This is a genomic window from Rhodococcus sp. HNM0563, assembly GCF_012726195.1.
Taxonomy (GTDB): Bacteria; Actinomycetota; Actinomycetes; order Mycobacteriales; family Mycobacteriaceae; genus Rhodococcus.
In genome coordinates, this window is sequence record NZ_JAASAF010000005.1 from 1 (window position 1) to 57,671 (window position 57,671).

Sequence of the window (57,671 nt, forward strand, 5' to 3'; positions counted from 1 at the left end):
TCGTCAGGGTGTGGGAGAGTAGGTCGCCGCCGTGCATTCGTTCCGAAGGGGGACTCACTTTGTGGGTCCCCCTTCGTGTTTTTCGTTGCCGTGTATTCGTTCCGGTGAGGGGCTCCACTTCGTGGGGCCCCTCACCGCGTTGTCTGAATATTTCTGTCTTCCCGCTGCTCTGGAACCTTCGCGCAGGTTACGAGATGGTAACAACGCGATTCTGGTTTCCGGTTTGACCCTTTCTGTCGGTAACGTCCGCTGGGCAGATCCGTTGGGTCGTGCTGCAAGGCGGTACGGATCCTCCCGGGTCGTTCCTAGTGACGACGAAAGGGATTTGGGACGATGAGTATGCGACTTGGTAGAAATGCGGCCGTGAGGTTCGCCGCTGGTGTTGCCGGACTGGGACTTGTCGGTGCATCTATCGCCGGCTGCACCAGTACGGACACCGGAAGCGCGGAGGGTGGGACAACCCTCGAGAGCTTGCGAGAGGCCGGAACTGTCACTGTCGGATTCGCCGGTGAGGCCCCGTACAGCTTCATGGAGGACGGCGAACTCACCGGTGCGACCGTTGCCCTTCACCGTGAGATCTTCAAGAACCTCGGTATCGAGAACGTGGAAGGCGTCGCCACCGACTTCGGTGCGCTCATTCCCGGTCTCCAGGCAGGTCGGTTCGACGTTGTCAGTGCCGGCATGTCGATCCTGCCGCAGCGATGCGAGCAGGCGCTGTTCAGTGAGCCCGAGTTCAACTACACGACAGCGTTGATGGTGCCTGAGGGCAATCCTCAGAACCTGTCGGACATCCAATCGGTCAGCGACTCGGGCGCCAGCCTGGCGGTCATGACAGGCGCGATCGAGTCGGATTATGCCGCGGAGTCGGGAATCGACGCGATGCAGGTCGCATCCGCGCAGGACGGCATGGACGCGGTGATCAACGGTCGTGCCGACGTCTTCGCTCTCACCGGTATCTCGCTCAACTGGATGAAGCAGAACAACGAGTCGGCACCGGTCGACGTCACGCAGTCGTTCGTCGCCGAGATCGGCGGAGTGCCTCAGGTCGGTGCAGGCGGCACCGTCTTCCGCTTGGGCGACGAAGAACTTCGCGACGCCTACAACGAAGAGCTTCAGAAGATCACGTCGGACAAGGACAAGTACCTGTCGATCGTCGGTGAATTCGGTTTCACCGAAGAGGAATTGCCCGATCCGGAACTGACCACGGCGATGCTCTGCGAGGGCGTCTCCTGAGAGCGGGTTCTCCAGAATGGATTTCGGTTCGAAGATCGAGGCGCTGACAAATGCGTTTCCTCGAATACTCGATGGAATCCTGGTCACTCTCTACCTCACGATCGGTAGTGCGTTCTTCGCGTTCCTGCTGGCCGTCGCCTTCGGGCTGGCGGCCGGCGCGAAGAACCTGGTCCTGAGGGGGAGTTCCCGGATCGTCATCGAGTTCTTCAGGGGTACTTCGCTTCTGGTGCAGTTGTTCTGGTTCTTCTATGTCATGCCGCTGTTCGGCTACCGGCTCGAGCCGATCGTGTGCGGCATCCTCGCACTGTCGTTGAACTACGGCGCGTACGGTGCCGAAGTGGTGCGCGGCGCGATCGCGTCGGTCCCGCGTCCGCAATGGGAGGCCGCGACCGCGCTGAATTTCAGTTATTGGCAGCGTCTTCGGAAGGTCATCTTTCCGCAAGCATGGGCAGAAATGATTCCCCCGCTGACGAACTTGCTGATCCAGCTGCTCAAGGGCACAGCGCTCGCAAGCTATATCCTCTTGCAGGATCTGACCTTCGAGATCGAGCAGTTGCGTCGCACCACCGGCGACACACTTTTCGCCTTCGGTGTCGGGCTCGTCTTGTACTTCATTGTGGGATATGCGTTGACGCTGTTGATGAATGCGCTCGAGGTGCGGGCGAAGAGCAGACTGGGGACAGGGCCATCGATGCGTGAGATCTTCGGCCTCGCACCGGTTGTCGACAAGCCCGAGGAGGTGAAGACATGACCGTCGACTGGAGTTGGCAACGCGCCTGGGATGCGCTTCCGGTGTTGCTCGAAGGATTCAAGATAACCCTGCTCGCCACAGTCCTCGGTTTCTTTCTCGCCGCAGTGTTGGGCTTAGTTGTGGCAATCGCCCGACGAAGTTTGCCGCGTCCCTTGTCGATGGTGCTCGGAGCCGTCGTCGAGTTCATTCGCCTCACACCGTTGGTCGTCCAGTTGCTCTTCGTGTACTACATGCTTCCGCAGTTCAGTGCGCTGCAGATCGGTATCGCGGTATTGGGCATCCATTACGCGACGTACATGGCCGAGGTGTATCGGGCCGGGATCGAAGCCGTACCTGTGGGGCAGTGGGAGGCAGCAAGGGCATTGTCGTTGCCGAGCAGCCGTACGTGGCGGGCGGTCATCTTGCCGCAGGCCGTGCGTCGGGTGGTTCCTGCGCTGGGAAATTACGCAGTCTCGATGTTCAAGGACACGCCGTTTCTCTTCACCATTTCGGTGGTCGAGATGGTCACTGCAGCGCAGCAGTTCGGTGCCAGGAATTTCCAGTATCTCGAGCCGTTGACATTGGCCGGATTGATCTTCCTGATAGCGAGCTACCCGACCTCATTGCTGATTCGCCGATTGGAGCGTCGTCTTGCCTACTGATCTGACCAAGGACACCGGTGGAGCTGCGGATCCATCCGGCGGTGGAACGTCGGGCGAGCCGATGATCCGGTTCGAATCCGTAGTGAAGCAGTTCGGCGACAACGTCGTGCTCGACCACCTCGACTTCGATGTCGCCCCCGGCGACCGCGTGACCTTGATCGGGCCGAGTGGCTCGGGCAAGACCACGATCCTGAGGCTTCTCATGACCTTGGAGAAAGTCGACGGCGGAGTGGTATGGGTCAAGGGCGAGCCGTTGAGCCACGAGCGCAAGGGAGCCAAACTTGTTCCCGCGTCCGAGAAGCACCTGCGCAAAGTGCGGCAGAGCATCGGCATGGTGTTCCAGCATTTCAACCTGTTTCCGAACATGAACGTGATGGAGAATCTCACCGAGGCGCCCATCCACGTGCTGGGCCGCAAGAAGGCCGATGCGGAAGCTCGGGCGCGCGAACTACTCGCGATGGTGGGTCTGTCCGACAAGGAGAAAGCGCACCCGACTCAGCTGTCGGGCGGTCAACAGCAGCGCGTGGCCATCGCCCGTGCGCTGGCGATGGACCCCGACATCCTGCTGCTCGACGAGGTCACGTCGGCGCTCGACCCGGAGCTCGTCGCCGACGTGCTCGACGTTCTGCGGCAGATCGCGGACACCACCGACATCACGATGCTGATCGTCACGCACGAGATGCATTTCGCCAGGGACGTCTCCAACCGTGTCCTGATGTTCGACAAGGGGCGAATCATCGAACAGGGTACGCCCGAGGTCATTTTCACCAATCCGAAAGAGGAACGGACCCGCAAGTTCCTCGACGCAGTCCTCGCAGGGGAGTGAGGGAGCGAGGTCACTCGGCCGGTACTGCCAGCCGAGTGGCCTCCGCCCGGCCGCGCAATGTGATTTCGTCCTGCACGGTCCATTCGGATGCCTCGTCGCTCGCGGCGGTGTCGAGGGCGCGACCCGATGCAAGGACGTAGCCCGGCACGGTTTTCGCGAGGTCGGACAAACGCGCCGCCTCGTTCACCGGGTCTCCGATCACGGTGTACTCGAAACGTTCTGCGGCGCCGATGTTTCCCGCGACCGCCCGACCTGCCGCAACCCCGATTCCCGCGCGACACTCGGGGATCTCGGCGGCGAGTCGATGTGCCATCGTGCGAGCGGTCCGCAACGCACGACCGGACGCATCGTCGACCCGCAGCGGTGCACCGAAGATCGCCAGCGCCGCGTCACCCTCGAACTTGTTGACCGACCCACCGGCGCGGTGGACTTCCTCCACGACCACCGCGAAGAAACGATTGAGCAAGGCGACAACCTCGACAGGGGGCCACTCGCTTGCCAGGGCCGTCGACCCGACGATGTCGATGAACAGCACTGCGACATCGCGTTCCTCGCCGCCGAGGATGTCTGCGCTCTCGAGTGCTTCGGCCGCGACATCTCTTCCGACGTGCCTACCGAAGACTTCTCTGATGCGCTCGCGTTCCCGCAATCCATCGGCCATGCGGTTGAATCCGGCCTGGAGTTCGCCGAGTTCGGTGCCGTCGTACACCACGATTTTCGTGTCCAGGTCGCCTTTCTCGATCTGTGACATGCCGTATTGCACCGATTCGATCGGGGCAATACTCGAGCGCACGCTGAGGAACAGCAGCAACGAACCGACGAGCAGGGTGATGCTTCCGAGCGCGAGGATGGTCACGGCGAAACGGACCGGGGTGACCGGACGAATGAAACTGAACACCGCGATCAGCATCAGTCCGATCACGGGGATACTGCTGCCGAGAACCCACGCGAGCATCACCCGACCGGTGGTTCCGGCAAGGCGATGACGTCGGGGTGCCCCTGCCTCGAGTGCCCGTGCTGCGATCGGCCGAAGCGCGAATTCGGTGAACAGATAGACGAACCCGCACACGGTGGTTCCGGCGAGCAGGATCGTGATGGACACCTTGGGAATAGTGTCGGGATCGATGATCCCGAGGCACGTGGTGAACAGGACCAGCCCGATGACCCAGAGGAAACCCTGTTGCAGGGTCATCCGCAGCGGGAGATTCAGGGCAGTGCGTTGCTCTCGGGCGGTGGGACGACGGCCGTCGAGAGCCCAGGCCAGATGATCCACACCGTAGCGGGTGCCGAGAACCGTCCCGACAACGATCGCCACGACCACATACGCCGGAGCGAGGACGGCGATCACAATGAGGAACTCCGAGGTGAGCAACGACGGCCCGGGGATCACGACATTGATGAGGGTCGCTGCGATCAAGGCGCCGACGATGTGAGTGCCCGCCAGCGAGAGAGTCAGCAAAGACTGGACCCGAATTCGGAGCCGCCGGACCGGCTCCTCAGGCTGTCCCAGGATCGCGGAACCGAGCGGCGCGGTACGGCTGTTGCGTGCTGACATGGTCGTTCGAGCGTAGACGAGGTCATCCCTTAGGGTGGGCGTGTGCGCCTAGTGATTGCTCGTTGCCGTGTCGACTACATCGGACGTCTGACCGCACACCTTCCCACCGCACGCCGATTGTTGTTGGTGAAAGCGGACGGGTCGGTGAGCGTGCATGCCGACGACCGTGCCTACAAGCCTCTCAACTGGATGAGCCCGCCGTGCTGGTTGTCGGAAGAGGCTCCGGAGGAGGACACCGCGGCGCTCTGGGTGGTCACGAACAAGGCCGGCGAGCAGTTGCGAATCACCATCGAGGAGATCGAGCACGACTCGAGCCATGAACTCGGAGTCGATCCGGGCCTGATCAAGGACGGTGTCGAAGCGCACCTACAGGAACTGCTCGCCGAACATGTGGAAACCCTCGGTGCGGGATACAGCCTGGTGCGGCGCGAGTTTCCGACGGCCATCGGCCCTGTCGACCTACTGTGCCGCGATGCCGACGGCGCCACGGTCGCGGTCGAAATCAAGCGGCGTGGTGAGATCGACGGGGTGGAACAGCTCACGCGCTATCTCGAACTGCTCAATCGGGATCCGCTTCTCGCGCCCGTGAGCGGAGTGTTTGCCGCCCAACAGATCAAGCCGCAGGCCAAGACGCTCGCGACCGATCGCGGTATCCGCTGCCTGGTACTCGATTACGAGGCGTTGCGGGGGATCGAGAGCACCGAGTTCCGGCTGTTCTGAGCCATGCCACGCCGGAATCGTCCTCATGCGTCGCGCAAACACGCAAAAGCGAACACCGAGTCGTCGGGCTCGGGGTCCTCGTCCTTCGGTTGGGCGACCACGCGGTCCGAGTCGGGCCCTGCCGGTGCGGAGTCCGAACAGTTCACGGTGCGGACGGTGCCGGGGTCGCGAGCGACGAAACCGTATCGCTGTCCGGGATGCGACCACGAGATCGCACCGGGGACGCCCCACATCGTGGCGTGGTCGAACGACGTTCCCGGCGGTGCCGACGATCGTCGGCATTGGCACAACGGATGCTGGTCGGCCCGCGCACGACGGGGGCCGACCCGGCGTTGGTCCTGACCCGGCGTTGGTCCTGACCAGACGACGGTCCTGCTACCCGGCGTGGTTGCGACTACCGCCGCACTCTGCTCGCCACCGCAGGCGAACGACCACTGCCGCCGGGGCGCGGAGACTCGCCTCGGGCCGGAGCCGGCGGCTGAGTCTGCTTCGGAGCCTTCGGGGTTGTGCCTCGGTCGCTTACGCGTGCTTCGGCTTCGTCTGAGTCGGTGCTGTTGCTCGCACTCTTCTCGGTGTCGGGCTTGTCGGACCCCGGCCGCGAGTTCGTGGTGCTGGGCTCGCCGTTCTTGCCTCCGCGCCGGGCGCTGTCGGACTCGGCCTTTGCTGCGGGCTGGGCGGACGCGTTGTCCTCGACATCCGACGGTGCTGGGGTGTCGTCCGAGAGGTTGCGGGCAAGGAGGTCGGTTTCCTCGGTTGCTGCCGCGAGCATGTCGGGTACGCCGTCGAGCTGTTCACGGACGGCATCGAGCTGCCCGAGGATGCGTCCCCGCATGACGAGCAGTTCCTCGGTGAGCCCCTTGGCGTTCGCGATCTTGCGTTCGGAGGCCTCGGTGGCCACAGCGAGGCGTCGACTCGCTTCGGAGGTGGCCTGTTCGAGGCGACGCTCTGCTTCGCCCTTGCTCGAGCGCTCGAGCTCGTCGAGTGAACCGAGCAGTTTCGACCGGCGTTCGGACATCGTGATCTCGAAGTCCTGCTGCACCTGCTCACGCTTGCTTTCGGCCTCGGCGGCGCGACGGTCGGCCTCGGCGCGCGCGGCGGCGACGATCCGGTCGGCTTCGGTACGTGCGGCAGCCATCGTGCGGGAGTGTTCTTCCTCGCAGGCAAGGCGACGGTTCTCGAGGTCCTCGAGTCGCTTCTCGAAATCGCCGCGGAGGCGAATGCCTTCTTGCTCGGCGAGAGAGACCATCTCGGCGGCATCGCTCTCAGCGCGGGCTCGAAGCTCCGACGCTTCGTCGGATGCCAGTCGGAGCATCCGGGAGATGCGGTCGCTCATGCCTTCCGCGGTGGTCGGAGGCACCGAGAGGCGATCGACGTCCTTGCGGAGATCGTCGATCTCGTTCCGGGCATTCTCCAGCTGACGGGCCAGATCACGGGCCTGTGCGGATGCTGCGTCGCGGTCGGTTGCCGTCACGCGGAGCTCGGCTTCGAATCGGGCGAAGTAGTTGGTCACCTCGTCGCGGTCGAAGCCCTTCCGCACGATGGAGAACGGCAGGTGACTGGGAGCGCGATCACGATCGAAGACCATGAAGCCAATCTACCCGCTCGAATCCGGGATCACTTGGGCAGCTCCAGCACCACAGTGCTGGAGCTACTCACACATCGGGTCAGTGAGCGGGGTTCGCGGCGGGCTCGACGAGCTCGACGAGAACGCCACCGGCATCCTTCGGATGCAGGAAGTTGATCCGCGAATCGGCCGTGCCGCGACGCGGTGCGTCGTACAGAAGTCGCACGCCTTGTTCACGCAGGTGCGTGGAGATCGCATCGAGGTCGGTGACCCGGTAGGCGAGCTGCTGCAATCCGGGGCCGCTACGGTCGATGAACTTCGCGATGGTCGAGTTCTCGTCGAGCGGGGCCAGCAGCTGGATCTGGGTGGCACCGTCGGGGCTGCCCGGAACGGAGAGCATGGCCTCCCGGACGCCCTGCTCCTCGTTGATCTCTTCGTGCGTGGACACGAGCCCGACGTTCTCGGCGTACCACGTGAGTGCGGCGTCGAGATCGGGGACGGCGATGCCGACGTGGTCGATCGCCGTGACGAGCCCGGAGGACAGAGCTGCCGCGACAGGCGACGATGTGGGGGAGGTCTCGGTCATACCTCTGACGGTAGCGGTACCGTTGGTCAAGCTCATATCGGGTCCCGGGTATCCCACCGAGTGAGCATCCGCATTGTCTATTCGGAGGACATTTCCCGTGAGCAGTTCTGTCATTGTCGCTGGAGCCCGTACACCGATGGGTCGCCTGCAAGGTTCGTTGAAGGACTTCTCGGGAGCCGATCTCGGGGGAGTCGCCATCAAGGGTGCCTTGGACAAGGCCGGGGTCGCGCCGGAGAAGGTCGATTACGTGATCATGGGCCAGGTGCTCACCGCAGGCGCCGGCCAGATCCCCGCACGTCAAGCCGCTGTTGCCGCAGGCATCCCGATGGATGTCCCCGCTCTGACCATCAACAAGGTGTGTCTGTCGGGCCTCAATGCCATCGCGATGGCCGATCAATTGATCCGCGCGGGCGAATTCGACATCGTCGTCGCGGGCGGTCAGGAGTCGATGACGCAGGCCCCGCACATGCTCGAGAAGAGTCGCGCCGGATTCAAGTACGGCGACGTGACTCTGCGCGATCATATGGCCTACGACGGTCTGCACGACATCTTCACCGACCAGGCGATGGGACTGCTGACCGAATCGGCGAATGCCGATTCCGATTTCGTTTCTCGTGAGGAACAGGACGCGTTCGCCGCGGCCTCGCACCAGAATGCGGCGCGTGCCTGGAAGGACGGTCTGTTCGACGACGAGGTCGTGCCCGTGTCGATCCCGCAGCGCAAAGGCGATCCGATCGTGTTCGCCACCGACGAAGGCATCCGCGCCGACACCACCGTCGAATCGCTCGGCAAGTTGCGTCCGGCGTTCGCGAAGGACGGCACGGTCACTGCAGGCTCGGCATCCCAGATCTCGGACGGTGCGGCAGCGGTGGTCGTGATGAGCAAGGCCAAGGCCGAGGAACTCGGTTTGAGCTGGATCGCGGAGATCGGTGCGTCGGGTGTCGTCGCCGGTCCCGACTCGACCCTGCAGCAGCAGCCGGCCCGCGCGATCGCCAAGGCGTGTGAACGCGAGGGCATCGCCCCCGCGGATCTCGATCTCGTCGAGATCAACGAGGCGTTCGCCGCAGTGGGTATCGCGTCGGCTCGCGAGCTCGGGATCGATGCTGCCAAGGTCAACGTCAACGGTGGGGCGATCGCACTCGGTCACCCGCTCGGTATGTCCGGTGCTCGCATCGCGCTGCATCTCGCGTTGGAGCTGAAGCGTCGAGGCGGCGGCATCGGTGCGGCTGCATTGTGCGGTGGTGGCGGGCAGGGCGACGCGCTGATCGTACGGGTGCCGAAGGCCTGATCTTCGAACTCGGATCCCTCGCGGCCCTCGACGTCCAGCGTCGAGGGCCGTGATGTCTCTCACTCCACTACGGGTCGTCGTAGATTAATGGGCACAATGGCCCTTATGACGACGATCTTCGACCTGTCCACTCCCGCGAAGAGGTTCCGCCTCGTAGCCATCTGGGAGGCGGTGACCTGGCTGGCCCTGCTGATCGCGATGTTCTTCAAATGGGTTCTCGGGTACGAGGAAGCCATCCGCATCCCCGGCATGGTGCACGGCGTTGCCGGATTCATGCTGTTCGTCGTCGTCACCTTCATCACCGCGTGGGCGCTGAAGTGGGACATCAAGACCACGTTCCTGGCGCTCGTGTCGAGTGTCCCGCCGTTCGGCACCATCGTCTTCGAGCGGTGGGCCGTCAAGACCGGCCGCCTCGCAGAACTCTCCGAGCCCGGTAGCCGCCAGGACGCACCCGCCACCGTCTGACCGTCCGCCACCGTCTGACCGTCCGCCACCGTCTGACCGTCCGCCACCGTCTGACCGTCCGCAGCTTCATCGGCCGCGGCATGCCAAACTGGAAGACGTGACTCGACCCGGTTCCCGTCCTTCACGTTCCGCCGCCGCGGCCGCGGCGCTGTCCGGCGCGGTGGATCTCGCGCCCCTCAAAGACAGGGCTGCTACGCCGCCCCCTCCGCCTCCCTCCGGTGACGGCACGCAAGGTGCACTCCCACCGATCGTGGACGTCACCGAGGCCACCTTCGAAACCGAAGTGCTCCAGCGCTCGACCCAGGTACCCGTCATCGTGGACCTGTGGGCCACCTGGTGCGAGCCCTGCAAACAGCTCTCGCCGCTTCTCGAGAAGCTCGCCACCGAGGCCGCAGGTGCATGGGTGCTCGCCAAAGTCGACGTCGACGCCAATCCTCGGATCGCCCAGGCCTTCGGAGTCCAATCTGTGCCGACCGTCGTGGCGATTGCCGCAGGCCAGCCGTTGGCAGACTTCCAAGGCGTCCAGCCCGAACCGGCTCTGCGGCAGTGGCTCGAGGCGATCGCCCAGGCTGTCGAAGGCAAGTTGTCGGGCCCACCCTCCGCAGAGGCCGAACCGGCCGAACAGCCCGAGGATCCGCGATTCGTCGCGGCGGAGCAGGCTCTCGAGCAGAACGATTTCGAGGGCGCCGAAGCTGCGTACAACCTCATTCTCAACTCCGAGCCCGACAACGCCGATGCCAAGGCGGCGCTGCGGCAGGTGAAATTCCTGGCCCGGTCCCAGGGCGTTCCTGCGGACGCGGTAGCGCGTGCGGATGCTGCTCCTGCCGATCTCGAGGCGCAACTCGCCGCCGCCGACGCCGAACTGTCCGCGCAGGACCCCGCGGCGGCCTTCGAGCGGATCATCGCATTCGTCAAGCGCAGTGCCGGCGACGACCGCACTGCAGCCCGCACACGACTACTCGAGCTGTTCGAGCTGTTCGACCCGGCGGAGCCATTCGTGGTGTCTGCACGTCGCAAGCTTGCTGCAGCGCTCTACTGACCGGTCCATTCGCGACCCGACCCCTTCGCGACCGGACCCCGTCGCCGCGAGGACTCACCGGCCGCTGTCTCAGCGGTAGCGGCCGGTGCACGAGTTCTCGCCGCCGAGTACTCCGGTGCGGAACGCATCCACCCGAGCGAACCCACTCGGGACGGTATTGCCGTTGACATCGCTCGCGGCGAGGCCGTCGCGGAGCAACCCGGACACGGCCTCGTCGAGATCCCCAGGGGAAAGCCACACCATCTCGGCGTCCGAGTCGAGTTCCGAAGCGACCGTGCTCGACGGGCTCAAGGCCGCGCTGATCACCCCCGACAGGCATGCAGCACGCAACGCGGTGCGGGCATCTGCGAGGCCTTGACCCGCATCCTTCTGCACCGCGAGCGCGTACCGGGACGCGACAAGGACGTAGGCGTTGTAATCACCGCGCACATCGGCACTGAAACCGTCGCGTCGCGAACTGTCCGGGGTGCCGACCGCGGCGAGTTCCTCGAGGTCGACCCCCACGGTGTTCGTTGCCGGACAGTACGACACCGGCACCGTCGTCTTCGCGTCGGGACAACCGAGATCCGCACCCGACAATTCCAGCTCGGGAGGCGATTCGAGGTCGAACACGTGGTGGAACGACTCGAAGATGGTCTCGACCGACTCCGCAGTCACCGGTAGTTCGCCGTCGTCGATGCTGTCGAAATACTGGGGCAGATCCGCGCGCCGGGATTCGATCTCTGCCGCATCGATACGCGGACAGGTCGCGGCACCGTCCGTGAAGCCGATCTGCACCGCCGTCACGCGTTCGAACGCGGATCCGTGGATGGAATCCGGATCGTTCGGGTCGCTGTCGCGAAACAACACCATCGACGCCAGGACATTGTTGAGGCCGTCCGCCGTGTTGAGTTCGAAGTGCTCGGAGTCGCCCTCGGCGACGTGTCGCATGAAGGCCCCGGCGAAACAGTCCGCCTGCTGCTCGAACACGATGCCGGGATCATCGTCGCCGACGATACCCGCCGTGTACTGGATGGCATGCCCGTACTCATGGGCGAGTACGGTGACCGCCGACATGGGGCCGAAGTCCTCGACGAGTTGCGGCATGAGGTAGGTGCGGTCCCAGCCGATGACGTCCCCACCGCTGCAGTACGCCGCATTGATGAAGTCATAGGTGGACTCACCGCAGAAACGGGGGCCGCGACGCTCGGAGGGATCCCACGAGATGATCGTGCCGACCGGCACGAAGTCGCCTCGCGCGACCGAGCTGTACTCCTGCCGCCAGTACTCCTCGAGGTCGGCGATCGCGTTACCCGCAAGGATGTCGATCGCACCGCCATCGGTGTTCTCGATCGTCACGTCGGCATCGGAGACACCACTGCGTGGCCCGGTCGGGCCCGACACCACAGGTAGACCTGCAACGGTGAACGGATTGTCGTAGATCGACACCGCTGTTCCCGAGACCTGCTGCGTACAACCGGCCACCAGGACAGCCACAAGAATCGGAAGAACCGGGGCGAACCATCGGCGTCGTCGTGTCACGTCGATCCATTCTCCATCAGTCGCTGCCGGCGATCACCGCCGCGGCGACAGCCAGATCGCGCCGTGCGCCGGAAGCGTCACCCGAGCCGAAGCCGGGCGCCCGTGCCACGAATGTGTCGTGGCGATCACCGCGCCGAGATTACCGGTGCCGCTTCCCTGATACGCGGTCGCGTCCGTGTTGAGAACTTCCTCCCAGGCACCCGGTTCCGGCAGCCCCACACGGTAGTCGGCCTGCATGCTGCCCGAAAAGTTGTACAGGCACGCGATCACCGAACCGTCGCTGCCGTAGCGCAGGAAACTGAGCACATTGTTGTGGGCATCGTTGGCATCGATCCACGAATACCCGCCGGGAGTGGTGTCGAGCGTGTACAGCGCCGGATGGTGGCGGTATACGCGGTTCAGATCGGCGACCAGCGTGCGGATACCCGCATGCAATGCTCCGGTGTGCGGATCGTCGAGCTGCCACCAGTCGAGACCGCGTTCCTCCGACCACTCACCGACCTGCCCGAACTCCTGTCCCATGAACAGCAACTGCTTCCCGGGGTGCGACCACATGTACGCGAGCATCGCACGCAACCCGGCGGCTCTCGTGTGGTCGTCGCCGGGCATGCGCGTCCACAACGTGCCCTTGCCGTGGACGACCTCATCGTGACTGATCGGCAGCACGAAATGCTCGCTCCACGCATACATCAAGGAGAACGTGATCTCGTGGTGGTGGAAAGTCCGGTGGACCGGGTCGTGCATGAGATACCCGAGGGTGTCGTGCATCCAGCCCATGTTCCATTTCATCGAGAACCCGAGCCCCCCGACATTCGTCGGCCGCGTCACACCGGGCCACGCCGTGGATTCTTCCGCGATCGTCACGACACCGGGGTGGTGCTTGTGCACTGTCGCGTTGAGTTCCTGAAGGAACGCGACGGCATCGAGGTTCTCACGCCCACCGAATTCGTTCGGGGTCCAGCCGCCCTCGGGCCGGGAATAATCCAGATAGAGCATCGACGCCACGGCATCGACACGCAATCCGTCGATGTGGAACTCTTCGATCCAGTACAACGCGTTCGCGACGAGGAAGTTGCGTACCTCCTTACGGCCGTAGTCGAACACATAGGTACCCCAATCGAGCTGTTCGCCGCGCCGGGGATCGGCGTGTTCGTAGAGCGGAGTGCCGTCGAAACGGGCGAGTGCCCAGTCGTCCTTCGGGAAGTGCGCGGGCACCCAGTCCATGATCACGCCGACATTCGCGGCGTGCAGTCGATCGACGAACTCACGGAACTCGTCGGGCGTCCCGAACCGCGCTGTCGGCGCGTAGTACGAGGTGACCTGGTAACCCCATGACCCACCGAACGGATGCTCGGCGACGGGCATGAGTTCCACATGGGTGAAACCGGTTTCCCGCACGTATTCGGCCAGCTGGTCGGCGAGCTCGGAATAGGTCAGTCCCGGACGCCACGACCCGAGATGCACCTCGTACACACTCATCGGTTCCTGCCAGGGCTGGGCCTGGGCGCGCGAGGCGAGCCACTGCTCATCGCGCCACTCGTGCGAGCTGCGTGTGACCACCGACGCGGTCGCCGGTGGCACCTCGGTGGCGAATGCCATGGGATCGGCTTTGTCACGGATCGAACCATCGTGCCCGTGGACGCGATACTTGTAGAGCTGACCCGGCTCGACACCGGGCACGAACAACTCCCACACACCGCTCGACCCCAGAACGCGCATCGGAGCGGTACCACCGCCCCACAGGTCGAAGTCGCCGATCACCGTCACACCACGAGCACCTGGAGCCCACACCGCAAACGATGTGCCGGTGACCGTGCCGTCGGGAGTGTCGTACGAGCGGGGGTGGGCACCCAGGACTTCCCACAACCGCTCGTGCCGACCTTCACTGATCAGATGGCGATCGAGTTCGCCGAGAGTGGGCAGAAACCGGTACCCGTCTGCGACGACCACCGTGTAGTCGAGCGGATACGTCACGACCAACCGGTAATCGGCGGGATCGTGTATCGGAAGCAACGCGCTGAACACATCGTGTCCGACCGACTCGAGAGGATGATCCGTTCCCCCCACACGCACTTCGACCTTCTGCGCGCCGGGCCGCAACGCCCGGAACACCGTGCCCTCGGGGTGCGGATGCGCACCGAGGATCGAATGGGGATCGTGGTGCTCGCCGGCTGCGAGGCGTGCCAGTTCCTCGGGATGCGGCGCGTGACGCGGTGCTGACGGCGGCACGGTCACGGCTGCCTCCTGTGCGCGAGAGTTGTGCGGACGGGAACTCCGATGCGCGGCAACACCAGGATGTGAGCGACCGATCGCCACGGTTCGAGCCGTACGAAATTGGCCTGGCCCCAGTGGTATTGCTCGCCGCTCACTTCGTCGTAGACCGGCAGATGGTCGTGCCAGTCGTGGCCGAGGGCGGGCATGTCGAGCCAGATCGTGCCCTGCTCCGCGGCATACGGATTCAGGTTGACGATGGTGAGCACCGTGTCGCCGGTCGTCGGGTCGAACTTCGAGTACCCGATCAATGCGTCGTTGTCGATGTGGTGGAACGTGATGTTGCGGAGCTGCTGTAGCGCCGGATGCGCCCGCCGGATCCGATTGAGCTCGGTCAGCCAGGGCTCGAGGGATTCCCCGCGACGGCGGGCGTCGTCGAACCGCCTCGGACGCAATTGGTACTTCTCCGAGTCGAGATACTCCTCGCTGCCGGGTCGCAGCGGAACATGCTCGTACAGTTCGTAACCTGAGTACACACCCCACGTCGGCGAAAGGGTTGCGGCCAACGCTGCTCGCAGTGCGAACATTCCTGGACCGCCGTGCTGCAGCGACTCGTGGAGGATGTCGGGGGTGTTGACGAACAGATTCGGCCGCGCCTCGTCCGCCTTACCTGCGATCTCCAACCCGAACTCGGTGAGCTCCCATTTCGCGATCCGCCACGTGAAATACGTGTAGGACTGCGCGAAGCCGCGGCGCGCGAGACCGTACATCCGTGCGGGCCGGGTGAACGCCTCGGCGAGGAACACCACATCCGGATCGCTCTTGCGGATCTCCTCGATCAGCCACTCCCAGAAGTCCGGTGGCTTCGTATGCGGATTGTCGACCCGGAAGATGCGTACTCCCGCTGCGATCCAGTGCCGGACCACACGTAGCACCTCGGCGTAGATGCCGTCACGATCGACATCGAAATTGATCGGGTAGATGTCCTGGTACTTCTTGGGCGGGTTCTCCGCATACGCGATCGTTCCGTCGGGCAGCACCGTGAACCATTCGGGATGCGACCGCGCCCACGGGTGATCCGGTGCGCACTGCAACGCGAGGTCGAGGGCAACCTCGAGATCGAGTTCGCGGGCACGCGTGACGAAGTCGCGGAAATCCTCCTCGGTACCCAAATCGGGGTGGATAGCGTCGTGGCCGCCTTCTGCCGACCCGATCGCCCAGGGCGATCCGACATCGTCGGGCCCCGCGACCAACGAGTTGTTCGGGCCCTTCCGGTTGATCTTGCCGATCGGATGGATCGGCGGCAGATACACCACGTCGAACCCCATCGCGGCGATGCGCGGAAGGTCGGCAGCCGCTGTCGCGAACGTGCCGTGCCGCGGGGTGCCGTCATCGTTCCAGCCCCCCGTGGACCTGGGGAAGAACTCGTACCACGAACCGAACAGCGCGCGGCGCCGCTCGACGATCGTCGTGTACGCGCGACCGCGGGTGACGAGCTCGCGCAGTGGGTGCGCGCGGAGGACCTCGGTGACGTCGGCAGAGTAGGCAGGCGCGACACGTTCGCCAAGTGTGCGATGCGACCGGAGCGCGGCGGACACTGCGAGCAGCGCCGGCCGGCTCCCGCGGGGCGCCGCCTTTGAGGTGCGCTCGAACAGCTGCGCGCCGATCTCCAGGTCGTTGGCCAGATCCTCCGGTCCCTGGCCCGCATCGATTTTCGCTTCGACGGCGTGACGCCACGTGGCGATCGGATCGCTCCAGGCTTCGATACGGTAAGTCCATCTGCCAGGGCTGGTCGGGGTGAACACCGCGTTGAACGTGTCGGGTTCGTGGCCCGGTGTCATGGGGATCCGTACGAGCTTGCCCATGGTCTCGGGGTCCGCGGCCGGACCGCGTACCACCAGCGTCGCCGCAAGAGCCTCGTGGCCCTCGCGCCACACTACGGCCGAGACAGGAACGACCTCACCGGTGACAGCCTTGGTCGGGTACCTCCCGCCGTCGATCGCGGGCCGAACGTCGTCGATGGCGAGACGACCTGTCACGTGTTCTCCGTTCGCTGGGGCGGGCGGGTGGCCCGCGCCGAAAATGAACCGTGGGTGTGCGACCACAACCCTATTCCAGGCGGCAGCAGAGTTCCCGGCCATGCATTCGGAAAGGGCGAAACGCACCCTTTGTTATGACTGCCCGTATCCGTTACTCGCGGGTTACGTCAGTTGACCGGACGGCAATACGTCGCCACCTAGCGTCGATTTCGTAATGCACACAGACGTCCGACAGGGCGCAAACGGAGGGATGAACATCATGGGTCTGGTTGCCGGATTGATCGGGGTTGTCGGGGATTTGCTGCACCTTCTGCTCGGCGGACTCTGACCCGTCGGCCGACCCGCGCGCGGGTCGGCCGTAGAAGTACTGACGGCCCCGTGGCGTGTGTCGCGGGGCCGTCGCACGTGTCGGACGGCCCCGCCGCAGTGAGCTCGACGGCCGCAAGTTCCACACCCGTCGCACACAAGAGAACCTGGGTAGGATTCGCGGGGTGAAAGCCTTGCGTCGGTTCACTGTCCGAGCCCACCTGCCCGAGCCGCTCGCCGCGCTGGAGGCACTGACAACCAATCTGCGCTGGTCGTGGCACCCGCAGACACAAGATTTGTTCGCGTCCATCGACCCTGAACTGTGGGCGAAGGTCGACGAGGACCCGGTCCGACTGCTCGGTGAGATCGCTCCGTCGCGGCTCGATGCATTGGCCACCGACAGTGAATTCCTCGCGCGGCTCGAAGCGGCCGCCGCGGATCTCGACCACTATCTGTCGCGCCCGGCCTGGTACCAGCTCCAACGCGAACGCGGCACCGCCCTGCCAGAGGGCATCGCGTACTTCTCGATGGAATTCGGTGTCACCGAGGTCCTTCCGAACTACTCGGGCGGGCTCGGCATCCTCGCAGGCGACCACCTCAAGGCCGCCTCCGATCTGGGAGTGCCACTCATCGGCGTCGGATTGCTGTATCGCTCCGGCTACTTCAAACAGTCGCTGAGTGCCGACGGCTGGCAGCTCGAGCACTACCCGTCGTACGACCCCCAGGGGCTGCCGCTGCGGCTCCTCACCGAATCCGACGGCACCCCGGCGCTCGTGCGTGTCGATGTGCCCGGTGCCCGCACCCTCGATGCACGGGTGTGGATCGCTCAGGTGGGCCGCGTGCCGCTGCTGCTCCTCGATTCCGACATCGCGAGCAACGACGAGGACATGTGCAAGGTCACCGATCGCTTGTACGGCGGCGGGCAGGACCACCGCATCAAACAGGAGATCCTCGCGGGCATCGGCGGGGTGCGGGCCGTGCGCGCCTATACCCGTATCCACGGGCTTCCCGATCCCGAGGTGTTCCACATGAACGAGGGCCACGCCGGGTTCCTCGGGGCAGAACGAATCCGCGAACTCGTCACCACCACCGGCCTCGACTTCGACGAAGCCCTCGCCGCGGTGCGGGCCGGAACGGTGTTCACCACCCACACCCCGGTGCCCGCAGGCATCGACCGTTTCCCGATCGACCTCGTTCGTCACTACTTCGCGGGCCCCAACGGAGAGAACGAATCGGCTTTGCTGCCCGGCCTGCCGGTCGACCGGATCCTTGCGCTCGGTCGCGAGGACGACCCCCACGTGTTCAACATGGCTCATCTGGGTCTGCGTCTCGGACAGCGATCCAACGGTGTGTCCCGACTGCACGGTGAGGTCAGCCGAGGGATGTTCGAGGGGCTGTGGCCCGGATTCGATGCCGCCGAAGTGCCTATCGGGTCCGTGACCAACGGCGTCCACGCACCTACCTGGGCCGCCCGCGAATGGATCACCCTCGCCAATCGGCTCGCCGGCCCGGATCGCGTCGAGGAAGCCCGCGGCTGGGAGCTGCTGCAGGGTGTCGACCCGGCCGAACTGTGGTCCACCCGCAACGTGCTGCGCGGACAGCTCGTCGACGAGGTGCGACGCCGTCTGCGCAACTCGTGGCTCGAACGCGGAGCCACCGAGGCCGAGCTCGGGTGGGTCGGCACCGTCTTCGATCCGGGCGCCCTCACCGTCGGCTTCGCGCGCCGCGTGCCCACCTACAAGCGGCTGACACTGATGCTGCGCGACCCCGAACGACTGCGCGCCCTGCTGCTCGACGAGGAACGGCCCGTGCAGCTCGTCGTCGCAGGCAAGAGCCATCCCGCCGACGACGGCGGAAAGGGTCTGATACAGCAGATCGTGCGCTTCGCCGACCAACACGACGTGCGGCACCGCATAGTGTTCCTGCCCGACTACGACATGTCGATGGCGCGCTTCCTGTACTGGGGATGCGACGTCTGGCTCAACAACCCGCTGCGCCCGCTCGAAGCATGCGGAACGTCGGGCATGAAATCTGCGCTCAACGGCGGACTGAACCTGTCCATCCGCGACGGATGGTGGGACGAGATGTTCGACGGCGAGAACGGATGGGCCATCCCGACCGCCGACGGCGTCGACGACGTACGACGCGACGACCTCGAAGCCGGAGCCCTGTACGAGCTGCTCGAACGCTCGGTACTGCCCCGCTTCTACGAGCGTGATGATCAAGACGTGCCCACCCGATGGATCGAGATGGTGCGTCATACCCTGGAGAACCTCGGGCCCAAGGTCCTCGCCTCACGCATGGTGCGCGACTACGCCGTCGACTACTACACACCCGCTGCGGAGGCGGCGCGCGAAATCGTCGCCGACGACTTCGCGGGGGCCAAGGCGCTGGCCGATTACCGGCATCGCATCGACTCCGCATGGCCGGCGGTACGGGTCGCGCAGGTCGACAGTCACGGATTGCCGGAAAGCCCGGTGATCGGATCGAGCCTCGGCCTGATCGCCCACGTCCAACTCGGCGGACTGTCGCCCGACGATGTGCAGGTACAGGCGGTGTTCGGCAAGGTCGGATCGGACGACACCCTCACGGACACAGTGACGGTGGCGATGAAACACTCCGGCTCCGACCCGCTCGGGGAAGAGTTCACCGTCGACGTACCGCTGCCACTCTCCGGGGCGGTCGGATACACCGTCCGGGTACTCCCGCACCACGACCTGATGGCGACCCCAGCCGAGTTCGGCATGGTCGCACTGCCGTAAGTCGAGAAAGTGTGGTTCCGGGCCCGGAATCCTGGCTCGGAATCCGGGCTCCGGAACCACACCTTCACGAACCGGTGAGCCGGGAGAGCGACTTGCGGGCGACCTGAGGGTCGGCGGTCTCCCAGAACGGCGGGAGCGATGCGCGCAGATAGCCACCGTAACGGGCCGTGGCCAGGCGCGAGTCGAGCACGGCAACGACCCCTCGATCGTCGGTCGACCGCAACAACCTGCCGACACCCTGAGCGAGCAGTAGTGCAGCATGGTTCGCTGCGACGGCCATGAACCCGTTGCCGCCGCGGGACTCGACGGCACGCTGCCGGGCGACCAGCAGCGGATCGTCGGGGCGGGGGAACGGAATCCGGTCGATGAGGACGAGCGAGAGCGACCGGCCCGGCACATCGACGCCCTGCCACAGCGACAGGGTGCCGAACAGCGACGTCGCTTCGTCGGCCGCGAACTTGTCGACCAACGCACCCGTGGAATCGTCGCCCTGGCACAGAATCGGGGTGTCGATCCGCTCGCGCAGAGCTTCGGTGGCGGCCTTCGCCGCCCGCATCGACGAGAACAGACCCAGCGTGCGACCACCCGCGGCCGTGACCAGCTCGGCGATCTCGTCGAGATGAGACGGTGACAGCCCGTCGCGGCCGGGAGGCGTCAGGTGCTTCGCGATGTACAGAATCCCGGATTTGGCGTGATCGAACGGGGATCCGACATCAACGGCATTCCACTTCGGATCACTGTTGTCGGCGGGTGGTTCGGCCCCCGATGCGGCAGTGGTCTCGCTGCGTGACAGGGCCTGCGGGGGCAGCCCCCAATTGACGGCCAGACCGTCGAACGATCCGCCGACCGTGAGCGTCGCAGAGGTGAGCACCACCGTCGACTCGCTGAACAGTCGAGACCTCAGCAGACCCCCGACCGACAACGGCGCGATCCGCACCGTGCGGCGCACATTGCCGCGGAACTCGTCGGCCGCCAGCCACACCACATCCTGACGTTGTGCGGGATCGGGCTGCTCGAACGTCGTCAAAGCCCGCACCGCGCAATCGTGCACGTCGTCGATCTCGGAGAGAGCCTGGCTGCGGGCTGCAGCGGCCTCCGGGTCGGTGCCGGGCTTCGCCGGCCCGATTGCGGTATGCACGGCCCACGCGGCATCGCGGATCGACGCCAGAGCAGCTGCCGCGCCCTCGGGCATCGAATCCCACCGCGCGGCAGGAAGCTCCTCGAGCAGCGACTCCCAGTTCTCGGCAGCACCTTCGAGCCGGTCGACGTCCTCGTCCTCGACGAGTTTGACGCAGCGCCGCGCGGCTGCGGAGATACTGCTGCCCGACAACTCGGCGGTGGCGACGCCCGTGACCCGGTCGACGAGTTCGTGCGCTTCGTCGATGACCACGACGTCGTGTTCGGGCAGGATCGCGAGCCCCGTGATGGCGTCGATCGCGAGAAGCGCGTGGTTGGTGACCACCACATCGACCTGTGAGGCCTCGGTGCGTGCGATCTCGGCGAAGCAATCGTCGCTGACCGGGCAGCGTGCCTTGCCGAGGCATTCGCGTGCGGTGACACTGAGCTGACGCCACGCCTGGTCGGAGACGCCAGGGGAGAGGTCGTCGCGGTCGCCGGTTTCCGTGCTCGACGACCATTCCGTCACGCGGCGCACCTCGCGGCCGATGCGTGAGAGTGTGAACGCGTCGAAGAGCTGGGCCTCGGCCGGTGCCTCCTCGGCGAGACCCGTGTGGATCTTGTTCAGGCAGAGATAGTTTCCGCGGCCCTTGAGGATCGCGAAGCGAGGTCTCCGGCCGAGGGCGTCCTCGAGTGCCTCGGCGAGACGCGGAAGATCGCGGTCGACGAGCTGACGTTGCAGCGCGATCGTCGCGGTGGACACGACAACCGTGCGGCCGGTCTGTACCGCGTACCGGATGCTCGGAACGAGGTACGCGAGCGACTTGCCCGTGCCGGTGCCCGCCTGCACCGCGAGGTGCTCACCGGTGTCGATGCTGTGTGCGACCGCGGACGCCATGGTCAGCTGATTGCGCCGCTCCCTACCGCCCAGAGCGTGCACCGCGGTACGTAGCAATTCGGGGACATCGGGGAGTTCAGGCACCGAGCCAGGGTAGCGGGACCCACCGTCAGATTTCGGCGCCGACCCATTCGACCAGCTCGACGCCTGCGCTGCGCATCTGATCGAGCGCGGACTCGACGGTCGCCTCGGCGACACCGGCCGTGTACCCCAGCAGCACCCGCGTCCCGAATCCCGCCTCGACGGCATCCAACGCGGTCGCACGCACACAATGATCGGTGGCGATCCCGACGACGTCGACGTCCGTCACACCGCGCTCGCGCAACCACTGCGCGAGGGGCTGCCCCGACTCGTCGACACCTTCGAAACCGGAATACGCGGCCTCGTACGCGCCCTTCGAGAACACCGCTTCGATCCGGGACAGCTCCAGATCCGGATGGAACCGGGCCCCGACGGAATCAGCGCGACAGTGCGGCGGCCAGGTATCGACGAAGTCGGGCTCGTCCGAGAAGTGCTCACCCGGATCGATGTGATGGTCGCGTGTTGCGACCACATGGGAGTAATCGTCCCCACGCTCGGTGAGGAAACACGTGATGGCGGAAGCGACCGCGGTGCCACCGGTCACCGCGAGCGCGCCGCCCTCGCAGAAATCGTTCTGCACATCGACCACGAGTAGTGCTCGCACCGACCTCACCTCTGCTCCGTCGAAGTCACGAAACGAGTGGGAATCGCCGGGTCGCCGGCCGAAATCGTCAGCCCTTCCCACGGCAGACTCACCATCGAACGCCTCAGGTACTCCCTGCTGTCCTCCAGGGTAGGGAGACCGGGGACCGGCTCGCCACCGCGAACCAGCGGAACCGTCAGGTCGGTCGCAGACCGACCCTCACCCGTCGGCACCTCGAGGTGTACGGGGTAGACGACCTCTTCGACGAGGGTGCCGGTGCTGCGCGCGTACCGCACGGCGCGCTTCGCGCCGCCCCGCGATTCCTTGGCCGTACTGCGTTTCTCGACCGGAATACCGTCGACCTCGACGAGCTTGTAGACCATTCCCGCGGTCGGTGCACCCGAACCCGTGACCGCGGAGGTCCCCACTCCGTAGGCGTCGACCGGCTCGGCACGCAGTCCGGCGATTGCGTATTCGTCCAGGTCGCCGGACATGACGATCTTCGTCCGCCGAGCACCGAGGCCGTCGAGCTGCCTACGCACCTGACGTGCAAGGACCCCGAGATCGCCGGAGTCGATCCGGACACCACCGAGCTCGGGACCCGCCACCTCGATCGCCGTCGCCACACCCTGCGTGATGTCGTAGGTGTCGACGAGCAGGGTCGTACCGACACCGAGCGACTCGATCTGACTGCGGAACGCCGACGCCTCGTCGCGGCCGTGCGCAGTGGTGTGCAGAAGCGTGAACGCGTGGGCAGCGGTTCCGGCTGCGGGAACACCGTAGCGACGCGCGGCTTCGAGGTTGGATGTCGAGTCGAATCCCGCAAGGTACGCCGCGCGCGCTGCCGATACGGCTGCTTCCTCGTGCGCGCGGCGCGAACCCATCTCGATCAATGTGCGGCCGTCGGCCACGCTCACCATGCGCGCCGCAGCGGATGCGATAGCGCTGTCGTGATTGAAGATCGACAGAGCCAGCGTCTCGAGCAGGACGCATTCGGCGAACGTGCCGTGGACGGACAGGATCGGCGAGCCGGGAAAATAGAAGTCGCCTTCGCGATAGCCGTCGATGTCGCCGCTGAACCGGAAATTGCGCAACCAGTCGACGGTCGACGGTTCGAGGAACTCCGCCGCCACAGCGAGTTCGGCGTCGCCGAATCGGAATGCAGGTAGAGCATCGAGCAACCGCCCGGTGCCCGCGACCACACCGTACCGGCGGCCGGCCGGAAGCTTGCGGGCGAACAATTCGAAGACGCAGGGCCGGCTGCCGGAGCCGTCGGCCAGTGCGGCTTCGAGCATCGTCAGTTCGTATTTGTCCGTGAACAGTGCGGTGCTCACCGGCTTCGTACCGGCGGATGTGACAGCCATCCGCTCACTCTAGAGCGAGCGCGGTGACGGCGGGTTTTTCGAGCCGCGAGAACGCCGTACCCTTGACGCATGGCGCCGTGTTCCAGGACAACCCCCCTCGACGTCCACTTGATCACCGCGGGCCAGGCCATGCCTGCCGAAGCGGAAGTCGTCGAAGAAGCCGAGGCGGTCGATCGACCGTGGGTGACGGTTGTGTGGGACGACCCCGTCAACCTCATGCACTATGTGACGTTCATCTTCCAGAAGCTTTTCGGCTACAGCAAGGCCAAAGCCACCGAACTCATGCTCAAGGTGCACAACGAAGGTAGAGCCGTTGTGTCGAGTGGGTCCCGTGACAAGATGGAACACGATGTACAGCGTCTACATGCCGCAGGGCTGTGGGCCACGATGCAACGAGACGAATAAGGCGCCTACAGGAGGATCCGACCGACGTGCGGCAGTGGACCAGGAAGAATTCGCTGAGCGGCCCCAAACTTCGCTCGGAGATGGACGGCCACGAGGCCTCCGTACTGCGCTCCCTCGTCGCATCGGTGCTCGGGATGCTCGAGGATCGTTCCGCGCAGGCACCTCAGGACGATCTGGCGGAACTCACCGGGCTGCGCACAGGTAACTCGACCCCACCCGAGATACCCGCGCTCGAGCGTCTGCTTCCCGATTTCCACCGACCCGACGCGGACGCCGAAGTCAACCCCGACGACGAGGCCGGCGACCTCAACGGTGCGCTCCGCAGCCTCCACGAGCCGAGCATCATCGACGCGAAACTGGCCGCCGGAGCCGTCATCCTTCGGACCGTTCCCGAGGACGGCGGAAAGGTCGTTCTCAACCCGGAACAGGCCGAAGCCTGGCTGTACGGGCTCAACGACGTACGACTCGCGTTGGGTACCACGCTCGGCATCGACGCCGACACTCCCGAAACCCTCGATGACGACGACCCCCGCGCACCGCACCTCGACGTCTACCACTGGCTGACCTGGATGCAGGACTCGCTCGTCCAGGCACTGCTGCCATGACCCCCGGCCCCACGGATTCCCTGCTCGACGTGCCGGGCCTTCGTGTCGGGCACTGGCAGCAACTCGACGACCACGTCACCGTCGCCGGAGAGCAACCCGGCACCGGAGCCGCCACCGGCTGCACCGTGATCCTCGCGGACCGACCCACGGTCGGGGCGGTCGATGTGCGCGGCGGAGGGCCGGGCACCCGCGAAACCGACCTGCTCGACCCGAGTCACTCGGTTCAGCACGTCGACGCCGTCCTGCTCACCGGGGGAAGCGCGTTCGGCCTGGCTGCCGCAGACGGAGTGATGCGCTATCTCGAGGAACAGGGCCGCGGAATCCCGATGGGCGCGCCCGGTGCCGTGGTGCCGATCGTCCCCGGCGCGGTGATCTTCGATCTGCCCGTCGGGCGTTGGCACACCCGACCGACTGCCGACAGCGGCCACGCGGCGGCCGTGGCGGCCACCGACACGGAACTACGGCGAGGTTCGGTCGGTGCTGGAACCGCAGCACGAGCCGGTGTTCTCAAAGGCGGCATCGGTACCGGGAGCGTCCGCCTCACTGCGGGGCCCGCGGCGGGTGTCACCGTCGCCGCGCTGGTCGTGGCGAATCCTGTCGGGTCGGTCTTCGACCCCCACACCGGTCTACCGTGGGGGCTCGACGCGGTTCGCGCCGCCGAACTCGGGCTCGGCGTCCCTGATGCCGACGAACTCGCCGCCGCCAATGCGCTCGGCAACAAAGGCACTGTGCTCAACACGACCATCGGTGTCGTCGCCACCGACGCACCCCTGACGAAAGCTGCGTGTCGCCGGGTAGCCGTGGCCGGACACGACGGGCTGGCCCGGGCGATCCGACCCGCACACTCGCCTCTCGACGGCGACACGCTCTTCGCGCTCTCCACCGGCACCGCGGAGCTCCCACCACCGGAGGGCGTGCCCGACGCCTTCCCCGCCGACCTGCCGATTCTCGCTGCCGTCTGCGTCGCCGCGGCCGACGCGGTCGAACGCGCCATCGTCGACGCCGTGCTCGCAGCCGAATCCATCGCAGGAATCCCGTCCTATTTCGACATCTTCCCGTCCGCCCGGACCCTGTGACCACGACAGACCCACACGTCACCCGGACAGACGTCACAATGGACGCATGACCATCCCGACAGGTACACCACCGACCGAACGGCCGACGTGGCTGCGTTCCGGACTGTGGATCGGCGGCTTCGTCGCGTTCCTCTACGTCGTCGAGATCGTCGACCGGATCCTGCCCGCGAACTTCGAGAACGCCGGAATCGAAGCGCGCACCGGCGATGGACTCTGGGGGATCCTGTTCGCTCCCATCCTGCACGGTGACTGGACGCACCTGACCGCAAACACGGTGCCCGCGCTCGTCCTCGGTTTCCTCGTCCTGTGGTCGTCGGGAATCACCCGCGGCATCGTGGCGACCGCCAGCATCTGGGTGGTCGCCGGTGTCGGTACCTGGCTGTTCGCCGGCTCCGGGGACACTCACATCGGCGCGTCCTCGCTCATCTTCGGCTGGCTGACCTACCTGATCATCCGCGGGATCTTCACCCGCAAGGGCGGACAGATCGTGCTCGGGCTGGTTGTGCTGTTCTTCTACGGCGGCATGCTGTGGGGTGTCCTTCCCAGCGATCCGTTCGTGTCGTGGCAGGGGCATCTCTTCGGAGCCATCGGCGGAGTCATTGCGGCGTGGGTGCTCTCGTCGGATGCGCGCCGCGCACGATCGGTGAGAACCGCAGACCGGGTGCACTGAGCACAGCGACGGCCGTCACGCCCCGACCGGGTGTCGAACCCTGGGTCACAGCTCCGTTGTCATTGTGAGTCCGGCCGGAAACCGGGTGTTGGCTTCATCGGAGCCCTTCGGCATGGCAGCATGAGCCATATGCGCATGACCGTTCTGGGGTGCTCGGGCAGTGTGGCCGGGCCGGATTCTCCCGCATCCGGGTACCTGCTCACCGCGCCCGACACCCCGCCCCTGGTCATCGACTTCGGACCGGGAGTGCTCGGAGCACTGCAACGCCACGCCGACCCCGGCGAAGTGTCCGTACTCCTGTCGCACCTGCACGCCGACCACTGCCTCGACATTCCGGGTCTCCTCGTGTGGCGCCGCTACTCCCCGAATGCCCCCGTCGGCAGGGTCCAGGTCTACGGTCCTGCCGGCACCGCGCAACGCCTCGGTGTCGCATCGGCCGAGGTGGCCGGAGAGGTGGATGACGTCTCCGACACCCTCGACGTACGACCCCTGAACGACGGCGGAACGTTCCGCTTCGGTGCGCTCACCATCAGTCCCACCAAGGTCAACCATCCACCCGAGGCCTACGGATTCCGCATCACCAGCGACTCCGGTCGCACACTCGTCTACACCGGTGACACAGGCATGTGCGATCAGGTGGTCGAGCTGGCCCGTGGCGCGGACGTCCTGCTGTCCGAAGCGTCCTGGACCCACGCGCCCGGGGCGCGGCCCGAAGGCATCCATCTCTCGGGAACCGAGGCAGGGCAGGTCGCCGCCCGTGCCGGGGTCGGCGAACTGCTGCTCACCCACATCCCCCCGTGGACGTCTCGCGAGGACGTCATCGCGGAGGCGAAGGCCGAGTTCCACGGTCCGGTACATGCAGTGACCTCCGGAGACGTGTACCGCATCTGAAGCGGTCCTCCGAGTCGGTTCGACACGCATCCCCTAGGCTCGTCCGGGTGACGACACGAGCAGACGGCAGGGAAGACGACCAACTCCGCAACATCAAGATCACCCGGGGGTTCACCAACCACCCCGCGGGTTCGGTCCTCGTCGAATTCGGACAGACCCGCGTGATGTGCACCGCTAGCGTCGAAGAAGGAGTGCCGCGGTGGCGTCGCGGATCGGGTCTGGGCTGGCTCACCGCCGAGTACGCGATGCTGCCCGCCGCAACCCATACCCGCAGCGGACGTGAATCGGTCAAAGGCAAGGTCGGCGGTCGTACCCAGGAGATCAGCCGGCTCGTCGGTCGCTCCTTGCGGGCGTGCATCGACCTCGCCGCCATCGGTGAGAACACCATCGCCCTCGACTGCGACGTCCTGCAGGCCGACGGAGGAACCCGAACCGCGGCCATCACAGGCGCCTACGTGGCACTCGCCGACGCGGTCACCTGGCTCCGCGCGGCAGGTCGCCTCGCGGACCCGCAGCCGCTCTCGTGCCAGATCGCGGCCATCAGCGTCGGTGTCGTCGACGGCCGAGTCCGGCTCGACCTGCCGTACGAGGAGGACTCGCGCGCAGAGGTGGACATGAACGTCATCGCCACCGACACCGGAACCCTCGTCGAGATCCAGGGCACCGGCGAGGGTGCCACCTTCCCTCGCACGACTCTCGACAAACTGCTCGACTCGGCGCTCGGTGGCATCGAAGAACTGTGCCGCATCCAGCGTGAGGTCCTCGAGCAGCCGTACCCGGGTGTTCTGCCCGAACCCCTCGTCGCCGAGCCGGCGAAGAAGAAGTTCGGTGCCTGACATGGCCACGCGGGTGCTCGTGGCGAGCCGGAACGCGAAGAAGCTCCGAGAGTTGCGGCGGGTCCTCGACGCGGCGGACATCGCGGGGATCGAACTGGTCGGTCTCGATGCAGTCCCGCCATACCCCGAGGCCCCCGAGACCGGCGCGACGTTCGAGGAGAACGCGGCCGCGAAAGCACGAGACGGCGCTCGCGCGACCGGGATGGCGTGCATCGCGGACGACTCCGGTCTCGAGGTCGACGCGCTGCGGGGAATGCCCGGTGTGCTGTCGGCGCGTTGGAGCGGCACTCACGGTGAGGACGCTGCGAACACCGCGCTCGTGCTCGCACAGATGAGCGATGTACCCGATCCGCGGCGCGGGGCAGCCTTCGTGTCCGCCTGCGCCTTCGCAGTCCCCGACGGCGACGACGTCGCGGTGACCGTGGTGCGCGGTGAATGGCGTGGCGCGATCGCCCGTTCCCCACGCGGCGAGAACGGATTCGGCTACGACCCCGTCTTCGTGCCCGAAGGGGAGCACCGCACTGCAGCGGAACTCAGCGCCGAAGAGAAGGACGCCGCGTCGCACCGGGGTCGCGCGCTCACCTTGCTGGTGCCCGCCCTCGCCGCATTCTCGGGCTGATCCCTCGGCCCGGGATGCGACTTGCCGCATCCCGGGCATCCACCCCGGACGCGCTACCCGCCACCGGTCATCTCACGTAGGTACGCGGTGACCATCGCGGTGAGTTCGTCGGCCACCTGCTCGCGGGTGATGTCCGGCTGTTCCAGAACGTAGGACACCGCGACGTTCTCCACGGTGCGCACCAACATCCACGCGATCGCGTCGACAGGACGAGAACCGCGGTCGGTGAGGTGGAACCGCAGCCACATTCCGAGCAGCGCATCGATTCGCTTCTCGAAATCGGAGAGGCGACTGTCGGGAGCTTTGGGCAACTCTTCGATCAACACGCGGAGCAGTCGCGGATTCTCGCCGAGCGCGTCCAATAATTCGAGGAGTGTCTCGCGCACCGACAAGTCTTCCGCAGGGCCTTCCAGCGCCCTCGTGAACACACGCGAAATGCGAGTGTGCAACTCCGCAGTCCATCTGTCTACGACCTCGGCGACGATCGCGTCCTTGTCCGGGAAGTACTGGTACAACGACCCGGGACTGATGTGTGCTTGCGCCGCGATGCGATTGGTGGATGCACCGTCGTAGCCGCGTTCGAGCAGTACGGCCCGGCCTGCGTCGATGATGCGCTCGACCATTGCGCGTGAGCGATCCTGTCGAGGTGCCCGGCGGGTTCGGCGTCGTTCCGGCGAGGTCATGTCGCGGCCTGAAATGCGAATTGAATGCGAGTAATCACTCGTGTGAGCATAGCGACATGACGACGCAGGAACTCGACACGCACCTCGAGGCATCCCCGTACCCGAGCCGCTACGAGGGCAACCGACCCCGTAACGAAGCCATCGGCAGGCCTCTGACGCGTTTCGCGAAGATTCGCGAGGTCGACGACGAACTGCTCGACCGGATCGGACGCCGCATGTATGCCCGCGACGAGGTGGGCGCCGCTCTCGTACAGGCCATGCGCCTCGACCGCAACGACCCCGAGCGCGTCACCATGCGCCAGTTCCATCAGGCACTCGAGCACGGGGCCGACACCGTCCCGAACGCCCCCGCGGCCCTCCGCGCATTCTTCTCACACGTCGAGCAGGTTCCCGACTGGGTGGACTGGAACCTGCTGGACAGAGGAGCACGCGCATTCCGGCGGATCGGGCGGACACGCAACGACGTGCTGCTACAACTCGCGCTCATCGGTGGTTACCGATTCGGTGGACCTCCCGACCTCCTGGTCGAAACCGGCGGCCTGACCGGATCCACTGCGATGCGACGCCTCGGCGAAACCCAGAAGTGGGGCACCGCGGTGGGGGAGCCCGGCGCCATGCGTCGTGATGGCGACGGATTCAAGCTCACCGTGCATGTGCGCGCCATGCACGCCCTCGTCAACCAGCGGTTCGAAACGAACGGCCGTTGGGACGTCGAGCACTGGGGACTGCCCATCAACCAGACCGACCAGGCCGCAACACTCGGATTGTTCAACGGCACGCTACTGATCGGCGCGCGCGCCCTCGGCTATCGGGTCACGCGTGAGGAATCCGCCGCGATCATGCACATGTGGAAGTACATCGGATGGCTCATGGGCGTCGATGACGACTTCCTTTTCGATACGGAGCGCGAACAACACCACTTCAACTACCACGTCGTGCTGGTGCAGGACGACGTCACGCCCGCGGGGGCCGCCCTCTCCCGCGCTCTCGTCGACTGTCACCGCACCCTCGACTACGGGAGATTCTCGGGTCTGGTCGGTCGATACGAGCGACTGAGACTGCTGAGCATGCTTCGATTCTTCCTCGGCAAACGAGGTCTCGAAGATCTGGGGTTGCCGACGCTACCGCCTGTGGCGGTCGCACCGGTCATCGCGAAGAACATCGTGAAGTCGACGCTGATCAAGAGGACACCGGAGGGGCGGCGTTTCCTGGAGTATCTCGGCGACCGGGCTGCACGACGAGAACTCCGGCTCAAATTCGCGGGTGCTCGCGCCGACGTCGGAGCCCTCGAACTCTGAGCAAGATCGAGCCCGGGGGAGGAGGTCCGGAATTCCGGACCTCATCGATGGTCAGAGCGCCCAGCGCATCGCGACGTGGGTACCGTCCGACCCCGGGGTGACCACCATCTCCGTCGTGAGTTTACGAATCAGGGCGAGACCGTGCCCGCGCGAGGCATTCGGATCGTGGATTGCGTCGCGCCACCGCCCGTGATCGGCGACAGTCACCTCGAGATGACGCTCGTGCGGTCGAAAAGTCACTTCCAGGTCTACCGTGGCCATCTCGTCGTCGGCCGAGTAGGCATGCTCCACCGCATTGGCCAGCGCCTCGTAGCTGGCCAACACCACATCATGCTCGTGGTCCGGTTCGAGGTGCAGAGTCCCCAACCATTGCCGTACAGCCTGGCGCAGGCCGGCGATCTGAGTCGCGTCCGCGCGCACACCCCGGAAGAAGATCCCCCCGGAGGTGAACGATGCGGACCCGTCGGTGTGAGTCTGCATGGCTCCTCGGTTCTAGACGGACAGCGCGTGCGCAGTTGCCTACTTCTCAGGCATCTCCGCCGGCTTCACGGCTGCGAGCGCGTCCTCGAGGCGCGGATGGATGGAGAGGACATCGCCGAGCCCGAGCAGCTCCAGCGGCCGCGCGGTGGCGTTGCCCTCTGCTACCACGGCGAAGGCGACGCTGTCGGCCGCGCGCTTGGACAGGTCCACAAGTAGTGCCATACCCATCGACGCGAGGAAATGCACATCGGTGAGATCGACGATCAGGCCGGACAGATCCTCGTCGAGCAACCCGAGAGCTTCCTCTTCCAGCAACGGAGCGCTCGACAAGTCGACATCGCCACTCACCGACAACACCGCGACGGAATCCGAGCGGGTCGTCTTCAGGCCCATATGCGGATGTTCGCTCGATCGTTCATTCACGTGGCCATCATGCAGGATGGCGCCCGGACATGCGAGACGCACAGGCAGAGGCCCTGAGGACGTGCGCACATGTGTACGAGAAGGTTGGGTATTGTTCAACGGTGGCGTCGGCGGTGTGCCGATCCTCGGGAGGGATCCACCGCCGAAGGAAGGACGACCGCCGTGCACACGCATGGACGACCGCACAACTCGGGATCACCCGCGTCCTTGTTGCTGATCGAGGACGACGCCGGCGACGCGTTACTCGTCGAGGAACTCGTCGCGGACAGTGCGCCCGAGATGAACGTCGTGTGGGTGCAGTCGCTCGCTGCCGCACGTGACGCTCTCGCGGCCGGACTACCCGACTGCGTGTTGCTCGATCTCCACCTCCCGGACGCGCACGGACTCGAAGCTGTCGCACGGGTACAGGAATACGCCGAATCCGTCCCCATCGTCGTGCTCACCGGTATGGCGGAGGAAGAGACCGGACTCGCAGCCGTAGCTGTCGGCGCTCAGGACTACCTCGTGAAGGGCAGAGTCGAGCCGGAGCTGTTCGGGCGCGCAGTGAGTTACGCGATCCAGCGCAAACAAGCCGAACAGAACGCCGCTGCGTTGCAGGCCAGCCAGCTGCACGCCCAAGAGAACGCCCGACTCGAGCGTGGGCTGCTGCCATCCCCGCTGTTGTGCACCGACGAATTCGAAGTGGTCTCGCGTTACCGCCCGGGGCGTGCCTCCGCCCTTCTCGGAGGTGACTTCTACGACGTGGTGCAGACCGGAGACGGCACCGTTCATGTTCTCGTCGGCGATGTCGCAGGGCACGGCCCGGACGAGGCCGCCCTCGGCGTCGGTTTGCGAATCGCGTGGCGCACACTCGTTCTCACCGGCATCAGCGGAGAACGGCAGTTGGCGAAGCTCGAAGAGATCCTTGTCGCAGAGCGAGCGGCCGACCGGGTTTTCGCGACCGTCACCAGCCTTGCCATGACGCCCGATCGCCGAACCTTCACGGTGATGCGAGCAGGCCACCCCGGGATTCTCGTGCGTCGTGGACGTGAGGTGGAGTGGGTCGAAGCGCCCGGTGGGCCCGCTCTGGGACTCCTGCCCGGTTCGGCGTCGTGGCCGGTTCACAGACTGGAGCTGCCCGCCGAGGGAGCTGTCGTGTTGTTCACCGATGGACTCTTCGAAGGCCACACCGGCGCCGGACGCCAGAGACTCGGCGAAGAAGGACTCCTCGAGCTCGCCCGCCGGTGCGGGCACCTCGCACCCGACGACTTCGCCGACACTCTCATCCAGGGTGCGGAAGAGCTCGCCGATGCCCACGGCGGATTGACCGACGACGTAGCAGTCGTGCATGTGCGATGGAACGGGAAAGCGACACCGGCCGAATGACGAACCCGACAGACACCGAAGCCTCGGACGTGCCGAGCGGGGCACCGCAGACGACGCGACGATCCCAGGTGACAGTGCAGGGCTGGATTCTCCTGGTGCTCGGTTTCATGGGGGTGCTTGTGGTGATCGGCACCGTTGTCGGTAGCCACTTCCTGTCCCGTACCACCGAGGTCTCCAATTACCTGAGGGATGTGCTGCAACCCGCACGAGTCGAGGCCCACCGGCTTCAAGCAGCGTTGATCAGTCAGGAGACGGGGGCGCGCGGGTACATCATCACCGCCGATCCCGAGTTCCTCGGACCATACGAGACCGGACGGGCCGAGGAACAGGACGCCGCCGACACGATGCGTGCGCTGATCGAGCGTCCCGGGCCGATGCCCGGGGTGGAAGGGCCGCTGCTCGACGACCTCGGTGCAATCGAGAACGCGGCGGACGAATGGCGCAGGATCTACACCCTTCCCCTCGTCAGTAACGTGGTCCCGGGCGATCCGCAGCCTGTGGATGTCGGCGCTGTCGAAGCGGGCAGTGTGGAATTCGACGAGTTGCGGGCCCTGTTCGAGATCCAGAACAAGCATCTGGAGGAGGTCAGAGCACAAGGTATCGCCGAACTCGAGCATGTGCGGACCGTGCGCGATCGTGTCCTCGGCTTCATGGTTGCGGCATTTCTGCTCAGCGGTGTGGGTGTCACCGTGCTCGTTCAGATTCTCGTTGTGCGTCCACTGGACAGATTGCGGGAGCAGACCCGCATGGTCGCCGGAGGCAGATTCGACGAGCAGATCATCCCGCAGGGACCGGCAGACATCAGGGCACTCGCCGCGGATGTCGACGGCATGCGTGAGCGGCTCGCAGCGGAACTCACGATCTCCCGCGAGCGTCACGAGCAGGTCGAAAGTCAGGCGATCGACCTGCGCCGGTCCAACGCCGAACTCGAACAGTTCGCGTATGTCGCGTCGCACGATCTGCAGGAGCCGCTTCGGAAGGTCGCGTCGTTCTGCCAGCTGCTCGAGAAGCGATACGGCGACAAACTCGACGAGCGCGGCGTCCAATACATCGACTTCGCGGTGGACGGCGCCAAGCGGATGCAGGTGCTCATCAACGATCTGCTCACGTTCTCACGCGTCGGGCGGGTCAGCGACGCGCACGTACGTGTCGGTCTCGACCGGGCACTCGATTCGGCTCTGAGCAACCTCGAACAAGCCCTCGAGGATTCGGAGGCCGTGATCGAACGTCCAGAATCACTCCCGGAAGTCCTCGGAGATCCGACTCTGCTGACCATGTTGTGGCAGAACCTGGTAGGAAACGCGATCAAATTCCGGCATCCCGACAGGACTCCGGTGGTGCACATCGCATTCGAGCAGACCGACGCCGTGTGGACGGTGAGCGTGACGGACAACGGTATCGGTATCGCCGAAGAGTTCGCGGAGAAGGTGTTCGTCATCTTCCAGCGTCTGCACGGTCGGGAAACCTATGGAGGCACCGGCATCGGACTGGCACTCTGCCGCAAGATCGTGGATTACCACGGTGGCGAGATCTGGATCGACCGCGCGCACACCGACGGTACTCGCTTCTGCTTCACAATCCCGGTCGAGGCCGATGAAGAACCTGCGACCGACACTGCTCTGGAAGGAGCATCAGCATGACCCCTACCGGTAAGCCGATCGATGTCCTGCTCGTGGAGGACGATCCCGGAGACGAACTGATGACGCGTGAAGCGTTCGAGGACAACAAGATCGGAAACTCCTTGCACGTTGCCCGCGACGGTGAGGAGGCACTCGACTTCCTCTATCGCCGAGGCGCTCACGCTGATGCACCCAAGCCGGACCTGATCCTGCTCGACCTGAATCTGCCGAAGTACGACGGCCGGCAGGTGCTCGAGCAGATCAAGTCCGACCCCGACCTCGCGCCGATCCCGGTGGTCGTGCTCACCACGTCGTCCGCCGAAGAGGACATTCTGCGCAGCTACCGGTTGCACGCCAACGCATACGTCACGAAACCTGTCGACCTCGACCAGTTCATCAAGGCCGTCAAACAGATCGACGAGTTCTTCGTGCAGGTGGTGCGGCTACCCACGCGTTGATCGTGGGTGGCCGGGGTCGGTCAGACCCCGAAGTCGGCCTTGACCTGCTTGGTGCGCTGGTGTTCGACGTAGAACGACAGGAACGGGACGGTGCCCGCGAGCAGCGTCCCGATGGTGCGGGAGACCGGCCAGCGCACCTTGATCGACAGGTCGAAGGTGAGTACGAGGTAGACCGCATACACCCAACCGTGCACGATCGCGATCCACGACGGCACGTTCTCGATGCCGATGACGTACTTCGCGATCATCTCGCCGGTGAGGACGAGCAGCCAGATACCGGTGGCGTACGCGAGAACGCGATACCGCAGCAACGCGGAGCCGATCTTCTTGCGATCTGCGTCGCTGACGTTGCGGGGGGTCGCGGCTGCCTGATCGGACGCCTCGGGGGTGGTGCTCACTGACCGCTCCTATCGGACCCGCGCGAGAGCTGCGCGAGGTATTCGTTGTACTCCTGGACCTGCTTCGCCTCGAGATCGTCTCCGGCGTCCTCGGACTCGTCGATCGCGACCTTCGGGCGGCTCGGCAGAAGATCCGCCGGGATCTCTGTGGGTTCCTCGGGGTTCGACGCCGGGGCGCCGTCCGGGTCGTCGGCCTGAGCCTCTACGGCCTCGAGCTTGACGAATCGCCGGTACGCGTAGATGCAGAAGAACGCGAAGGCCGGCCACTGGAACGCGTAGCCGAGATTCTGCCCGTTACCGCCGACCGCTTCGAAGCGTGTCCATTGCCAATAGCCGAGAGCCAGGCATCCGCCCGCGGCGACGATCACCAACACGATCAGGGCCACGCGGCGCGGCGGACGATATTCGGACACGAACTCGACGGTACCTGAGCACTGCACCGACCTGCCAAGACGGACCGGGCGCCGTGGGCGAGGTCACGAAGATCTCACTGCCGTGAAGTCGCGACGCGCGCAACCTCTGCGGGGTCTATCAGATGGGAATGATCGTCATCGCCGACGTCGATCTGCACGACGTCGATGCGGCCGTTGAACTTGCTGCGGCCCGCGTAGTCGTGGCTCACCGGCATACCGAAATCGTCGCCGATGTCCGTCGTCTCGTCCGCGGAGAAAATCATCGGCTGAGTGCGGTCGACACGGCCCCCGCCGACACTGCGTCCGTCGATGGAGAGGGTGACGTCTCCGCCCTTCGCGAGGCCACCCCCGTCATACGCAAAATGAACGCGAATCTGGTGTACGCCGGAGGGGAGATCCTCCGTGGCACCGATGACGAATTCATGCATTCCGAGCAGGTTGTAGACGAACTTGACGCAACCCTCCCGTAGGTAGAGTGCCCAACCGCCGAAACGGCCACCTTGCGCGATCACCACACCGTTGGCGGGCGTCTCCTTCGGTGTCTCGATCGCCGCGGTCACGGAGAACGACCGGTTCTTGATGTCTATGACACTGTGTTCGCTGAGCCGCTTCATGCCGGGGAACAACACCTGCCTGCTGCCCGTCACCAATTGCGGCCTGCCTGCGATGGTCGGATTCAATCGTTCGAATCGGCGGTCGTCGATGGGCAGCACGTTGTATTTCACCGCCTCGATCAGCCAGAGACGTTGCAACGACGCGAGTCGCTCGGGCATTTCGGCAGCGAGATCGCGTGCTTGCGACCAGTCGGTCGTGCCGTCGTAGAGTTCCCAGACATCGTCGTCGAGGGCCGGAAGCTCTTCGTTCGGCAGCCACGGTGTGCTGTGCCGGGTGACCGCGCTCCAGCCCTTGAAATAGATCCCACGGTTGCCCGCCATCTCGAAGTACTGCAGGTCGTGCCGCTCCGGCGCGCCGGGATCGTCGAAGGTGTACATCATGCTCGGACCTTCGAGCGGGGATTGCTGTACTCCGTTGACGAAGGTCGGTTCCGGCAACCCGGCCGCCTCGAGCACAGTCGCCGCCACATCGATGACGTGGGTGAACTGTGACCGGATCTGGCCCTTGCTGCGGATCCCGGCAGGCCAATGGACGACTGCGCCGTTGCGAGTACCACCCCAGTGGGATGCGACCTGCTTGGTCCACTGGAAGGGCGCGCACATCGCCCACGCCCACCCCACCGAATAGTGGTTGTAGGCCTCCGGGGTACCGAGCTTCTCTTTCATCGCGGCCATGAACTCGGGAGTTTCGATAGCGGCGAGGCCATTGAAGTTTGCCATCTCGTTGAACGCCCCGTTGACGGTTCCCTCCGCCGAGGCGCCGTTGTCGCCGACGATGTAATAGACGAGCGTGTTGTCGAGAGCACCCAACGACTCGATCGCATCGACGACACGACCGACGTGGAAGTCAGTGTGCTCGAGGAAGCCCGCGTAGACCTCCATCTGGCGTTCCAGCACCGGTTTGAGTGCTTCATCCATCTCGTCCCATGCGGGGATCGCATCCGGCCGTGCAGTCAGCTCCGTGTCCGCAGGCACCACACCACGCCGCTTCTGCTCCGCGAGAATCGACTCGCGCTGCGCATCCCAGCCGTCGGCGAACCGGCCGGCGTACTTGTCCGCCCATTCCGGCGGGACATGATGGGGTGCGTGGGTGGCGCCGGGAGCGAAATAGACGAAGAACGGCTTTTCCGGAGCAAGTGATTTCTGAGTACGAATCCAGTCGATCGCATGGTCGGCGAGATCTTCGGTGAGATGGTAACCGTCCTCCGGGCTCTTCTCCGGCTCGACCGGGACGAAACCGTCGTAGAGCGCGGGGTAGTACTGGTTGTTCTCGCCGCCGATGAAGCCGTAGAAGTGCTCGAAGCCGCCCCCACCGGTGGGCCACGCGTCGAACGGCCCGACGGGAGAGGTCTGCCACGGCGGAACCTCGTGACACTTGCCGAACTGGGCCGTCGAATACCCGTTGAGTTTCAAGGTCATGGCCAACGCCGCCTTGGTGTTCGGCCGAAGCCCCGACGACCCCGGTGCCGAGGTCGCCGTCTCGGTGATCATGCCCATTCCCACCGAGTGATGGTTGCGGCCACTGAGCAAGGCGGCGCGGGTCGGTGCGCACAGGGCAGTGGTGTGGAACCGGTTGTACGTGAGACCGCCGCGCTGCAGACGCTCCGCGGTCGGGTTGTGCACCGGACCGCCGAACGCGCTGCTGGCGCCGAAACCCACGTCGTCGAGGAGGACCACCAGGACATTCGGTGCGCCCTCGGGCGGTAACAGAGGTTCGATGGGCGGGAAGGCCGTGTCCGGGTCCTTCGCGTCGTACGTGACCAGTCCGAGGTGCTGCCGGTCGGGAATCGGAAGGACTTCACGCTTCTTCGTCATGGTGCAAAACATCCCCTTCATGGAATGGCGTGCTTGTGAAACACGCAGTCGTAATGGTCAGGCCGAGCCGAGCGGCTCGCGTGCTCTTGTGACGATCGGCCGGACAACGACCTCGAGGAGCAACAGCGCGACCAGAGCGAGAACCACGGTCCATCCCACGACCGCCCCGGTCGGGTAGTTCCAGAACACGATCACCAACACCGCCACGGCGATGATCGCCGCGCGCACCGGAACACGGGCGTGCGCCAGCCACACCTCGACGGTGCTGGGCACGCGCGTGCTGTTCGGGTTCCTCAGCTTGTTCATCCCGTAACCGAACCCGCGACGCACCGCCATCGCCGAGGACGATCCACCGATCAGATAGGCGCCGACCGCGACCACCAGCCCCGCGACCAGCACCGCGCGGAGCATCGTCCGCAAGGGCGTCGCGGTGGCGTCGAACAACACCGCCGCAGCGTCCGGCGAACGCACCTCGGCCGGCAGATTGTCCAGATACAGCGACCGGCCGATGAGGATCGCCGATGCGAGGACCAGCATGGCGACGACGAGAGTCGCACCCACGGCCGACAGCGCACGAAGGCGCGAACCCCGTGGGGCGGCCCAGACCGCGGCAGCAGCAACGAGCAGCGTCAGCCATGGAAGGACACCGGAGGCATTGTCGAGGACGTTGACGGCGCGCTGAGCTTTCACGAGTTCGGGAGATTCGAACAACACGAACTGCTTGTCGATCTCCGGAATCTGGTCGGCAAAAGAAAAACCGCGTTCGACCAGGAGCGCCTTGACTCGCTCGATGATCGGAGCGAGATTCAGGCTCACCGTCCCGCTGTCGTCGATCGCAATGGCCTCCCCGCGGGTGTCACCGGTCAACACCGCCGCGAGCCTGTCGTGCGCCGTACGGTTCGCTTGGATCCACAGGGTCTCGAACTGATCCGATGCAACAAGGCTGCCGACGGTGTCGTGCACGAAGCTCTCTGCCTGGCCGGCGATGACCGGTGCCAAACCCACTACCGGTTCCAGACGCGGTCTGTCTTCGGTCAGCGCCGTCAAGGCGTCCGTGGTGAGGCCCTCGACGTCGACCTGGGCGAAGATCTCGTCGGTCACCCGGTCGGTGACCGCGCCTTGCATCACCGGATCGGAGGCGAGCGGTGTCACCATGGCCACGTAGCGGTCGGTGTCGAGGATTTCGCTGCGCGCGAAGCGGGCGGCCACCGAGCCGATGGCGAGCAGACCTACGAGCACCAGCAGGATGACCACCGCGCTCCAGCGGAGTGCGTGTCCGCGCGGGGAAGGCTCGCCCGTGGTCTGTGGGGGAGGCGCCGGGGCGTCGACGAGGGCCTTCCCGCGTAGTTCCGCGACCTCCAACCGAAGCTGTTCGAGCTCACGGCGCTCGTCGGAACTCAGCGGGGCATCTTCGGACGACTGATTGGGCTCTGTCATGTGGGTGTCTACCTTTGGGGAGCCGTGTCCGCTTCACCTCAGCGTTGGTTGTCAGGGGATGAATTCGACCTCCGCAGCTGCTCAGGACACCGTGAGCTGTCCCGTCATGTCCGGGTGGTAGGTGCAGTAGATGTCGTAGGTCCGTGCGTCCGCCGGCGCGGTGAAGGTCACCGTCTCGCCGGCCTCCACCTCGACGTCGAAGGTGTCGTCGCGTGCGGTGACGCTGTGTTCGACATCGTCTTCGTTCCGGACGGTGACCGTCGTGCCCGGACCGACCGAGTCCGGTACTTCGAATTCGAACCCGGTGATGAGGATCGTTGCGGTCTCCGTACTCCCGTAATCATCACCGCGTACCCCGGCGTCGTCGGACGATTCAGTGTCGGACTCTCCGCACGCCACCAGTGCAAAGGCGGCGATCAACAGTGTTGCGAGGAGCAATGCTGCGCGCTTCATGGGTGCCTCCGGTTTCGGGCCCACCAAGAATTCAACACCTCGGGCGCGATTCCGGAGGCGAAACACGAATACATACTCGAAAACGGACTTCAGGTCTGCGCGAAGTTGCTCATGTTCACCGATCCCGAGGCCCCGGGACAGAGGATCGGACGACGGCGTCGACGAGGCCCTTCCACGAGTGGCCGATGTGGCGGGAAACGAGGTTCTGCGCTCGTGGTGCATACGAAAACGGGGTCGCGACCTCATGTGAGTTCGTGACCCCGTATGCAGTTCATGGAACTGCCCGTGGTGCGCGAGGGGGGACTCGAACCCCCACGCCCGTAAGGGCACAGCGTCCTAAGCGCTGCGCGGCTGCCAATTACGCCACTCGCGCGTCACGGACACAATACGTCATGACCCGGACAGATCCGAGTTGAAGCTGAAGCGTCGCCTTCCGGCCCAGGTCGGGGTTTGGCTGTGACAGTTGGGGCAAAGAAAACGGACGTTCTCGGGGCGGGAGTCGTTCGGGTTCCCGTCGATGTGGTCGACATGGAAGACCAGTGCGTCTCCATTCCACATGGAATCGATACCGCAACGTTCGCACAGATGGTCACGGCCTGCCTCTATCAAGGCCCTGCGCAATAGGTGGGGTTTGACGCGAGGGGAGCCGGTGGGCCGCTCCGTGAGGATGGTGGTCCAGTGACGTCGAACGGCGGATCCTCCAAGAACGCGCGGACGACCTGTGAAATGTGACGTGTCGATGCCCAGTGCTCTGATCCTGCGGCTCAGGTGAGTGTGATGACCACCGTTCGGCTTGAGTCCGAAGTATCTGAGCACTTCGGCGAAGTTGGTGCATTGCTGCACGGCCTCCTCCAGCATTTCCTTCGTGTACTTGACCGCCCTGCTCATATTGCCCCCTGTATCGAATGAATGTTCGAACATGAAGGAACCTAGCGGAGAGGTCCGACATGTTTCCGTCCGCGGCAACGCACGACCACGGCGTGCCGTCAAGAGGTAACGTTTTGATAACAATAAAACGTGAGGGTTCCTCGGGTTCGTGGACGTCCACGCATCGGTGCGGCCTGCGCCAATCCGGGTTACTCGCCGGTCGCTTCATCGGTGAGTGTGAGTGAAATCACTGGTAGAGGGTTCGTGCGGCAAGGTACGTGAAACGAAACATGAGGAACCCCTCATGATTTTGTGCGAACCTGGGCATGCCCGTACGAGCAGAACACCAGTCCATGCAACACACCGGCGCGGGCAGCGCTGCAACACGAAATGCCTCCACGCAGGGGTGTTCAGGAGAGGAACCACACGCGTGACGATCGACGAGACCACACCAGGCGACAACGGACGGAACTCGAAGGCATCACGAAGCACCGGCCGGCGGGCGGCAACCGCCCCGAACGGTGCACTGGTCGACAAGCTTCTCGCGGGTGAGCCCTACGCACTCGCCTTCGGCGGTCAGGGTGCGCCCTGGCTCAGCTCCCTCGAAGAGCTCAGCCGCGACAACGGCCTCGAGCCTGCTCTGACCGAACTGGTCAACGCTGCGGCCGCTCACCTCGCTCCTGTTGCCGGCGACCTCATGGTTGTGCGCCCGGCCGGGTTCGATCCCATCGCGTGGATCCTCGAGCAGGAACTCGTCGACGACGAGGACGACGCTCCCGAGGCCGGCCCGTCCGAAGCGACCCTCACCTCCGCCGCGGTGTCCAAGCCCGGCGTCTTCCTCACCCAGATCGCTGCGCTGCGCGCACTCGCGAACCAGGGTCTCGATTTTGCAACCCACGCCCCGAGCGCCGTGATCGGCCACTCGCAGGGCGTTCTCGCCGTCGAGGCCGTCGCCGCCGGTGGGCGCAAGGACGCCGAGATCCTCGCGATCGCCCAGCTCATCGGTGCCGCTGCCTCGCTCGTCGGCCGTCGCCGCGGGCTGATCGCCGGTGCCGGTAAGTTCCCGATGCTCGCGGTGTCCGGTGTCGACGCGGAGCGTCTGAACACCATCGTCGCCGAGGTGTTCGAGGGCCAGGACGCCGAGCGCAGCGCCGTTGTCGCCATCCGCAACGGCCGTCGCCGCGTCGTGCTGTCCGGTCCGCCGGCCGCGCTCGAGCGTGTGCAGCAGCGTTGCGAGGAGATCTCCGCAACCGAGACCCGCGAGCGTGATTCCAAGAAGCGTGGCGGCGCGGTGTTCGCGCCCACGTTCGAGCCGGTTCCGGCCGAGGTCGGCTTCCATCACCCCGCGTTCGCCGCTGCCGTCGATCAGGTCGCGGACTGGGCGTCGCGCTGCGACCTCGACGTCGATCTCGCCCGCAAGCTGGCCGAGTCCATCCTCGTCACTCCGGTCGACTGGGTCGAGCAGGTCGACGGTGCTGTGGCGTCCGGCGCTTCCTGGATCCTCGATCTGGGCCCGGGCGAGCTGCTCACTCGCCTCACTCAGTCCGGTCTGCGCGGGCAGGGCGTCGGAATCATCGCCGCCGCGACCCGCGGCGGTCAGCGCAACCTGCTGACCCCGGGTGCCGAGCCCGAGGTGCCGCGCGCATGGTCGGAGTTCGCCCCGAAGCCGGTGGCGTTGCCCGACGGCCGTGTCGGTGTCGAGACGTCCTTCACCCGCCTGACGGGCCGTTCGCCGATGCTGCTGGCCGGCATGACGCCGACCACTGTCGATCCGAAGATCGTTGCGGCCGCTGCGAATGCGGGTCACTGGGCCGAGCTGGCCGGTGGTGGCCAGGTCACCGAGCAGATCTTCGCCGATCACGTCGCGGAGCTGACCGATCTGCTCGAGCCGGGTCGCGCTGCGCAGTTCAACTCGATGTTCCTCGACCCGTACCTGTGGAAGCTGCACGTGGGCGGCAAGCGTCTCGTGCCGAAGGCGCGTGCCGCGGGTGCACCGTTCGACGGTGTCGTGGTCACCGCGGGTATCCCGGAGCTCGAGGAGGCCGTGCAGATCATCTCCGATCTGCGTGACGCCGGCATCGAGCACGTCGCGTTCAAGCCGGGCACGGTCGCGCAGATCCGTTCGGTGATCCGCATCGCGAACGAGGTCCCGAGTTACCCGGTCATCGTCCATATCGAGGGCGGCCGCGCTGGTGGCCACCACTCGTGGGAGGACCTCGACGATCTGCTCCTCGACACCTACGCAGAGTTGCGCACGCGCTCGAATCTGGTGCTGTGCGTCGGTGGCGGTATCGGTACGCCGGAGAAGGCCGCCGATTACCTGACGGGCCGCTGGTCGACCCAGTACGGGTTCCCGGCGATGCCGCTCGACGGCATCCTTGTGGGCACCGCCGCGATGGCGACTCTCGAGGCCACCACGGCTCCTGAGGTCAAGCAGCTGCTGGTCGACACGCCCGGCACCCCCGATTGGGTGGGTGCGGGTACCGCGAACGGTGGCATGGCTTCGGGTCGTAGCCAGCTCGGTGCCGACATCCATGAGATCGACAACGCTGCGTCCCGCACGGGTCGTCTGCTCGACGAGGTCGCGGGCGATGCGGACGCTGTGGCTGCCCGCCGCGACGAGATCATCGCCGCGCTCGACATCACTGCGAAGCCGTACTTCGGTGACGTCGCCGAGATGACGTACCTGCAGTGGCTGACCCGCTACCTGGAGCTCGCCATCGGCTCCGATTGCGCGACCGAGTTCGATTGCGGTAGCGACCTGGGCGATGCCGTCGCCGACGCGCATGTCAGCCCGTGGCTGGACGTGTCGTGGCGTGAGCGTTTCCGCGAGATGCTGCAGCGCGCCGAGGCCCGTCTGCATCCCGTGGACCGCGGCCCGATCCCGACGCTGTTCGACGACGATGCAGTGCTCGAGCGCCCGTACGCGGCGGTCAAGTCGCTCACGGCTCAGTACACCGATGCCGGCGACGTGGTTTTGCACCCCGCGGATGTCGCGTTCTTCGTCTCTCTGTGCAAGACCCCCGGCAAGCCGGTGAACTTCGTGCCGGTCGTCGACCAGGACGTGCGTCGCTGGTGGCGGTCGGACTCGCTGTGGCAGGCACACGATCCGCGCTACACCGCCGATCAGGTCTGCGTCATCCCCGGCACCGTCGCCGTCGCGGGCATCACCCGCGTCGACGAGCCGGTCGGTGAGCTGCTCGACCGCTTCGAGAAGGCCACGGTCGATGAGCTTGTCGAGTCCGGTGTGGAGCCCACCCCGGTGGTTGCTCGTCGTCACCGCGATGTCGCGACCGGTCTGCTCGATGCTGTGCTGTCGTCGCCCGATGTCGCGTGGGCCGGCCGCCAGACGCGCAATCCGATCGATCGTCTCGGCGATCTCGACGAGTGGGCCGTCGAGTCGGAGGCCGCTGCGGTGCACGCGCCGACCGGCGCGACGCTGACGGTCCTCGACGGTGAGCACGTCGGCCTTCGGGTGCCCCTCGGCAACGATCGCGTCGTCGAGATCCGTATCACGGTGCCCGCATCCGTGAGCACCGGCGGCGCACCTGTCATCACCGAGGCCGACGCCGACGCCGCCATGTCGGCGCTGCTCGGTGTGGCTGCGGGACAGGAGCTTCCGGTCGTCAAGAAGGGTGCCGCGCGCATCACTCTCGGCTGGCTGCCGGAGAAGATCGCCGACCACGCCGGTGTCACCGGTGCGGGTCTGCCCGAGAATCTGAGCCCGAGCACCAACGGTGTGCCCGACGTCCTCGTCGGCGCCTGCTGGCCGGCCGTGTTCGCTGCGCTCGGCGCTGCCCGCACCGACGAGAACTTGTCGGTCATCGAGGGCATGCTCGATCTCGTCCACCTCGATCACGCGATCGACGTGAAGAACGGTCTGTCCACCGACCCGTCGATCCTGGGTGTCAAGGCGCTGGTCGAGAACGTCCTCGACACCGATCTGGGCCGGGTCGTCGAGGTCCACGTGACCATCTCCGCCGACAACGGTGACGGTTCGGGCGACAACACGGTTGCGACCTTGATCGAGCGTTTCGCGATCCGCGGCCGCACGGGCACCGCCGAATTGGCCGATCCGGTCCGCGCCGGCGGTTCGCTGAGCGACGACGTCCTCGAGACGCCGCGTCGCCGTCGCCGCGACGCCGTGATCGTTGCCCCCACCGACATGAGCGCGTTCGCGCGTGTGTCGGGCGACCACAACCCGATCCACACGTCGGACAACGCCGCGCTGCTGGCCGGTCTGGGTAGCCCGATCGTCCACGGCATGTGGCTGTCCGCCGCTGCGCAGCAGGTTGCCACGGCCATCGAGTCCGATGCGAAGCTGCCGGTGCGTCGGATGACGGCGTGGACCACGCGATTCCTCGGCATGGTTCGTCCGGGCGCGAAGATCGACGTGCGCGTCGATCGCATCGCAACCGATCGCGGCGCCGAGATCGTCGAGGTGGGCTGCCGCGTCGACGGCGACCTGGTGATGGTGGCGACGGGCCGTATCGCCGCACCGAAGACCATCTATGCCTTCCCGGGCCAGGGCATCCAGCGCCCCGGCATGGGTCTGGACGCTCGCGCCCGCAGCAAGGCTGCCCGTGAGGTCTGGGAGCGCGCCGACAAGCACACTCGCGAGGCCCTCGGCTTCTCGATCCTTGCTGTGGTGCGCGACAATCCGACGGTCCTCAAGGCTCGCGGTGTGACTCATAAGCATCCGGACGGTGTGCTGCACCTGACCCAGTTCACCCAGGTCGCGATGGCGACGCTCGGTGTCGCGCAGATCGCGGAGCTCCGCGAGGCGGGCGCGTTCGTCGAGGGTTCGCTGCTGGCCGGTCACTCGGTCGGCGAGTACAACGCTCTCGCCGCGGTCGCCGGAGTGCTTCCGCTCGAAGCGGTTCTCGAGGTCGTCTTCCAGCGCGGCTCGGCGATGCATGCCCTCGTGCCGCGTGACGAGCAGGGTCGCTCGAACTACCGCATGGCCGCGATCCGGCCGTCGCAGTTCGGTGTCGCCGATGAGGACCTGCAGGATTTCATCGCCGAAGTCGGAGCGAGTGCTGAAGAGTTCCTGGAGATCGTCAACCTGAACCTGCGCGGTTCGCAGTACGCGATCGCGGGCACGGTGGCGGGGCTCGAAGCCCTCGAGGTCGTCATCGAGCGCAAGGTCGCCGAGTTCGGTGGCAAGCGCGCGTTCATCCTGGTCCCCGGCATCGATGTGCCGTTCCACTCGACCGTCCTGCGTGGCGGTGTGGACGATTTCCGTGAGCGGTTGCTGAACCTGCTGCCCGAGGAGATCGACCCGAACATCCTCATCGGCCGCTACATCCCGAATCTGGTGCCCAAGCCGTTCAACCTGGGCCGTGAGTTCATCCAGGAGATCGCCGATCTGGTGCCGTCGGAGCCGCTCGCCGAGGTCCTTGCGGACTTCGATGCGTGGGCCGCGAAGCCGGTCGCGTTGACCCGCGTGGTGCTCGCCGAGCTTCTGGCGTGGCAGTTCGCGTCGCCGGTGCGCTGGATCGAGACGCAGGACCTGCTGTTCGCCGACGAGGCCGACGGCGGCCTGGGTGTGGAGCGCTTCGTCGAGGTCGGCCTCGGCGCCGCTCCGACTGTCGCGAACCTTGCGTCGCAGACCCTCAAGCTGCCGGGTCGGTTCGGTCAGCCGGTCGAGGTGCTCAACATCGAGCGTGAAGCGTCGATCGTGTACTCGACCGATGTGGATCCGGCCCCGGTCGAGGACGACGAGCCGGAAGCGCCGGCGCCCGAGGCTTCGCCTGCTGCTGCGGCCACACCGGTTGCTGCTCCGGCAGCGCCGACCGGTGGTCCGACTCCGGACGACATCGTCTTCAAGGCTGCCGACGCCACCAAGGTGCTCATCGCTCTGTGGACCAAGCTGCGTCCTGATCAGATCGGTCCCGTCGACACGATCGAGGCACTGTGCGACGGCGTGTCCTCGCGTCGTAACCAGCTTCTCGTCGACCTCGGTTCCGAGCTGTCGCTGGGCGCGATCGACGGTGCCGCCGATGCAGACATGGGCGCGCTGGCAGGCACGGTCGACCGTCTTGCTCGCACCTACCGCCCGTTCGGTCCGGTGCTGTCGGATTCGATCAACGATCACCTGCGCAAGGTGTTCGGCCCGTCGGGCAAGCGCCCCGGTCATGTCGCCGACCGCGTCACCAAGGTGTGGGGTCTGGGCGAAGGCTGGACCCAGCATGTGACCGCGGAGGTGGCTCTCGGTAGCCGCGACGGATCGTCGATCCGCGGTGGAGATCTGGGTGGTCTGTCCCAGGGTGCACTCGGTGACACGGCCTCGGTCGACGCATTGATCGACGCCGCGGTCCAGTCGGTCGGTTCACGTCGCGGTATCACGGTGTCGATGCCGTCGGCCGGTGGTGGCGGGGGAGCGACTGTCGATGCCGCTGCTCTCGGTGAGTTCACCGAGCAGATCACCGGTCGCGACGGTGTGCTCGCCAGTGCCGCGCGCCTCGTGCTCGAGCAGCTGGGACTGAATGAGAAGGTGTCCGGTCTCGCCGACAAGGCCGACGACGAACTCGTCGATCTGGTCTCGGCCGAGCTCGGTTCCGACTGGCCACGACAGGTTGCACCCGCGTTCGACGCCCGCAAGGCCGTCCTCATCGACGACCGGTGGGCCACCGCGCGTGAGGATCTTGCACGTGTCTGGCTCGGTGACACGGTGGAGGTCGAGCGCTTCGACGGTGCAGGCAAGACGGTTGCTGCTCATGCGACCTACTGGCAGGCCAAGGCGAGCGATGCAGGTCGCACGCTGCTGGCCGAGACGTTCGGGCGTATCGCGACGGCTGCGGCAAACACGGGCGACGCCGAGTACGCAGGTGAGGTCGCTGTCGTCACGGGCGCCAGCAAGGGTGGTATCGGTGCGGCTGTCGCAGCGAAGCTGCTCGGCGGCGGCGCGACGGTGATCGTCACCACGTCGCGTCTCGACTCGAACCGTCTCGGGTTCTACAAGGACCTGTACGCACGCCACGCTCGTACCGGTGCGGCCCTGTGGGTCGTGCCCGCCAACATGGCCTCGTACGCCGACGTCGACGCTCTGATCGAGTGGATCGGCACCGAAACTGTGGAGAACGCGGGCGGCGCCAAGAAGCTCATCAAGGATGCGCTGACCCCGACGCTGCTGTTCCCGTTCGCTGCGCCTCGCGTGGCCGGTTCGCTCGCCGACGCCGGTGCGCGCGCCGAGATGGAGATGCGGGTGCTGCTGTGGTCGGTCGAGCGGCTCATCGCCGGTCTGTCCGGTATCGGTGCCGATCACGACGTCGACACCCACCTGCACGTGGTGCTGCCCGGGTCTCCGAACCGCGGCATGTTCGGTGGCGACGGCGCGTACGGCGAGTCGAAGGCCGCGCTCGACGCGATCGTCACTCGCTGGGGTGCCGAGCGCACGTGGGCCGAGCGCGTCACGCTGGCGCACGCGCTCATCGGCTGGGTGCGTGGCACGGGACTGATGGGCGGCAACGATCCGCTGGTCGAGGCCGCCGAGGCCGCCGGTGTACGCACGTGGTCGACGCCCGAGATGGCGACCGAACTGCTGAAGCTGGTCGGTCCGGAGGCCAAGCGTCTTGCGAAGGACGCACCGCTCGTCGCGGATCTGACCGGCGGTCTCGCGGAGGCGGGTCTCGATCTGCCTGCGCTGGCGAAGCAGGCACAGGATGCGGCCGATGTCGCCGAGGAGCGGGACGAGGACGGTACCGCGACCATCGCGGCACTGCCTGCGGCCCCGCGTCTCGATGCGGCCCCGATTCCCGAGTGGAGCGAGGTCACCGCGGATCCCGAGGACCTCGTGGTCATTGTGGGTGCCGGCGAGCTCGGCCCGTACGGTTCGTCGCGTACCCGCTTCGAGATGGAGGTCGACGAGGAACTGTCGGCTGCCGGTGTGCTCGAACTGGCGTGGGTCACGGGTCTGATCGAGTGGGAGAACGAACCGAAGCCCGGCTTCTACGATGCCGAGACCGGTGAGCTCGTCCCCGAGTCGGAGATCGCCGACCGTTACAACGACGCGGTTGTCGAGCGTTGCGGCATCCGTCGTTACGCCGACGACGGAGCGATGGTCGACAACACGGCTCCGCTGATGACTTCGGTGTTCCTCGACAAGGATCTGTCCTTCGTGGTCGGCTCCGAAGCAGAGGCCCGCGCGTTCGTCGATTCCGATCCGGAGAACACGGTCGCTGCGGTCGATTCCGAGTCCGGAGATTGGACGGTCACCCGCAAGGCAGGCACCGAGATCCGCGTGCCGCGTAAGGCGAAGCTGTCCCGCACTGTGGGTGGCCAGATCCCGACCGGGTTCGATGTCACCCGCTGGGGCATTCCCGCCGACATGGCGGATGCGGTGGACCGGGTGGGTCTGTGGAACATCGTGTCCACGGTCGATGCGTTCCTCACCGGCGGCTTCACCCCGTCCGAACTGCTGCGCTGGGTGCACCCGTCGATGGTGGCGAACACGCAGGGCACCGGTATGGGCGGCATGACCTCGATGAGGTCGCTGTACATCGACACGTTGCTCGGCGAGAACCGCGCGAACGACATCCTGCAGGAAGCCCTGCCGAATGTCATCGCCGCGCACGTCGTCCAGTCGTACGTCGGCGGTTACGGTGCGATGGTGCACCCGGTCGCGGCGTGCGCCACGGCTGCCGTGTCGGTCGAAGAGGGTGTCGACAAGATCAAGCTGGGCAAGGCCGAGTTGGTTGTCGCCGGTGGTTTCGATGATCTCGGTATCGAGGGCATCGTCGGCTTCGGTGACATGTCGGCGACCGCGAAGTCCGACGAGATGACCGCCAAGGGCATCGACGATCGCCGCTTCTCGCGGGCCAACGATCGCAGGCGCGGTGGGTTCGTCGAGTCGGCCGGTGGCGGCACTGTGCTGCTGGCGCGCGGGGACCTCGCACTGGAGATGGGGCTACCTGTTCTCGGTGTCGTGGCATATGCCAGTTCGTTTGCCGACGGTGTCCACACCTCGATTCCGGCGCCCGGCATCGGTGCGCTCGGCGCAGGTCGCGGCGGACGCGAGTCGGCTCTGGCGAAGGAACTGCGCAAGCTCGGTGTCACTGCGGACGACATCGCGGTGGTCTCCAAGCACGACACGTCGACTGCGGCGAACGACCCCAACGAGTCGGAACTGCACGAGCGCTTGGCCGGCTCGCTGGGCCGCAGTGAGGGCAACCCGCTGTTCGTGGTCTCGCAGAAGTCGCTGACCGGACACGCCAAGGGTGGCGCAGCCGCCTTCCAGTTGGTCGGTCTGTGCCAGGTGCTCAGCCAGGGTGTCGTCCCGCCGAACCGCAGCCTCGATTGTGTGGACGAGAAGATGGCCGAGTACGAACACCTCGTGTGGGCACGTACGCCGATCCGTTTCGGCGAGCAGTACGCGCTCAAGGCAGGCTTGCTGACCAGCCTCGGCTTCGGTCACGTGTCCGGGTTGATCGCGGTGGTGCACCCGCAGGCGTTCGTAGCGTCGCTGCCTGCCGACCGTCGTGAGGCGTACCTCGCGCAGGCTGCGGAGCGCACGATCTCGGGTAAGCGGCGCTTGGTCTCGGCGATGACCGGTGGCGCGGCACTGTACGAGCGTCCCGCGGATCGCCGGTTCGGTGGGGACGCGGTACCTGCCGCTGCTGCACGTCAGCTCGAAGCGGATGTGCTGCTCACCGAGGAAGCACGCCTCGGTGACGGCGACGTGTACCGCTCGGGTCTGCCGGGCTGCAAGTAGGTAACAGCAGAGATGGGAGTTGCGGGTATCGGGTTCGACCTCGTGTCGGTGCCGGAGTTCGCCGAGCAGTTGCGCCGGCCGGGCACGACGATGCTGGCGAACTTCACCCCGGGTGAGCGTCGCGACGCGAATACCCGCAGCTCCGATCCTGCCCGGCATTTCGCCGCGCGCTGGGCGGCGAAGGAAGCCGTGATCAAAGCGTGGTCGGCGTCGTTGTTCGGGAGCCCGCCGGTGCTGCCGGAGACGATCCACCAGCAGATCGAGGTGGTGTGCGACGCGTGGGGACGGCCGAGCATTCGGGTGCATCGTGAGGTTGCAGAGCATCTCGGCGGTCGGCGGATCCATGTGTCACTGACGCACGACGGAGACATGGCCGGCGCGTTCGTGGTACTCGACGATGCCGCCCGCGAATACTCGTCCGGGGAGGACGACAGGTAGCAGCGGAGTGCTACACGAGATCAGGCCGAGGGAGCGGACGCTTCCTCGGCCTTGGTCGTTCCGGACCCGGCGGCGCGTGCGCGTTCGGAATCTTCACGTCGCTTCTGCCGTTTCGCCTGGGCACGCGAGTCCTGTTCGGCGACCTGCAGATACGCGACCATGATCCGCTTGAGTTCGGCCACGGCGTCGGCGTGGGTCTGGTCGTCCTGCACCGAGAAGTTCAACATCGAGTACACGATGTGGACGAGAACCTCGGCCATGAGTTTGCGGCGCGCTCGGGGCGTGTCCGGGGTGAGGGGCGCCAGCATCCGCGCGACCTGTTCGGCGAATTCCTTCTCGTGGATGGCACCGGTGGCACGCGTCGACGGGGTGGACTGCATCGCGAGCCACACTTCGCGTCGGGATGGATCGGTGGTCCACAGGCCGGCCATGTGATCGACGAAATTGTTGAGGAAGCGCAGCCAGTCGACCGACGGGATCCTGCCGTTGAAGGTGGCGAGTTCGTTCTGGACACCGACGAGGTCCTGCCGATTCAGTTCGCAGACGATCACGTACTTGTTGGCGAAGAACTGGTAGAGGGTGCCGATGGGGACGTCGGCGCGGGAGGCGACCTCTTCGCACGTGAACGACTCGAATCCGACCTCGGTGAGCAGGTCGCGGGAGGCCGCCAGGAGCGCGTCGAACTTGCGCCGGCTGCGTTCCTGCGTCGGACGTCGTCTGGGCACGAGTTCCTGCGGCTCCGCCTGGACCTCGAGTGCGGGGTCGATCCGTTGCGGGGCGCGGCGGCCGTTCGTTGCTGACTCCACGCGCCCAGGCTAGCGGCACACTGTACGAAAGCCGAACATGAGTGTGAAAAGAGGTGCCACCAAACGCGGTGTGTCTCCCGCGGAGGGGGTTCACCGCGCGGTTCGACGGCGGAACAACGCCGTTGCCGCGACCAGTCCGACGGCGGTGAACGCCACACACCACCCGACCGCGACCACTGCCGAATTGCCGATCGGGGTTCCGGTGAGCAGGCCGCGCACCGTCTCGATGACAGGTGTCACCGGCTGGTGTTCGGCGAATCCCCGCAACCAGCCCGGCATCGTGTCCGGCGGTACGAATGCGCTGCTCACATAGGGCAGGAAAAGCAGGAAGAACGTGAAGCCGCTTGCGGCCTCCTCGTTTCCGGCGAGCATCCCCAGCGCAGCCGAGACCGCGGAGATCGCGAGGATGAACAGTGCGATGACCCCGATGGCTGCAATCCACTCGACGAGGGTGGCATCGGGCCGGAACCCCATCAGGACGGCGACGGCGAACACCACGGCGGTGCTGGCGAGGTTGCGGACCAGGCTCGCGACGACGTGGCCGGTGAGAACGGCCGAACGTGCGATGGGCATGGATCGGAACCGGTCGACGATGCCGCGCTGCATGTCGGACGCGACGGCGACTGCGGTCTGTGCAGCGCCGAACGATGCTGACAGCAGCACGATGCCCGGGACGACGTAGTTGAGATAGTCGGTGCCGGTGTTGATGGCGCCGCCGAACACATACACGAACAGCACGAGCAGCAGCACCGGAAGCGCGAGACCCATGAGCAGTGCGTCGGGGCTGCGGAGCATGCGCCTGAGATTTCTGCCGGTCACCGCCGCGTAGTCGCGGGGCAGGTAACCGAGAGTGTGGGTGGGGGAGTCGGTGAGCGTCACTGCGAGACCTTCTTTCGGTTGGCCGTGCCGGTGAGAGTGAGGAAGACGTCGTCGAGCGTGGGGGAGTGGAGGCCGAATTTCTCGACCGGAACTGCGTCGTCGGCGAGGCGGGTGAGTAGGGCGGCCACGTGGGGGAGATCGCCGTCGGTGGGGACTTCGAGAGTGAGGGTGCTCGGGTCGGTGTCGCCGCCGAGGAGCGTCGCAGCGCGAGCGAGGTCGGGTTCGGTGGTGAAGCGCAATTCCAGGTGACCGCCCGGCACCAGTGCTTTGAGCTCGTCCGGTGTGCCGTCGGCGACGATGCGTCCCGAATGCAGCACTGCCACTCGATCTGCGAGGCGATCGGCCTCTTCGAGGTACTGCGTGGTGAGAAAAACGGTGACTCCCTCGGCGGCGAGTTCGCGGATGACCTCCCACATGATGAGGCGGCTGCGGGGATCGAGACCCGTGGTGGGTTCGTCGAGGAACAGCACCTGCGGTGAAGCGACCAGGCTCATTGCGATGTCGAGCCGGCGAGCGGTGCCGCCGGAGAGGGTGCCGGCGCGCCGGTCGGCGACGTGCCCGAGATCGAATCGTTCGATCAGTTCTCGGACATGGCCGTCGATCGTCGCCGAGGGCAGGTGGGCCAGCCGCGCCGCAAGGCGGAGATTCTCGGCGCAGGTGAGGACGTCGTCGATGGCAGCGTACTGGCCGGTGAGAGCAATTCGTTCTCGCACACCTCGCGCGTGTGCGGGTAGGGCGAGCCCGGTGACTTCGACGGTGCCGGAGTCGAAGGGTAGGAGCGTCGTGAGGATCCGCACGGTTGTGGATTTTCCGGCGCCGTTCGCGCCGAGCAGGGCGAAGACGGACCCTTGTTCGACGCGGAGGTCGATGCCGTCGAGCACCGTGGTGGCCCCGAATGTCTTGCGCAGGGCCTGCACTTGGAGAGCGGCGAAGTGATCGGACATGACCCGGTCCTTAACTGTGTATGCGATATACGGATGTGTACAGGATACGCAGTTTTAGGATTGCGGCAAGACCCCGACAGACGGAGAAGCATGAGTAGTCCCGGATCAGAAGACGAGCTACCGCGCAGCGTGCGGCTGGCATGGGGTCTGAGCGACCCCGGCACCCGGGGGCCACGTCGGGGCCTGACGCTCGAGCAGGTGCTCGACGCTGCGATCGCCGTCGCGAACACCGAAGGACTCGAGGCGCTCTCGATGAGCCGCGTCGCGAAGGAACTCGGTTTCACCACGATGTCGCTCTACCGCTACGTCGACAGCAAGGATCAACTCGTCGAACTCGCGTGGGACCGCGCGATCGGGCCGCCGCCCGTGTTGCCATCCGGGGGCTCCTGGCGGGAGCGATTCGACGCCTGGGCAACAGCCGAATACCGGGGGCTGCGCGCCTACAGATGGTTGACCGAGCGTCCGATCCGAACGGCCCCGTACTGGCCCAACAACATGCGCTGGCTCGATGCCGGTCTCGGTGCCCTGTCCGAGACCCCCCTCGATGAGGAAGCGAAAGTGCAGATCACCCTGACGGTCTCGCTGTATGTCATCAGCCGAGCGCGCTTCTCGTGGGAACTCGAATCCGCCGTCATGGACGACGGGCTGGACTACCCCGCGGTGATGCCTCGCATCCTCGACCCGGAGAAGTACCCGTGGGTGCTCGCTGCGGTTGCCGCGGGAGCATTCGATGCCGACGAGGGCGACGCTCCTGAGGCATGGCACGAACAGGATTTCCGGTTCGGACTCGAGCGGCTGCTCGACGGAATCGACGTATTCATCGGACATTCGGAGGAGAAGCGATGACAGATCCGACCCGACGCATGCGCGAGCGCGTCAGCGCAGCGATGCCTGCGGCCCGTGAAGAGCTCGCGACCATGGTCGCGTTCCGCTCGGTCGCAGACCCCCGACAGTTCCCCGTCGAAGAATGTGTCGGAGCTGCAGTCCGGGTTCGTGATGCATTCGCCGAAGCGGGGATCGACCACGTCGAACTCATCGAGACCTCCGACGGATCGCTCGCGGTCGTCGGGCACACCCCCGCCCCCGCCGGAGCCCCCACCGTCCTGCTGTACAGCCACTACGACGTGCAGCCCCCGGGCAACGAAGACCTCTGGGACAGCCCGCCGTTCACGCTCACGGAACGCGATGGCCGCTGGTACGGGCGCGGCGCCGCCGATTGCAAGGGCAATATCATGATGCACCTGCTCGCGCTGCGGGCGGTCCTCGAAGACGGGCGCATCCCCGTGGGTGTACGGATCGTGATCGAAGGATCCGAGGAAATGGGCGGCGAAGGGCTCGACCATCTGGTCGAGGAGCGCCCCGAGTTGTTTCAGGCCGACCTCATCATCATCGGCGACAGTGGCAATGCCGAAGTGGGAAAGCCGACATTGACCACCACCTTGCGCGGTATCGCGAACGTCGACGTCCACATCGAGACGTTGAAGGGCGAAGTGCATTCCGGCATGTACGGAGGAGGGGCACCCGACGCGCTCGCCGCATTGGTGCACCTGCTCGCCACAATGCGCGACGCCGACGGAAACACGGTCATCGACGGTCTCGACGCCACCGCGACATGGGACGGAGTGCCGTATCCCGAGGACAGATTTCGCGCCGACGCCGGTGTGCTCGACGGAGTGACGCTGCCGATCTCAGGCTCGATCGCCGACGCCGTCTGGGCCCGGCCTGCACTGACCGTGCTCGGAATCGATGCGCCGCCGGTCGTCGGTTCTGCCGCCGCGATCGTGCCCCGCGCATCGGCGCGCCTGAACCTGCGGGTACCGCCCGGGGTCGACGCGACGGCCGCGCAGGACGCGCTCGTCGCCCACCTCGAAGCGCATGTGCCATGGGGCGCCCGCTTGCGGATCGAGCGCGAAGCCGTCGGCGAACCCTTCCGCGCCGTGACCGACGGGCCCGGATACACCGCTCTACGGTCCGCGCTCGAGGCTGCGTACGGACGTGAGGTGGGCACCGCCGGTCAAGGCGGGTCGATCCCGTTGTGCACTGCACTCCAACGCGCGGTGCCGACAGCGGAGATCGCCCTGATCGGGGTCGAGGAGCCCCGCTGCGTCATCCACGCCCCGAACGAGAGTGTCGATCCATCCGAGATCGAGAACCTCGCTGTTGCGGAAGCGGTGCTGCTGAGTTCCCTGGCCGGATAGTCAGACGGACAGATCGCGTCGCAGTTTCGCGACGTGTCCGGTCGCTCGCACGTTGTACTGCGCAACCTCGATTTTGCCTTGCTCGTCGACGAGGAAAGTCGATCGGATCACGCCGGTCACCGTCTTCCCGTACATCTTCTTCTCGCCGAAGGCACCCCATGCGGTGAGCGTGGTCTTCTCGGGGTCGGAGAGCAGTGGGAAGTTCAGCTCCTGGTTGTCGCGGAACTTCGCGAGCTTCGCGGGCTTGTCCGGGGAGATCCCGAGCACGTCGAGTCCGGCGTCGTTCAATTCCGCGAGGTTGTCGCGGAAATCGCAGGCCTGCTTCGTGCAGCCGGGCGTACTCGCGGCGGGGTAGAAGTACACGATGACCTTGCGTCCCCGGTAGTCGGACAGCGACACTTCGTTGCCGTCGGCGTCGGCAAGCCTGAAGTCGGGAGCGGTGTCGCCGGGAGTGAGTCTGCTGTTTTCCGTCATGTCCGCGACATTAGTGGACCGATCGTCCATTACCGTGGTCGCAGCACACTGCAGCGACTTTCTGGAGGATCACGTGGCTAGGGACACCGGCGACATCGAGCGGGACATCGAAAAGGCCCGCAACCAGCTCGCGAGCACGCTCGACGAACTGAGCCTCCGCGCCAACCCGAAGACCTTGGTGGCGAACACCAAGCAGAGCGTCGTCGCGAAGGTCAATCAGCCTCAGGTCAAGAAGTACGCCGCCATCGCGGTGGGTGCGGTGGTGGGACTGCTCGTTTTGCGCAAGATTCTGCGCTGACCCCATTCGCTGTGCACAGTGCCCGCGTCTTCTCGGACGCGGGCACTGTGCATTCATGCACGACAACCCTTCATATGCCGCACCCATGGGTGTGACGTGCTTCACTGGATGGGTCGGGGTCCGTCCTGGTTCTAAGGAGGCGACCGTCATGAGGGGTTGTCAGCGGAGCGCACGACTGCTTCTGGCCACGATTCTCGCCACCGCCGTGTGGTTCGGCTCCGGAGCCGCCGCCGCTGCGGGAACTGTCGCCGAGCCGCCGCCCGGAGGAGCCGGTCTCGGTGTCTCGTCTGTCGAGCCCGCTACCGGGAACGTGGTGGGTGTCGCGCATCCGGTGATCGTGCGTTTCACCGCACCTGTCGCGGATCGGGCAGCGGCCGAGAACGCAGTGCAGATAATCACCGCTGCGCCCGTCGACGGGCACATCTCCTGGGTCAGCGATCGGGAGTTGCAATGGGCACCGGACGGTTTCTGGCCCGGAGGTACCGACGTCACAGTCCTGGTAGGCGGGTCGCGGACCCACTTCCAGGTCGGTGACTCGTTCATCGCGGTCGCGAATCGGTCGACACACCAGTTCACGGTCAGTCTGAACGGCGAGGTCGTGAGGACGATGCCGACGTCGATGGGAAAACCGGGATACGAAACCCCTGTCGGTACCTTCCCGGTGCTCGAGAAGTTCCGACATCTGGTGATGGACTCGTCGACCTACGGCGTGCCCATCGACGCGCCCGAGGGGTACCGCATCGACACCGAATATGCGGTGCGGCTCACATGGGGCGGAATCTTCGTGCACGCCGCACCGTGGTCGGTGGATTCTCAGGGATACGCGAATGTCAGCCACGGCTGCATCAACCTCAGCACCGAGAACGCCGGCTGGTACTACGAGAACGTGAAACTCGGGGATCCCGTGATCATCGAAGGGTGATTCTTTCTACAGTGCTGAAAAAGCCC

Annotated in this window: 49 protein-coding genes and 1 tRNA gene; 27 read left to right on the forward strand and 23 right to left on the reverse strand. The window is 65.8% G+C overall.

The genetic code is table 11. The features are described from left to right. Nucleotides 1–333: 333 nt before the first annotated feature. The 4 genes from ehuB to ehuA all read left to right on the forward strand — a co-directional run bounded on the left by ehuB (nucleotide 334) and on the right by ehuA (nucleotide 3,451). Complete coding sequence (gene ehuB / locus HCA61_RS12230) at nucleotides 334–1,233, forward strand: ectoine/hydroxyectoine ABC transporter substrate-binding protein EhuB (RefSeq protein ID WP_169688481.1); 900 nt, start codon at nucleotides 334–336, stop codon at nucleotides 1,231–1,233. 16 nt (nucleotides 1,234–1,249) lie between these two features. Further along, on the forward strand, nucleotides 1,250–1,984 hold the full coding sequence (gene ehuC / locus HCA61_RS12235; RefSeq protein WP_169688482.1) for an ectoine/hydroxyectoine ABC transporter permease subunit EhuC: 735 nt from the start codon (nucleotides 1,250–1,252) through the stop codon (nucleotides 1,982–1,984). Continuing rightward, complete coding sequence (gene ehuD / locus HCA61_RS12240; RefSeq protein ID WP_169688483.1) at nucleotides 1,981–2,625, forward strand: ectoine/hydroxyectoine ABC transporter permease subunit EhuD; 645 nt, start codon at nucleotides 1,981–1,983, stop codon at nucleotides 2,623–2,625. Before ehuC ends, ehuD begins: the two co-directional genes overlap by 4 nt. A 61-nt stretch (nucleotides 2,626–2,686) precedes the next feature. Then, nucleotides 2,687–3,451, forward strand: coding sequence for an ectoine/hydroxyectoine ABC transporter ATP-binding protein EhuA (ehuA, locus tag HCA61_RS12245; protein WP_169688882.1), 765 nt, complete (start codon nucleotides 2,687–2,689; stop codon nucleotides 3,449–3,451). A gap of 10 nt (nucleotides 3,452–3,461) precedes the next feature. Here the strand turns inward: ehuA and HCA61_RS12250 are convergent, their stop codons facing one another. Next, the gene (locus HCA61_RS12250; RefSeq protein WP_169688484.1) at nucleotides 3,462–5,006 is read right to left on the reverse strand and encodes an adenylate/guanylate cyclase domain-containing protein; all 1,545 of its coding nucleotides are present in this window, start codon (nucleotides 5,004–5,006) and stop codon (nucleotides 3,462–3,464) included. Nucleotides 5,007–5,048: 42 nt separating this feature from the next. On the opposite strand from HCA61_RS12250, the gene nucS reads away from it, so the two are divergent. Together nucS and HCA61_RS26300 are read left to right on the forward strand one after the other, a co-directional pair. Next, on the forward strand, nucleotides 5,049–5,726 hold the full coding sequence (gene nucS / locus HCA61_RS12255) for an endonuclease NucS (RefSeq protein ID WP_169688485.1): 678 nt from the start codon (nucleotides 5,049–5,051) through the stop codon (nucleotides 5,724–5,726). Nucleotides 5,727–5,729: 3 nt separating this feature from the next. Further along, nucleotides 5,730–6,068, forward strand: coding sequence for an ATP/GTP-binding protein (locus HCA61_RS26300; protein WP_169688486.1), 339 nt, complete (start codon nucleotides 5,730–5,732; stop codon nucleotides 6,066–6,068). A gap of 52 nt (nucleotides 6,069–6,120) precedes the next feature. Here HCA61_RS26300 and HCA61_RS12265 read toward each other — a convergent pair whose 3' ends face one another. Then, on the reverse strand, nucleotides 6,121–7,311 hold the full coding sequence (locus HCA61_RS12265; RefSeq protein WP_240959232.1) for a hypothetical protein: 1,191 nt from the start codon (nucleotides 7,309–7,311) through the stop codon (nucleotides 6,121–6,123). Between the two features lie 79 nt (nucleotides 7,312–7,390). Continuing rightward, nucleotides 7,391–7,876 carry a methylmalonyl-CoA epimerase gene (mce, locus tag HCA61_RS12270; RefSeq protein ID WP_169688487.1) on the reverse strand — a complete coding sequence of 162 codons (486 nt, stop codon included), beginning with the start codon at nucleotides 7,874–7,876 and terminating at the stop codon, nucleotides 7,391–7,393. A 97-nt stretch (nucleotides 7,877–7,973) separates the two neighbouring features. On the opposite strand from mce, the gene HCA61_RS12275 reads away from it, so the two are divergent. The 3 genes from HCA61_RS12275 (at nucleotide 7,974) to HCA61_RS12285 (ending at nucleotide 10,668) form a co-directional block, all read left to right on the forward strand. Further along, nucleotides 7,974–9,164 carry an acetyl-CoA C-acetyltransferase gene (locus HCA61_RS12275; protein ID WP_169688488.1) on the forward strand — a complete coding sequence of 397 codons (1,191 nt, stop codon included), beginning with the start codon at nucleotides 7,974–7,976 and terminating at the stop codon, nucleotides 9,162–9,164. 105 nt (nucleotides 9,165–9,269) lie between these two features. Then, a complete protein-coding gene (locus HCA61_RS12280) occupies nucleotides 9,270–9,629 on the forward strand; it encodes a DUF3817 domain-containing protein (RefSeq protein WP_169688489.1) in 360 nt (119 codons plus the stop codon). Nucleotides 9,630–9,777: 148 nt separating this feature from the next. After that, nucleotides 9,778–10,668, forward strand: a complete 891-nt coding sequence (locus tag HCA61_RS12285) for a tetratricopeptide repeat protein (protein ID WP_169688883.1) — start codon at nucleotides 9,778–9,780, stop codon at nucleotides 10,666–10,668. A gap of 69 nt (nucleotides 10,669–10,737) precedes the next feature. Here the strand turns inward: HCA61_RS12285 and HCA61_RS12290 are convergent, their stop codons facing one another. The 3 genes from HCA61_RS12290 to HCA61_RS12300 are packed head-to-tail and all read right to left on the reverse strand — an operon-like array spanning nucleotide 10,738 to nucleotide 16,439. Beyond that, nucleotides 10,738–12,189 carry a metallopeptidase gene (locus HCA61_RS12290; protein WP_169688490.1) on the reverse strand — a complete coding sequence of 484 codons (1,452 nt, stop codon included), beginning with the start codon at nucleotides 12,187–12,189 and terminating at the stop codon, nucleotides 10,738–10,740. Nucleotides 12,190–12,222: 33 nt separating this feature from the next. After that, nucleotides 12,223–14,424: a 1,4-alpha-glucan branching protein GlgB gene (gene glgB / locus HCA61_RS12295; protein ID WP_169688491.1), complete on the reverse strand. Its 2,202-nt coding sequence runs from the start codon at nucleotides 14,422–14,424 to the stop codon at nucleotides 12,223–12,225. After that, nucleotides 14,421–16,439: an alpha-1,4-glucan--maltose-1-phosphate maltosyltransferase gene (locus tag HCA61_RS12300; RefSeq protein WP_169688492.1), complete on the reverse strand. Its 2,019-nt coding sequence runs from the start codon at nucleotides 16,437–16,439 to the stop codon at nucleotides 14,421–14,423. Before HCA61_RS12300 ends, glgB begins: the two co-directional genes overlap by 4 nt. A gap of 491 nt (nucleotides 16,440–16,930) precedes the next feature. On the opposite strand from HCA61_RS12300, the gene glgP reads away from it, so the two are divergent. Next, nucleotides 16,931–19,507, forward strand: coding sequence for an alpha-glucan family phosphorylase (gene glgP, locus HCA61_RS12305; RefSeq protein WP_169688493.1), 2,577 nt, complete (start codon nucleotides 16,931–16,933; stop codon nucleotides 19,505–19,507). A gap of 64 nt (nucleotides 19,508–19,571) precedes the next feature. Here glgP and HCA61_RS12310 read toward each other — a convergent pair whose 3' ends face one another. Genes HCA61_RS12310 through HCA61_RS12320 form a run of 3 tightly spaced genes read right to left on the reverse strand, consistent with a single transcriptional unit; the run spans nucleotide 19,572 to nucleotide 23,549 of the window. Further along, nucleotides 19,572–21,605, reverse strand: a complete 2,034-nt coding sequence (locus HCA61_RS12310; RefSeq protein WP_169688494.1) for an ATP-dependent DNA helicase — start codon at nucleotides 21,603–21,605, stop codon at nucleotides 19,572–19,574. A 25-nt stretch (nucleotides 21,606–21,630) separates the two neighbouring features. Further along, entirely contained in the window at nucleotides 21,631–22,206 is a 576-nt protein-coding gene (locus tag HCA61_RS12315) for a nicotinamidase (RefSeq protein WP_169688884.1), read from the reverse strand. A gap of 5 nt (nucleotides 22,207–22,211) precedes the next feature. Beyond that, the gene (locus tag HCA61_RS12320) at nucleotides 22,212–23,549 is read right to left on the reverse strand and encodes a nicotinate phosphoribosyltransferase (RefSeq protein WP_169688495.1); all 1,338 of its coding nucleotides are present in this window, start codon (nucleotides 23,547–23,549) and stop codon (nucleotides 22,212–22,214) included. Nucleotides 23,550–23,678: 129 nt separating this feature from the next. Between HCA61_RS12320 and clpS the strand changes: the two genes are divergently transcribed. The 7 genes from clpS to rdgB all read left to right on the forward strand — a co-directional run bounded on the left by clpS (nucleotide 23,679) and on the right by rdgB (nucleotide 28,651). Continuing rightward, entirely contained in the window at nucleotides 23,679–23,954 is a 276-nt protein-coding gene (gene clpS, locus HCA61_RS12325; RefSeq protein WP_240959340.1) for an ATP-dependent Clp protease adapter ClpS, read from the forward strand. Between the two features lie 26 nt (nucleotides 23,955–23,980). Further along, nucleotides 23,981–24,559, forward strand: coding sequence for a DUF2017 domain-containing protein (locus tag HCA61_RS12330; protein ID WP_169688497.1), 579 nt, complete (start codon nucleotides 23,981–23,983; stop codon nucleotides 24,557–24,559). Continuing rightward, nucleotides 24,556–25,635, forward strand: a complete 1,080-nt coding sequence (locus HCA61_RS12335; RefSeq protein ID WP_169688498.1) for a P1 family peptidase — start codon at nucleotides 24,556–24,558, stop codon at nucleotides 25,633–25,635. Before HCA61_RS12330 ends, HCA61_RS12335 begins: the two co-directional genes overlap by 4 nt. A gap of 46 nt (nucleotides 25,636–25,681) precedes the next feature. Next, nucleotides 25,682–26,305, forward strand: coding sequence for a rhomboid family intramembrane serine protease (locus HCA61_RS12340; protein ID WP_169688499.1), 624 nt, complete (start codon nucleotides 25,682–25,684; stop codon nucleotides 26,303–26,305). A gap of 129 nt (nucleotides 26,306–26,434) precedes the next feature. Then, entirely contained in the window at nucleotides 26,435–27,196 is a 762-nt protein-coding gene (locus HCA61_RS12345) for a cyclic nucleotide-degrading phosphodiesterase (protein WP_169688500.1), read from the forward strand. A 47-nt stretch (nucleotides 27,197–27,243) separates the two neighbouring features. After that, nucleotides 27,244–28,032, forward strand: a complete 789-nt coding sequence (gene rph / locus HCA61_RS12350) for a ribonuclease PH (RefSeq protein WP_169688501.1) — start codon at nucleotides 27,244–27,246, stop codon at nucleotides 28,030–28,032. A 1-nt stretch (nucleotide 28,033) separates the two neighbouring features. Beyond that, complete coding sequence (gene rdgB, locus HCA61_RS12355) at nucleotides 28,034–28,651, forward strand: RdgB/HAM1 family non-canonical purine NTP pyrophosphatase (RefSeq protein WP_169688502.1); 618 nt, start codon at nucleotides 28,034–28,036, stop codon at nucleotides 28,649–28,651. A 53-nt stretch (nucleotides 28,652–28,704) separates the two neighbouring features. On the opposite strand, the gene HCA61_RS12360 is transcribed toward rdgB, so the two are convergent. Then, the gene (locus tag HCA61_RS12360; RefSeq protein ID WP_169688503.1) at nucleotides 28,705–29,274 is read right to left on the reverse strand and encodes a TetR/AcrR family transcriptional regulator; all 570 of its coding nucleotides are present in this window, start codon (nucleotides 29,272–29,274) and stop codon (nucleotides 28,705–28,707) included. Nucleotides 29,275–29,390: 116 nt separating this feature from the next. Between HCA61_RS12360 and HCA61_RS12365 the strand changes: the two genes are divergently transcribed. Then, nucleotides 29,391–30,632 carry an oxygenase MpaB family protein gene (locus tag HCA61_RS12365; RefSeq protein ID WP_169688504.1) on the forward strand — a complete coding sequence of 414 codons (1,242 nt, stop codon included), beginning with the start codon at nucleotides 29,391–29,393 and terminating at the stop codon, nucleotides 30,630–30,632. A 51-nt stretch (nucleotides 30,633–30,683) separates the two neighbouring features. On the opposite strand, the gene HCA61_RS12370 is transcribed toward HCA61_RS12365, so the two are convergent. Next, nucleotides 30,684–31,112: an ATP-binding protein gene (locus HCA61_RS12370; RefSeq protein WP_169688505.1), complete on the reverse strand. Its 429-nt coding sequence runs from the start codon at nucleotides 31,110–31,112 to the stop codon at nucleotides 30,684–30,686. A gap of 39 nt (nucleotides 31,113–31,151) precedes the next feature. Continuing rightward, a complete protein-coding gene (locus HCA61_RS12375; protein WP_169688506.1) occupies nucleotides 31,152–31,535 on the reverse strand; it encodes an STAS domain-containing protein in 384 nt (127 codons plus the stop codon). Nucleotides 31,536–31,697: 162 nt separating this feature from the next. Between HCA61_RS12375 and HCA61_RS12380 the strand changes: the two genes are divergently transcribed. From HCA61_RS12380 to HCA61_RS12390, 3 genes are read left to right on the forward strand one after another with little or no spacing between them, the layout of a single operon-like run. Then, on the forward strand, nucleotides 31,698–32,900 hold the full coding sequence (locus tag HCA61_RS12380) for a fused response regulator/phosphatase (RefSeq protein ID WP_346777556.1): 1,203 nt from the start codon (nucleotides 31,698–31,700) through the stop codon (nucleotides 32,898–32,900). Then, a complete protein-coding gene (locus HCA61_RS12385; RefSeq protein WP_206040012.1) occupies nucleotides 32,897–34,540 on the forward strand; it encodes a sensor histidine kinase in 1,644 nt (547 codons plus the stop codon). Before HCA61_RS12380 ends, HCA61_RS12385 begins: the two co-directional genes overlap by 4 nt. Then, nucleotides 34,537–34,977 (forward strand): response regulator, encoded by a 441-nt coding sequence (locus tag HCA61_RS12390; RefSeq protein WP_169688508.1) that lies wholly within the window; start codon nucleotides 34,537–34,539, stop codon nucleotides 34,975–34,977. The genes HCA61_RS12385 and HCA61_RS12390 overlap by 4 nt, the downstream gene beginning before the upstream one ends. 20 nt (nucleotides 34,978–34,997) lie before the next feature. Here HCA61_RS12390 and HCA61_RS12395 read toward each other — a convergent pair whose 3' ends face one another. The 7 genes from HCA61_RS12395 to HCA61_RS12425 all read right to left on the reverse strand — a co-directional run bounded on the left by HCA61_RS12395 (nucleotide 34,998) and on the right by HCA61_RS12425 (nucleotide 40,995). Then, nucleotides 34,998–35,375 carry a DUF3817 domain-containing protein gene (locus HCA61_RS12395; protein ID WP_169688509.1) on the reverse strand — a complete coding sequence of 126 codons (378 nt, stop codon included), beginning with the start codon at nucleotides 35,373–35,375 and terminating at the stop codon, nucleotides 34,998–35,000. Beyond that, complete coding sequence (locus HCA61_RS12400) at nucleotides 35,372–35,788, reverse strand: transcriptional regulator (RefSeq protein ID WP_169688510.1); 417 nt, start codon at nucleotides 35,786–35,788, stop codon at nucleotides 35,372–35,374. Before HCA61_RS12400 ends, HCA61_RS12395 begins: the two co-directional genes overlap by 4 nt. Nucleotides 35,789–35,862: 74 nt before the next feature. Further along, nucleotides 35,863–38,217 (reverse strand): arylsulfatase, encoded by a 2,355-nt coding sequence (locus tag HCA61_RS12405; protein WP_169688511.1) that lies wholly within the window; start codon nucleotides 38,215–38,217, stop codon nucleotides 35,863–35,865. A gap of 57 nt (nucleotides 38,218–38,274) precedes the next feature. Continuing rightward, entirely contained in the window at nucleotides 38,275–39,654 is a 1,380-nt protein-coding gene (locus tag HCA61_RS12410) for a hypothetical protein (RefSeq protein ID WP_169688512.1), read from the reverse strand. An 81-nt stretch (nucleotides 39,655–39,735) separates the two neighbouring features. After that, nucleotides 39,736–40,107: a cupredoxin domain-containing protein gene (locus HCA61_RS12415; RefSeq protein ID WP_169688513.1), complete on the reverse strand. Its 372-nt coding sequence runs from the start codon at nucleotides 40,105–40,107 to the stop codon at nucleotides 39,736–39,738. A 286-nt stretch (nucleotides 40,108–40,393) separates the two neighbouring features. Further along, nucleotides 40,394–40,480, reverse strand: a tRNA-Leu gene (locus HCA61_RS12420). Nucleotides 40,481–40,497: 17 nt separating this feature from the next. Beyond that, complete coding sequence (locus HCA61_RS12425; RefSeq protein ID WP_169688514.1) at nucleotides 40,498–40,995, reverse strand: HNH endonuclease; 498 nt, start codon at nucleotides 40,993–40,995, stop codon at nucleotides 40,498–40,500. A 409-nt stretch (nucleotides 40,996–41,404) separates the two neighbouring features. On the opposite strand from HCA61_RS12425, the gene HCA61_RS12430 reads away from it, so the two are divergent. Continuing rightward, nucleotides 41,405–50,686, forward strand: coding sequence for a type I polyketide synthase (locus HCA61_RS12430; protein WP_169688515.1), 9,282 nt, complete (start codon nucleotides 41,405–41,407; stop codon nucleotides 50,684–50,686). A 12-nt stretch (nucleotides 50,687–50,698) separates the two neighbouring features. Further along, nucleotides 50,699–51,124, forward strand: coding sequence for a holo-ACP synthase (locus tag HCA61_RS12435; protein ID WP_169688516.1), 426 nt, complete (start codon nucleotides 50,699–50,701; stop codon nucleotides 51,122–51,124). A gap of 20 nt (nucleotides 51,125–51,144) precedes the next feature. On the opposite strand, the gene HCA61_RS12440 is transcribed toward HCA61_RS12435, so the two are convergent. From HCA61_RS12440 to HCA61_RS12450, 3 genes are all read right to left on the reverse strand, one after another. Further along, nucleotides 51,145–51,930: a TetR family transcriptional regulator gene (locus tag HCA61_RS12440; RefSeq protein ID WP_169688517.1), complete on the reverse strand. Its 786-nt coding sequence runs from the start codon at nucleotides 51,928–51,930 to the stop codon at nucleotides 51,145–51,147. Nucleotides 51,931–52,020: 90 nt separating this feature from the next. Beyond that, a complete protein-coding gene (locus tag HCA61_RS12445; RefSeq protein WP_169688886.1) occupies nucleotides 52,021–52,749 on the reverse strand; it encodes an ABC transporter permease in 729 nt (242 codons plus the stop codon). Between the two features lie 56 nt (nucleotides 52,750–52,805). Beyond that, a complete protein-coding gene (locus HCA61_RS12450) occupies nucleotides 52,806–53,753 on the reverse strand; it encodes an ATP-binding cassette domain-containing protein (RefSeq protein ID WP_169688518.1) in 948 nt (315 codons plus the stop codon). A 90-nt stretch (nucleotides 53,754–53,843) separates the two neighbouring features. Here HCA61_RS12450 and HCA61_RS12455 point away from each other — a divergent pair, with 90 nt between their 5' ends. Together HCA61_RS12455 and HCA61_RS12460 are read left to right on the forward strand one after the other, a co-directional pair. Continuing rightward, nucleotides 53,844–54,599 carry a TetR/AcrR family transcriptional regulator gene (locus tag HCA61_RS12455; protein ID WP_169688519.1) on the forward strand — a complete coding sequence of 252 codons (756 nt, stop codon included), beginning with the start codon at nucleotides 53,844–53,846 and terminating at the stop codon, nucleotides 54,597–54,599. After that, nucleotides 54,596–55,951, forward strand: a complete 1,356-nt coding sequence (locus HCA61_RS12460; RefSeq protein WP_169688520.1) for a dipeptidase — start codon at nucleotides 54,596–54,598, stop codon at nucleotides 55,949–55,951. Before HCA61_RS12455 ends, HCA61_RS12460 begins: the two co-directional genes overlap by 4 nt. Here the strand turns inward: HCA61_RS12460 and bcp are convergent, their stop codons facing one another. Next, nucleotides 55,952–56,425 carry a thioredoxin-dependent thiol peroxidase gene (bcp, locus tag HCA61_RS12465; protein WP_169688521.1) on the reverse strand — a complete coding sequence of 158 codons (474 nt, stop codon included), beginning with the start codon at nucleotides 56,423–56,425 and terminating at the stop codon, nucleotides 55,952–55,954. It lies immediately after the preceding gene. A gap of 73 nt (nucleotides 56,426–56,498) precedes the next feature. On the opposite strand from bcp, the gene HCA61_RS12470 reads away from it, so the two are divergent. Then, entirely contained in the window at nucleotides 56,499–56,723 is a 225-nt protein-coding gene (locus HCA61_RS12470) for a DUF3618 domain-containing protein (RefSeq protein WP_169688522.1), read from the forward strand. Nucleotides 56,724–56,871: 148 nt separating this feature from the next. Further along, nucleotides 56,872–57,645, forward strand: coding sequence for a L,D-transpeptidase (locus HCA61_RS12475; protein ID WP_169688523.1), 774 nt, complete (start codon nucleotides 56,872–56,874; stop codon nucleotides 57,643–57,645). Nucleotides 57,646–57,671: the final 26 nt, after the last annotated feature.

What these genes read in the sequence shown, in the direction of transcription:
- HCA61_RS12460 (WP_169688520.1), top strand. Translation starts at nt 54,596, where the DNA reads ATGACAGATCCGACCCGACGCATGCGCGAGCGCGTCAGCGCAGCGATG.
- bcp (WP_169688521.1), bottom strand. Translation starts at nt 56,425, where the DNA reads ATGACGGAAAACAGCAGACTCACTCCCGGCGACACCGCTCCCGACTTC.
- rdgB (WP_169688502.1), top strand. Translation starts at nt 28,034, where the DNA reads ATGGCCACGCGGGTGCTCGTGGCGAGCCGGAACGCGAAGAAGCTCCGA.
- HCA61_RS12370 (WP_169688505.1), bottom strand. Translation starts at nt 31,112, where the DNA reads ATGCAGACTCACACCGACGGGTCCGCATCGTTCACCTCCGGGGGGATC.
- HCA61_RS12455 (WP_169688519.1), top strand. Translation starts at nt 53,844, where the DNA reads ATGAGTAGTCCCGGATCAGAAGACGAGCTACCGCGCAGCGTGCGGCTG.
- HCA61_RS12345 (WP_169688500.1), top strand. Translation starts at nt 26,435, where the DNA reads ATGCGCATGACCGTTCTGGGGTGCTCGGGCAGTGTGGCCGGGCCGGAT.
- ehuD (WP_169688483.1), top strand. Translation starts at nt 1,981, where the DNA reads ATGACCGTCGACTGGAGTTGGCAACGCGCCTGGGATGCGCTTCCGGTG.
- clpS (WP_240959340.1), top strand. Translation starts at nt 23,679, where the DNA reads ATGCCTGCCGAAGCGGAAGTCGTCGAAGAAGCCGAGGCGGTCGATCGA.
- HCA61_RS12475 (WP_169688523.1), top strand. Translation starts at nt 56,872, where the DNA reads ATGAGGGGTTGTCAGCGGAGCGCACGACTGCTTCTGGCCACGATTCTC.
- HCA61_RS12410 (WP_169688512.1), bottom strand. Translation starts at nt 39,654, where the DNA reads ATGACAGAGCCCAATCAGTCGTCCGAAGATGCCCCGCTGAGTTCCGAC.
- HCA61_RS12265 (WP_240959232.1), bottom strand. Translation starts at nt 7,311, where the DNA reads ATGGTCTTCGATCGTGATCGCGCTCCCAGTCACCTGCCGTTCTCCATC.
- HCA61_RS12280 (WP_169688489.1), top strand. Translation starts at nt 9,270, where the DNA reads ATGACGACGATCTTCGACCTGTCCACTCCCGCGAAGAGGTTCCGCCTC.
- HCA61_RS12405 (WP_169688511.1), bottom strand. Translation starts at nt 38,217, where the DNA reads ATGACGAAGAAGCGTGAAGTCCTTCCGATTCCCGACCGGCAGCACCTC.
- HCA61_RS12385 (WP_206040012.1), top strand. Translation starts at nt 32,897, where the DNA reads ATGACGAACCCGACAGACACCGAAGCCTCGGACGTGCCGAGCGGGGCA.
- mce (WP_169688487.1), bottom strand. Translation starts at nt 7,876, where the DNA reads ATGACCGAGACCTCCCCCACATCGTCGCCTGTCGCGGCAGCTCTGTCC.
- HCA61_RS12450 (WP_169688518.1), bottom strand. Translation starts at nt 53,753, where the DNA reads ATGTCCGATCACTTCGCCGCTCTCCAAGTGCAGGCCCTGCGCAAGACA.
- ehuA (WP_169688882.1), top strand. Translation starts at nt 2,687, where the DNA reads ATGATCCGGTTCGAATCCGTAGTGAAGCAGTTCGGCGACAACGTCGTG.
- HCA61_RS12390 (WP_169688508.1), top strand. Translation starts at nt 34,537, where the DNA reads ATGACCCCTACCGGTAAGCCGATCGATGTCCTGCTCGTGGAGGACGAT.
- HCA61_RS12365 (WP_169688504.1), top strand. Translation starts at nt 29,391, where the DNA reads ATGACGACGCAGGAACTCGACACGCACCTCGAGGCATCCCCGTACCCG.
- HCA61_RS12415 (WP_169688513.1), bottom strand. Translation starts at nt 40,107, where the DNA reads ATGAAGCGCGCAGCATTGCTCCTCGCAACACTGTTGATCGCCGCCTTT.
- ehuC (WP_169688482.1), top strand. Translation starts at nt 1,250, where the DNA reads ATGGATTTCGGTTCGAAGATCGAGGCGCTGACAAATGCGTTTCCTCGA.
- HCA61_RS26300 (WP_169688486.1), top strand. Translation starts at nt 5,730, where the DNA reads ATGCCACGCCGGAATCGTCCTCATGCGTCGCGCAAACACGCAAAAGCG.
- HCA61_RS12435 (WP_169688516.1), top strand. Translation starts at nt 50,699, where the DNA reads ATGGGAGTTGCGGGTATCGGGTTCGACCTCGTGTCGGTGCCGGAGTTC.
- HCA61_RS12340 (WP_169688499.1), top strand. Translation starts at nt 25,682, where the DNA reads ATGACCATCCCGACAGGTACACCACCGACCGAACGGCCGACGTGGCTG.
- ehuB (WP_169688481.1), top strand. Translation starts at nt 334, where the DNA reads ATGAGTATGCGACTTGGTAGAAATGCGGCCGTGAGGTTCGCCGCTGGT.
- HCA61_RS12335 (WP_169688498.1), top strand. Translation starts at nt 24,556, where the DNA reads ATGACCCCCGGCCCCACGGATTCCCTGCTCGACGTGCCGGGCCTTCGT.
- HCA61_RS12425 (WP_169688514.1), bottom strand. Translation starts at nt 40,995, where the DNA reads ATGAGCAGGGCGGTCAAGTACACGAAGGAAATGCTGGAGGAGGCCGTG.
- HCA61_RS12320 (WP_169688495.1), bottom strand. Translation starts at nt 23,549, where the DNA reads ATGGCTGTCACATCCGCCGGTACGAAGCCGGTGAGCACCGCACTGTTC.
- HCA61_RS12360 (WP_169688503.1), bottom strand. Translation starts at nt 29,274, where the DNA reads ATGGTCGAGCGCATCATCGACGCAGGCCGGGCCGTACTGCTCGAACGC.
- HCA61_RS12250 (WP_169688484.1), bottom strand. Translation starts at nt 5,006, where the DNA reads ATGTCAGCACGCAACAGCCGTACCGCGCCGCTCGGTTCCGCGATCCTG.